The sequence below is a fragment of the Phytoactinopolyspora mesophila genome (assembly GCF_010122465.1).
In the GTDB taxonomy this organism is placed as follows: Bacteria; Actinomycetota; Actinomycetes; order Jiangellales; family Jiangellaceae; genus Phytoactinopolyspora; species Phytoactinopolyspora mesophila.
The window spans coordinates 632,446-689,003 of sequence record NZ_WLZY01000001.1 but is presented as its reverse complement, the minus strand read 5'-3'; the positions used below and the strand labels follow the sequence as shown (position 1 = coordinate 689,003).

At 66.1% G+C, this 56,558-nt stretch carries 53 protein-coding genes (2 of these 53 only partly in view); 21 read left to right on the top strand and 32 right to left on the bottom strand.

Annotated elements, in window-relative coordinates:
* On the bottom strand, positions 1 to 1,024 hold the 5' portion of the coding sequence (locus F7O44_RS03100) for a substrate-binding domain-containing protein (protein ID WP_162448691.1). The gene continues 107 nt to the left of window position 1, outside the view; only the first 1,024 of its 1,131 coding nucleotides appear in the window; the start codon lies at positions 1,022 to 1,024; the stop codon falls past the left edge of the window.
* Positions 1,025 to 1,195: 171 nt separating this feature from the next.
* On the opposite strand from F7O44_RS03100, the gene F7O44_RS03095 reads away from it, so the two are divergent.
* The 4 genes from F7O44_RS03095 to F7O44_RS03080 all read left to right on the top strand — a co-directional run bounded on the left by F7O44_RS03095 (position 1,196) and on the right by F7O44_RS03080 (position 5,114).
* Entirely contained in the window at positions 1,196 to 2,056 is an 861-nt protein-coding gene (locus tag F7O44_RS03095; protein WP_222850992.1) for a putative RNA methyltransferase, read from the top strand.
* Between the two features lie 305 nt (positions 2,057 to 2,361).
* Positions 2,362 to 4,002, top strand: a complete 1,641-nt coding sequence (locus F7O44_RS03090; RefSeq protein WP_162448690.1) for a phytoene desaturase family protein — start codon at positions 2,362 to 2,364, stop codon at positions 4,000 to 4,002.
* Between the two features lie 56 nt (positions 4,003 to 4,058).
* The gene (locus tag F7O44_RS03085; RefSeq protein ID WP_162448689.1) at positions 4,059 to 4,655 is read left to right on the top strand and encodes a PadR family transcriptional regulator; all 597 of its coding nucleotides are present in this window, start codon (positions 4,059 to 4,061) and stop codon (positions 4,653 to 4,655) included.
* 15 nt (positions 4,656 to 4,670) lie between these two features.
* Positions 4,671 to 5,114 (top strand): aspartate racemase/maleate isomerase family protein, encoded by a 444-nt coding sequence (locus F7O44_RS03080; RefSeq protein ID WP_162448688.1) that lies wholly within the window; start codon positions 4,671 to 4,673, stop codon positions 5,112 to 5,114.
* Between the two features lie 23 nt (positions 5,115 to 5,137).
* Here F7O44_RS03080 and F7O44_RS03075 read toward each other — a convergent pair whose 3' ends face one another.
* Complete coding sequence (locus F7O44_RS03075) at positions 5,138 to 7,426, bottom strand: excinuclease ABC subunit UvrA (RefSeq protein WP_162448687.1); 2,289 nt, start codon at positions 7,424 to 7,426, stop codon at positions 5,138 to 5,140.
* A gap of 62 nt (positions 7,427 to 7,488) precedes the next feature.
* Between F7O44_RS03075 and F7O44_RS03070 the strand changes: the two genes are divergently transcribed.
* A complete protein-coding gene (locus F7O44_RS03070; RefSeq protein WP_222850991.1) occupies positions 7,489 to 8,517 on the top strand; it encodes a helix-turn-helix transcriptional regulator in 1,029 nt (342 codons plus the stop codon).
* On the opposite strand, the gene F7O44_RS03065 is transcribed toward F7O44_RS03070, so the two are convergent.
* The gene (locus F7O44_RS03065; RefSeq protein ID WP_162449303.1) at positions 8,507 to 8,920 is read right to left on the bottom strand and encodes an SgcJ/EcaC family oxidoreductase; all 414 of its coding nucleotides are present in this window, start codon (positions 8,918 to 8,920) and stop codon (positions 8,507 to 8,509) included. The genes F7O44_RS03070 and F7O44_RS03065 overlap by 11 nt on opposite strands.
* A 150-nt stretch (positions 8,921 to 9,070) precedes the next feature.
* Between F7O44_RS03065 and F7O44_RS03060 the strand changes: the two genes are divergently transcribed.
* The 4 genes from F7O44_RS03060 (at position 9,071) to F7O44_RS03045 (ending at position 12,828) form a co-directional block, all read left to right on the top strand.
* Positions 9,071 to 9,301, top strand: a complete 231-nt coding sequence (locus F7O44_RS03060) for a hypothetical protein (protein ID WP_162448686.1) — start codon at positions 9,071 to 9,073, stop codon at positions 9,299 to 9,301.
* 75 nt (positions 9,302 to 9,376) lie between these two features.
* Positions 9,377 to 10,111, top strand: coding sequence for a DUF998 domain-containing protein (locus F7O44_RS03055; protein ID WP_162448685.1), 735 nt, complete (start codon positions 9,377 to 9,379; stop codon positions 10,109 to 10,111).
* Between the two features lie 113 nt (positions 10,112 to 10,224).
* The gene (locus tag F7O44_RS31575; protein WP_222850990.1) at positions 10,225 to 11,325 is read left to right on the top strand and encodes a DUF4037 domain-containing protein; all 1,101 of its coding nucleotides are present in this window, start codon (positions 10,225 to 10,227) and stop codon (positions 11,323 to 11,325) included.
* A gap of 144 nt (positions 11,326 to 11,469) precedes the next feature.
* Positions 11,470 to 12,828, top strand: coding sequence for an HNH endonuclease signature motif containing protein (locus tag F7O44_RS03045; RefSeq protein ID WP_162448684.1), 1,359 nt, complete (start codon positions 11,470 to 11,472; stop codon positions 12,826 to 12,828).
* A gap of 258 nt (positions 12,829 to 13,086) precedes the next feature.
* Here the strand turns inward: F7O44_RS03045 and F7O44_RS03040 are convergent, their stop codons facing one another.
* The 3 genes from F7O44_RS03040 to F7O44_RS03030 all read right to left on the bottom strand — a co-directional run bounded on the left by F7O44_RS03040 (position 13,087) and on the right by F7O44_RS03030 (position 14,991).
* Positions 13,087 to 13,575: a GNAT family N-acetyltransferase gene (locus tag F7O44_RS03040; RefSeq protein WP_162448683.1), complete on the bottom strand. Its 489-nt coding sequence runs from the start codon at positions 13,573 to 13,575 to the stop codon at positions 13,087 to 13,089.
* A 309-nt stretch (positions 13,576 to 13,884) separates the two neighbouring features.
* Positions 13,885 to 14,592: a class I SAM-dependent methyltransferase gene (locus tag F7O44_RS03035; protein ID WP_187361011.1), complete on the bottom strand. Its 708-nt coding sequence runs from the start codon at positions 14,590 to 14,592 to the stop codon at positions 13,885 to 13,887.
* A 75-nt stretch (positions 14,593 to 14,667) separates the two neighbouring features.
* Positions 14,668 to 14,991: a rhodanese-like domain-containing protein gene (locus F7O44_RS03030; RefSeq protein ID WP_162448682.1), complete on the bottom strand. Its 324-nt coding sequence runs from the start codon at positions 14,989 to 14,991 to the stop codon at positions 14,668 to 14,670.
* Between the two features lie 91 nt (positions 14,992 to 15,082).
* Here F7O44_RS03030 and F7O44_RS03025 point away from each other — a divergent pair, with 91 nt between their 5' ends.
* The 4 genes from F7O44_RS03025 (at position 15,083) to F7O44_RS03010 (ending at position 18,857) form a co-directional block, all read left to right on the top strand.
* Positions 15,083 to 15,688, top strand: a complete 606-nt coding sequence (locus F7O44_RS03025; protein ID WP_162448681.1) for a DJ-1/PfpI family protein — start codon at positions 15,083 to 15,085, stop codon at positions 15,686 to 15,688.
* A gap of 199 nt (positions 15,689 to 15,887) precedes the next feature.
* Complete coding sequence (locus F7O44_RS03020) at positions 15,888 to 16,091, top strand: DUF1918 domain-containing protein (protein ID WP_162448680.1); 204 nt, start codon at positions 15,888 to 15,890, stop codon at positions 16,089 to 16,091.
* A gap of 188 nt (positions 16,092 to 16,279) precedes the next feature.
* The gene (locus F7O44_RS03015; protein ID WP_343073825.1) at positions 16,280 to 17,860 is read left to right on the top strand and encodes a substrate-binding domain-containing protein; all 1,581 of its coding nucleotides are present in this window, start codon (positions 16,280 to 16,282) and stop codon (positions 17,858 to 17,860) included.
* A gap of 142 nt (positions 17,861 to 18,002) precedes the next feature.
* Positions 18,003 to 18,857, top strand: coding sequence for a polysaccharide deacetylase family protein (locus F7O44_RS03010; protein WP_162448678.1), 855 nt, complete (start codon positions 18,003 to 18,005; stop codon positions 18,855 to 18,857).
* Between the two features lie 40 nt (positions 18,858 to 18,897).
* Here the strand turns inward: F7O44_RS03010 and F7O44_RS03005 are convergent, their stop codons facing one another.
* Complete coding sequence (locus F7O44_RS03005) at positions 18,898 to 19,647, bottom strand: SDR family NAD(P)-dependent oxidoreductase (RefSeq protein ID WP_162448677.1); 750 nt, start codon at positions 19,645 to 19,647, stop codon at positions 18,898 to 18,900.
* 197 nt (positions 19,648 to 19,844) lie between these two features.
* Between F7O44_RS03005 and F7O44_RS03000 the strand changes: the two genes are divergently transcribed.
* The gene (locus tag F7O44_RS03000) at positions 19,845 to 20,699 is read left to right on the top strand and encodes an MmyB family transcriptional regulator (protein WP_162448676.1); all 855 of its coding nucleotides are present in this window, start codon (positions 19,845 to 19,847) and stop codon (positions 20,697 to 20,699) included.
* Here the strand turns inward: F7O44_RS03000 and F7O44_RS02995 are convergent.
* The 10 genes from F7O44_RS02995 to F7O44_RS02950 all read right to left on the bottom strand — a co-directional run bounded on the left by F7O44_RS02995 (position 20,656) and on the right by F7O44_RS02950 (position 30,477).
* A complete protein-coding gene (locus tag F7O44_RS02995) occupies positions 20,656 to 21,267 on the bottom strand; it encodes a TetR/AcrR family transcriptional regulator (RefSeq protein ID WP_162448675.1) in 612 nt (203 codons plus the stop codon). The genes F7O44_RS03000 and F7O44_RS02995 overlap by 44 nt on opposite strands.
* The gene (locus F7O44_RS02990) at positions 21,264 to 21,776 is read right to left on the bottom strand and encodes an SRPBCC domain-containing protein (RefSeq protein ID WP_162448674.1); all 513 of its coding nucleotides are present in this window, start codon (positions 21,774 to 21,776) and stop codon (positions 21,264 to 21,266) included. Before F7O44_RS02990 ends, F7O44_RS02995 begins: the two co-directional genes overlap by 4 nt.
* A gap of 99 nt (positions 21,777 to 21,875) precedes the next feature.
* On the bottom strand, positions 21,876 to 23,759 hold the full coding sequence (locus F7O44_RS02985; RefSeq protein ID WP_162448673.1) for an ABC transporter ATP-binding protein: 1,884 nt from the start codon (positions 23,757 to 23,759) through the stop codon (positions 21,876 to 21,878).
* Positions 23,760 to 23,938: 179 nt separating this feature from the next.
* Positions 23,939 to 24,631, bottom strand: coding sequence for a prepilin peptidase (locus F7O44_RS30000; protein WP_162448672.1), 693 nt, complete (start codon positions 24,629 to 24,631; stop codon positions 23,939 to 23,941).
* Positions 24,628 to 25,506: a shikimate dehydrogenase gene (locus F7O44_RS02975; RefSeq protein ID WP_222850989.1), complete on the bottom strand. Its 879-nt coding sequence runs from the start codon at positions 25,504 to 25,506 to the stop codon at positions 24,628 to 24,630. Before F7O44_RS02975 ends, F7O44_RS30000 begins: the two co-directional genes overlap by 4 nt.
* The gene (mltG, locus tag F7O44_RS02970; RefSeq protein WP_162448671.1) at positions 25,490 to 26,644 is read right to left on the bottom strand and encodes an endolytic transglycosylase MltG; all 1,155 of its coding nucleotides are present in this window, start codon (positions 26,642 to 26,644) and stop codon (positions 25,490 to 25,492) included. Before mltG ends, F7O44_RS02975 begins: the two co-directional genes overlap by 17 nt.
* Positions 26,644 to 27,099 carry a Holliday junction resolvase RuvX gene (gene ruvX / locus F7O44_RS02965; RefSeq protein ID WP_162448670.1) on the bottom strand — a complete coding sequence of 152 codons (456 nt, stop codon included), beginning with the start codon at positions 27,097 to 27,099 and terminating at the stop codon, positions 26,644 to 26,646. Before ruvX ends, mltG begins: the two co-directional genes overlap by 1 nt.
* A gap of 2 nt (positions 27,100 to 27,101) precedes the next feature.
* Positions 27,102 to 29,783, bottom strand: a complete 2,682-nt coding sequence (alaS, locus tag F7O44_RS02960; RefSeq protein WP_162448669.1) for an alanine--tRNA ligase — start codon at positions 29,781 to 29,783, stop codon at positions 27,102 to 27,104.
* Between the two features lie 2 nt (positions 29,784 to 29,785).
* The gene (locus tag F7O44_RS02955) at positions 29,786 to 30,091 is read right to left on the bottom strand and encodes a DUF6167 family protein (protein WP_162448668.1); all 306 of its coding nucleotides are present in this window, start codon (positions 30,089 to 30,091) and stop codon (positions 29,786 to 29,788) included.
* A complete protein-coding gene (locus F7O44_RS02950) occupies positions 30,088 to 30,477 on the bottom strand; it encodes a DUF948 domain-containing protein (protein WP_162448667.1) in 390 nt (129 codons plus the stop codon). The genes F7O44_RS02955 and F7O44_RS02950 overlap by 4 nt, the downstream gene beginning before the upstream one ends.
* A 240-nt stretch (positions 30,478 to 30,717) precedes the next feature.
* On the opposite strand from F7O44_RS02950, the gene manD reads away from it, so the two are divergent.
* Positions 30,718 to 31,944 carry a D-mannonate dehydratase ManD gene (gene manD, locus F7O44_RS02945; protein WP_162448666.1) on the top strand — a complete coding sequence of 409 codons (1,227 nt, stop codon included), beginning with the start codon at positions 30,718 to 30,720 and terminating at the stop codon, positions 31,942 to 31,944.
* Between the two features lie 67 nt (positions 31,945 to 32,011).
* Positions 32,012 to 32,977 (top strand): ketopantoate reductase family protein, encoded by a 966-nt coding sequence (locus F7O44_RS02940; RefSeq protein ID WP_162448665.1) that lies wholly within the window; start codon positions 32,012 to 32,014, stop codon positions 32,975 to 32,977.
* An 80-nt stretch (positions 32,978 to 33,057) separates the two neighbouring features.
* Here F7O44_RS02940 and F7O44_RS02935 read toward each other — a convergent pair whose 3' ends face one another.
* From F7O44_RS02935 to F7O44_RS31570, 3 genes are all read right to left on the bottom strand, one after another.
* The gene (locus F7O44_RS02935) at positions 33,058 to 34,419 is read right to left on the bottom strand and encodes a replication-associated recombination protein A (RefSeq protein WP_162448664.1); all 1,362 of its coding nucleotides are present in this window, start codon (positions 34,417 to 34,419) and stop codon (positions 33,058 to 33,060) included.
* Positions 34,420 to 34,735: 316 nt separating this feature from the next.
* Positions 34,736 to 35,392: a 23S rRNA (adenine(2058)-N(6))-methyltransferase Erm(C) gene (locus F7O44_RS02930; RefSeq protein WP_281353368.1), complete on the bottom strand. Its 657-nt coding sequence runs from the start codon at positions 35,390 to 35,392 to the stop codon at positions 34,736 to 34,738.
* A 275-nt stretch (positions 35,393 to 35,667) separates the two neighbouring features.
* On the bottom strand, positions 35,668 to 37,332 hold the full coding sequence (locus tag F7O44_RS31570; RefSeq protein WP_162448662.1) for an ATP-binding cassette domain-containing protein: 1,665 nt from the start codon (positions 37,330 to 37,332) through the stop codon (positions 35,668 to 35,670).
* 170 nt (positions 37,333 to 37,502) lie between these two features.
* Between F7O44_RS31570 and F7O44_RS02920 the strand changes: the two genes are divergently transcribed.
* A complete protein-coding gene (locus F7O44_RS02920; RefSeq protein WP_162448661.1) occupies positions 37,503 to 37,928 on the top strand; it encodes a VOC family protein in 426 nt (141 codons plus the stop codon).
* 137 nt (positions 37,929 to 38,065) lie between these two features.
* Here F7O44_RS02920 and F7O44_RS02915 read toward each other — a convergent pair whose 3' ends face one another.
* The 4 genes from F7O44_RS02915 to aspS form a co-directional block, all read right to left on the bottom strand.
* Positions 38,066 to 38,263: a hypothetical protein gene (locus F7O44_RS02915; RefSeq protein WP_162448660.1), complete on the bottom strand. Its 198-nt coding sequence runs from the start codon at positions 38,261 to 38,263 to the stop codon at positions 38,066 to 38,068.
* A gap of 51 nt (positions 38,264 to 38,314) precedes the next feature.
* Complete coding sequence (locus tag F7O44_RS02910) at positions 38,315 to 38,989, bottom strand: hypothetical protein (protein WP_162448659.1); 675 nt, start codon at positions 38,987 to 38,989, stop codon at positions 38,315 to 38,317.
* Positions 38,990 to 39,084: 95 nt separating this feature from the next.
* On the bottom strand, positions 39,085 to 39,723 hold the full coding sequence (locus F7O44_RS31565) for a LuxR C-terminal-related transcriptional regulator (RefSeq protein ID WP_162448658.1): 639 nt from the start codon (positions 39,721 to 39,723) through the stop codon (positions 39,085 to 39,087).
* A 593-nt stretch (positions 39,724 to 40,316) separates the two neighbouring features.
* A complete protein-coding gene (gene aspS / locus F7O44_RS02900) occupies positions 40,317 to 42,074 on the bottom strand; it encodes an aspartate--tRNA ligase (protein WP_162448657.1) in 1,758 nt (585 codons plus the stop codon).
* Positions 42,075 to 42,487: 413 nt separating this feature from the next.
* Here aspS and F7O44_RS02895 point away from each other — a divergent pair, with 413 nt between their 5' ends.
* A complete protein-coding gene (locus tag F7O44_RS02895) occupies positions 42,488 to 43,936 on the top strand; it encodes an alanine/glycine:cation symporter family protein (RefSeq protein WP_162448656.1) in 1,449 nt (482 codons plus the stop codon).
* A gap of 129 nt (positions 43,937 to 44,065) precedes the next feature.
* Here F7O44_RS02895 and hisS read toward each other — a convergent pair whose 3' ends face one another.
* Entirely contained in the window at positions 44,066 to 45,340 is a 1,275-nt protein-coding gene (gene hisS / locus F7O44_RS02890) for a histidine--tRNA ligase (protein WP_162449299.1), read from the bottom strand.
* Positions 45,341 to 45,364: 24 nt separating this feature from the next.
* On the bottom strand, positions 45,365 to 46,048 hold the full coding sequence (locus tag F7O44_RS02885) for an MBL fold metallo-hydrolase (RefSeq protein WP_162448655.1): 684 nt from the start codon (positions 46,046 to 46,048) through the stop codon (positions 45,365 to 45,367).
* 241 nt (positions 46,049 to 46,289) lie between these two features.
* On the opposite strand from F7O44_RS02885, the gene F7O44_RS31560 reads away from it, so the two are divergent.
* Positions 46,290 to 47,807, top strand: coding sequence for a DUF349 domain-containing protein (locus F7O44_RS31560; protein WP_222850987.1), 1,518 nt, complete (start codon positions 46,290 to 46,292; stop codon positions 47,805 to 47,807).
* A 645-nt stretch (positions 47,808 to 48,452) separates the two neighbouring features.
* On the opposite strand, the gene F7O44_RS02875 is transcribed toward F7O44_RS31560, so the two are convergent.
* The 6 genes from F7O44_RS02875 to ruvC form a co-directional block, all read right to left on the bottom strand.
* A complete protein-coding gene (locus tag F7O44_RS02875; RefSeq protein ID WP_343073802.1) occupies positions 48,453 to 50,756 on the bottom strand; it encodes a RelA/SpoT family protein in 2,304 nt (767 codons plus the stop codon).
* 169 nt (positions 50,757 to 50,925) lie between these two features.
* Positions 50,926 to 51,471, bottom strand: a complete 546-nt coding sequence (locus F7O44_RS02870; RefSeq protein ID WP_162448654.1) for an adenine phosphoribosyltransferase — start codon at positions 51,469 to 51,471, stop codon at positions 50,926 to 50,928.
* 20 nt (positions 51,472 to 51,491) lie between these two features.
* Positions 51,492 to 51,908 carry a preprotein translocase subunit YajC gene (gene yajC, locus F7O44_RS02865; protein ID WP_162448653.1) on the bottom strand — a complete coding sequence of 139 codons (417 nt, stop codon included), beginning with the start codon at positions 51,906 to 51,908 and terminating at the stop codon, positions 51,492 to 51,494.
* A 112-nt stretch (positions 51,909 to 52,020) separates the two neighbouring features.
* The gene (ruvB, locus tag F7O44_RS02860; protein ID WP_162448652.1) at positions 52,021 to 53,115 is read right to left on the bottom strand and encodes a Holliday junction branch migration DNA helicase RuvB; all 1,095 of its coding nucleotides are present in this window, start codon (positions 53,113 to 53,115) and stop codon (positions 52,021 to 52,023) included.
* A 41-nt stretch (positions 53,116 to 53,156) separates the two neighbouring features.
* Complete coding sequence (ruvA, locus tag F7O44_RS02855) at positions 53,157 to 53,774, bottom strand: Holliday junction branch migration protein RuvA (protein WP_162448651.1); 618 nt, start codon at positions 53,772 to 53,774, stop codon at positions 53,157 to 53,159.
* Entirely contained in the window at positions 53,771 to 54,292 is a 522-nt protein-coding gene (gene ruvC, locus F7O44_RS02850; protein WP_162448650.1) for a crossover junction endodeoxyribonuclease RuvC, read from the bottom strand. Before ruvC ends, ruvA begins: the two co-directional genes overlap by 4 nt.
* 404 nt (positions 54,293 to 54,696) lie before the next feature.
* Here ruvC and F7O44_RS02845 point away from each other — a divergent pair, with 404 nt between their 5' ends.
* Both F7O44_RS02845 and F7O44_RS02840 read left to right on the top strand, forming a co-directional pair.
* Positions 54,697 to 55,803: an extracellular solute-binding protein gene (locus tag F7O44_RS02845; RefSeq protein WP_162448649.1), complete on the top strand. Its 1,107-nt coding sequence runs from the start codon at positions 54,697 to 54,699 to the stop codon at positions 55,801 to 55,803.
* Between the two features lie 65 nt (positions 55,804 to 55,868).
* Positions 55,869 to 56,558 carry the 5' portion of an ABC transporter permease gene (locus tag F7O44_RS02840; RefSeq protein WP_162448648.1) on the top strand. It continues 978 nt past the right edge of the window, so the window shows 690 of its 1,668 coding nt (coding positions 1-690); the start codon lies at positions 55,869 to 55,871; its stop codon lies off the right edge, out of view.

The following is a 56,558-nucleotide window of genomic DNA, read 5'->3' as shown; positions in this document are numbered from 1 at the left end:
GAGCGATTAGCAGCTCGACCGCGGCCCTGCCGACCGCATGTTTGGGTGGCGCGATGGCGGTCAGAGGAGTATCGATGATGGCGGCGACTTCGTCGTCGTACGCCACGATCGCGACATCGTCGGGAACTCGCACGCCGGACGCATGCAGCCGCTGAATCATCACGATCGCGTCTTGGTCGTTGTGCACCAACACAGCGCTGACCTGCCGCTGGGTGACATCGGCGACCACGCCGGAGATCGCCTCGTCGAACTCTGCCGGGTTGACCTCGGGATGCGGCGTGGTGACCGCGGGTAGCGGCCCGATGCCCATCTCGCGGATGCCCGCCTGATATCCGCGTTCGACCAGCGCCCGGTTGGGGCTGTCTCTGCGGGTGACGAGCGTGATGGATCGATGCCCGAGGTTCGCCAGATGCCTGACGCCCAGGCAAGCGCCGTACGCGTGATCAGAGGAGACGGAGTCGAGATGCTCCAAGCCGGTTCCGAGTTCGGCTGGGCGTTCGACCAGCACCGCGGGTACCGGTAGTGCGGCCAGCCAGTCCGCCGTCGCGTTGGTGGAAGCGAGTTGATCGCTCACCGTGATGATCAATCCGTCGACGTCGCCGGCCAGCAGTTCATCGATCCGGCTGCGATCCGCCTCCGGGTTGTAGTGGGAGATGCCGAGGACCAGATGGGCGCCGAGGTCGGCGCCCGCGGCACGCGCACCACGGATGACCTCGGGATAGTAGTACGTGGCCGACGGCACGAGCATGCCGATGGTCAAGCCCGCGCCCGGCAGGGCGGAATCCGTGGGAGCCGGCCGGCTGTGAGCACGCGGAGCAGGTGGAGAGTGATCTCCGTTGGCCGAATGCACGGGGCTGATCGCACCATGTGTCCGGGCGACCAGACCCCGCTCAGCGAGGTCGGTCACATCCCGCCGCACCGTCGCCATGGAGACCCCCAGCTCGTCGATGAGATCGCGCAGCCGGACGCTGCCACGGCTGCGGACGGCGTCGAGGATGAGTTCGCGGCGGTGAGCGGCCAACATTTGCTCGCACTCCCTATCTGCTTGCGACGAAAAGATCCTACGCGTGATGGCGCCCGTCGGCGAGGTAATTGACGCGGCGACTCAATTCGCTCAATCGCTCATAGTCTCTCATGCCCCCGGCCGCTCCGCGCCGGATTTCCGGACGATCGGCATGGCTGGCAGGATCGTGGCGTGCTGCCAGTAGCCGTCCTCCAGAATTTGATCTGCCCGGTGTGTGGCGGCGGTTTCGCCGAGTCCGGCCAGGCGCTACGCTGCGAGGAAGGACACAGCTTCGACGTCGCCCGGCAGGGCTACGTCAACCTGCTGTCCGGCCGCAAACCCGCGGGCAGCGCCGATACCGCAACGATGGTCGCGGCTCGTGCGGGGTTCCTCGACGCCGGCTTCTACCGGCCGATCGCGGATGCGCTCGCGGACGCCGTCGCCGGCCCGCCCGCCGGGGCCGGATCGGCCGGCGGCTTGATCGTGGACGTGGGCGCCGGTACCGGTCATTATCTCGCCGACGTGCTCGAACGTCTGCCCGCCGCGTACGGTGTGGCCACAGATGTGTCAGTGCCGGCCCTTCGCCGTGCCGCCCGTGCGCATCCGCGCATGGCAGCCGTGGGGGCGGATGTATGGCGAGGCCTACCGATCCGGTCTGGATCAGCCGCCGTGGTGCTCGATGTCTTCGCGCCGCGTAACGCCGCCGAATTTCACCGGGTGGTGCGTCCGGACGGGCTGCTCGGTGTGGTCACTCCGCTGCCAGGCCACCTGGGCGAACTCGTGGACCGCTTCGGCATGCTCACGATCGACGAACGCAAGGACGAACGCGTCGACGAAACGCTCGCCACGTGCTTCCGCCGCAGATCACGTCATGAACTGACGTTTGCGATGGACCTCGGCCCCACTGACATCGGGAATCTGATCCGCATGGGGCCGAGCGCTCATCACCTGGACGAAGACACCTTGGTCCGGCAACTCGCTGAACTCCCGGAGCGCACCGGCGTCACCGCGTCGGTGCGGGTCTCCGCCTACCAGCCGGTTGTGGAGCCATAAAAACGCGTCTTTCACGTCGAACGGACAAGAAGGCTCACCTGCCGGCGATGAGAACCCTCGCGGTTGGTGAGAACTCGCCGATTCAGGGGCGCACGGCCTTCAGATCCGGCATGAGCCGTGTCACTCTGGTGGTAGCCCAGTCGGCTTAGGTCTCAGGGAGATCCCTGGCCGCCCCCTGAAATCCGGCTGTCAGGGTTGATCAAGACGTCCGGTACCAGCAATCTAGTGGTACTGCATGGCTTGGAGGGGGATCCACATGGCCGTTTGGCACACCATGACTATGGCTGCGCTGCTTCAGCGGGGGAATGACACCGAAGCGGTCGCGGCCGAACAACACCGACAATCACCACCAGAGCGGCCGCGCCCGGCCGACGCCGGTGAAGGCGCAGAGGGCGGCCGGTAATGTGCTGACCATCGCCGCACGGTATGACGCCGTGATCGTCGGCGCCGGTCACAACGGCTTGACCGCGGCCGCGTACCTGGCCCGGGCAGGTCGCCGGGTGCTGGTCCTCGAGCGTCTCGGCCAGGTCGGCGGCGCCGCCGTCTCGAGCCGGGTGTTTCCGAGCGTCGACGCGTGGCTCTCGCGGTACTCGTATCTGGTATCGCTGTTTCCCCGGCGGATCATCACCGAGCTCGAGCTGCCGATCACCCTGCGCCGGCGTCGGTACTCCTCGTTCACGCCGGTGGACAACGGCGGCCTGCTCGTGGATGCGGACGACGTCGCCGCCACCGCGTCGTCGTTCGGCGCGCTGACCGGCGGGGCGGCGGAGTACGCGGCATGGGCCGAGTTCCACGCCAGGCTTGAGCGCGCCGCGGACCGGCTGTTCCCGACGATGACCGAACCGCTGATGTCACGGGCCCAGCTGCGGGCGATGCTCGACGACGACGAGACCTGGCGGATCCTGTTCGAGGAACCCATCGGGCACCACGTCGCTTCCCGTTTCGAGAGCGACGTCGTCCGGGGAACGGTCCTGACCGACGCGCTCATCGGCACTTTCGCCGACCCCGGCGATGCCTCGCTACTGCCGAACCGCTGCTTTCTCTACCACGTGATCGGCAACGGCCATGGCCGCTGGGACGTACCCGTCAGCGGTATGGGGACGGTCAGCGGCGCGTTGCACATGGCGGCGCTTCAGGCGGGAGCGCAGATAGTGACCGGGGCGGAGGTCACCGCGCTGGACCCGTCCGGCGCCGTCGCCGTGGCCGGCGCCGACGGCTCGGAGTACGAAGTGAGGGGTGACTACGTACTGGCGGGCTGTGCACCCAGCATGCTGCGGCGGTTGCTGGGGGAGAGCCCGGCAGAGGCGCCGGAGGGTGCACAGATGAAGGTCAATATGTTGCTGCGGCGATTGCCGCGGTTGCGGGCGGACGTCGATCCAGACGTCGCCTTCAGCGGTACGTTCCACGTCAACGAGTCGATGACTCAGCTCGACGCCGCCTTCACACAGGCGGCGGCCGGTCGGATTCCCGAGGTGGCGCCGTGTGAGGTGTATTGCCACACGCTGACCGACGACTCCATTCTGAGCCCGTCCCTGCGCGCCGACGGCGTGCACACCCTGACTCTGTTCGGGCTGCACATGCCGGCGCGACTGTTCCGGGAGGACAACGAGCAGGCCCGGAGCGCGGCTGTGCGATCCCTGTTGGCGTCGCTGAACTCCATGCTTGCTGAGCCGATCGAAGAGTGCCTGCTGCGCGACGACGACGGGCGTCCGTGCCTCGAGGCCCACACGCCGATCGACATCGAGGAACACCTCGGCATGCCGGGCGGGCACATCTTCCACGAGGACCTCTCGTGGCCGTTCGCGGAGGCCGCGCATGACGTCGGCCGATGGGGTGTCGAGACCGAGCATCCCCGGATCCTGGTCTGTGGCGCGGGTGCGCGTCGGGGTGGTGGAGTCAGCGGCATTCCCGGCCGGGCCGCCGCGATGGCCGTGCTGCGTACCTGAGCCGCGTTGTCCGCTCTGTATAGTCGGCACCGATCAGTCGGAGGCGGTGTAGAGGGATGAGTAAGGCAGGGACCAAACGCCGGCCGGTGTCCAACCTGCTGGGCCTGGCGGTGCTCGGACTTCTTCACGAACGTCCGATGCATCCGCACGCGGTGGCCGCGGAGCTCCGCGAACGCAGCCTGGACCGCTCCTTCAAGGTCCGCACCGGCTCCCTGTACGACGTGGTGGCGGCGCTGGAACGCGCTGGCTGGATCGAAGCACGCGAGAAGGTTCAGGTCGGCTCCCGCCCCGAGCGCACGGTGTACGGTCCCACCGACGCGGGCCGCGCAGCGCTGATCGACTGGGTCGACGAGCTCGTGCGCTTCCCGGCCGAGGAGTTCCCGGCGTTCGTCTCCGCCGTCACGTACCTGGGCGTGCTCGAGCCGGCGGACGCGACGTCGGCGCTCCGGCAGCGGGCCGAACGCCTGCGGGGGGTCGTCGAGCAGCTTCGGGACGAACACCAGGCCGCGCTGGCAGAGCTCGACGCCGAGGGGAAACCTCGCCTTTTCGTGCTCGAGGCCGAGTATGCGCTGCACATGCACGAGGCCGAGGTCGCGTGGATTGAGAAGACGATCGCCGAGATCGAATCAGGGGCCCTGAGCTGGCCCGGTTGAGCAAGAACTCCCGGTATGCCTTGGCACGCTGAGTGCTCCCACAAGGACGGCGATACCGGACGCGACAATGGGTATTCAGCGTGCCAAGCGAGTCTCGACAGCTTCGCGGCTCAATGCTCGTCGAGCACGGCCTATGCCGATGAACTGGGGGACGCCCTGGGTCAGTTCCTCGACGCCGCAGGGATCTCGGTTGCGGGCAGTGCGCATCTGGGACTGGACGGGCGCATCTGGACCGTCCCGTACTCGACCACCCGCGCCCTGATCGAACAGGCCGACCGGCCCGAGGCCGAGGCGGTCTTCGTGAGCTGCACCAACCTGCCCACCTACGATCTGATCAGCCCGTTGGAACACACACTCGGCAAGCCGGTCCTCACGGCGAATCAGGTCACGATGTGGGCGGCTCTGAAGGCATCCGGTATCCGGGCCGTCGGCCCCGGGCAGCGCCTCATCGGCCGTTGAGTTGCCGGTGTGATCGGTGACGATCACCCGGGACACGACATGCTGAACGACGGCGGGGCCTGGGCCCACATCGCCGACGGTCCTTCGAAGACGATACGCCCGCCGTGGCGGCCGGCACCTGGGCCTACGCCGATGATCCAATCAGCCCGGTTGATCACGTCGATGTCGTGTTCGATGACGATCACCGTGTTGCCTTGATCAACCAGACGGTCCAGCAGCCTGACCAGCCGCAGCGTATCCACCTGATGAAGACCGGTCGTCGGCTCGTCGAACACGTAGATCCCGCCGGCCGTCTCGAACTCCCGGGCCAGCTTGAGACGCTGCCGCTCACCACCAGAAAGTGTGGTCAGTGGCTGGTTCAGCGACAGATAGCCCAGGCCGACGCGGTCGAGCATCCGCAGAGGGCCGGCGATCCGCGGCTCATCGAAGAACACCATCGCCTCGGTCACCGTCATCGCGAGCACTTCGGCGATGTTGCGTCCCCGTAGCGAGTACGCCAACGCCTCCGGGCGGAAACGCGTGCCGTCGCATGATTCACAGACGATGGTGACCGGATCCATGAAGGCGAGATCGTGTTGCACCATGCCCAGCCCCTTGCACTCCGGGCAGCCGCCGTCAGAGTTCGCGCTGAACATGCCCGGGCCGACGCCGTGCGCCCGGGCGAAGCTACGCCGGATCGGATCGAGCACTCCGGCGTAGCTGGCGGGTGTGGACCGCCGTGAGCCGAGGACCGGCGCCTGGTCGATCACCACCACGTTCCCGACGGCTGCCGGCAGGATCTCGGTCATCAGCGTGCTCTTGCCGGAGCCGGCAACGCCGGTGACGGCGGTCAGCACACCCTTCGGGATACTAAAGCTGACCTCGCCCACGTTGTGGCGACCGGCGTGGGTGACGTCGATGGCGCCGGCCGGGGTGCGGACGTCGGTCTTCAACGGTGCGCGCCGCCGTACGCTGGCGCCGGTCGGGGTGTCCGCCGATTTCAGTCCTGCCAGGTCACCGGAGTAGACCACCTCGCCGCCCGCGACGCCCGCGCCGGGACCGAGGTCGATGACGTGATCGGCAATGGCGATGACATCCGGATCGTGCTCCACGACGACCACCGTGTTGCCCTTGTCCCGCAGCTGGCGGATCAGAGTGTTGACCCGGCTGACGTCGGCCGGATGTAGGCCCACGCTGGGCTCGTCGAGAACATAGGTCAACCCACTCAGGCTAGACCCCAGATGGCGGACCAGCTTCACCCGCTGGGCCTCGCCGCCGGACAAGCTCGGGGTGTCTCGGCCCAGGGTGAGATAGCCGAGCCCGACGCCGACGAGGGACTCAAGCCGCTCGACGATACCGGAAACGACCCCTTTGACCAGTGGTGCGTCGACAGCGGCCGCGATTTCGATCAAGTCCTCGACCTCTTCGGCCATCCAATCGGCGATGCCGAGCCCGTTGATCCTGGCGGCGAGCGCCGTGGCGTTGAGTCGTGCTCCGCCGCAGTCCGGACAGGTCTGCCGGACGACGGCCTCGTCCACCGCGGCAGCGACGTCCGCCGGGAGTTTGTCCCGGTGCACGTCGATGAAGCTGCGACGGAAACGCGGCAACACACCCTCGTATGTGGATGTCGGGGGCCAGCCCGGGCCGGGGCGCTCAGGTTTGATCCCGGTGGCGTGCAGCAGGGTGTGCCACTCATCGCCGGTGTAGAGCCGCAACGGCTTGTCATTGTCGAACAACCCGGATTCGACGTAGCGCTTCCAGCGATACGTGCCGGGCGTGAAGCCCGGGAACCGAAGCGCCCCACCGTTGAGCGAGCGCTCCCTGTCCACGAGCCGCTCCACGTCGATCTCGTCGACGCTGCCGAGCCCCTGGCACCGGTCGCACATTCCGCGTGGGTCGTTGAACGAGAATGCCGTCGACTCGCCGGCCGGCGGGTCGCCGAGGCGGGAGAACAACAAGCGCACGAGGGTGTAGACCTCGGTGGCCGTGCCGACCGTCGAACGAGTTTGCCGGCCCAGCGGGCGCTGGTCGACCACGATCGCGGGGGAGAGGTGCCACACTGCGTCGACGTCTGGCCGCCGCACCGCCGGCAGCCGGTAGCGCACGTAGGCCGGGAACGTCTCGTAGAACTGCCGTTGGGACTCGGCCGCGATCGTGTCGAAAACCAGGGACGACTTGCCGGATCCAGAGACTCCGGTCACGACGGTGACGGCGCCTTTGGGAATCTCGACCGTCACGTTCTTCAGGTTGTGCTCGCGGGCCCCGAGCACCGTGATGCGATCGGCTGCGGGCTGTCCGGCAGGGTCTGGCGTCGGCCATGCGGTGCGTTTCATACAACGCACGCTATGAAGAGTTGTGGCCAGATTATGGCCACAACTGTGGAATAGTTTCCGTTATGGGTGATCCGAGTCGTCGCATGCTGGAACTGCTCTCCGTTCTGCAGAGTGGCCGGGCGTGGAGCGGGTCCGAACTGGCTCGCCGCCTCGGCGTCCCACCGCGCACGCTACGCCGGGATATCGACCGGTTACGCGAGCTCGGTTATCCGGTGCAGACTCAGCCCGGCCCCGGCGGCTACTACCGGCTCGTCGCGGGTGCGGCGATGCCGCCCTTGCTTCTCGACGACGACGAAGCGGTGGCGGTGGCATTGGCCCTGCGCTCGGCCGGGCACGCCACGCCGGACGGGCACGCCACGCCGGACGGGCAGGCTTCCGCCGGGCAGCCCGGCGACGCGGCCGGGGGAGCGCTACGCAAGCTCGAACAGATTCTCCCGGCGCGGCTGCGGCGAAAGGTCGCCGCCGTACGCGGCGCCACCGAGCTGGCCGCCGGGACGATGCCGCCCGAGGTGCCGGTGGAACTGTTCAGTGTCATCAGCGAGGCGGTGCAACAACGACGGCGGCTGCGGTTCGCGTACCGAGACCGGGACGCTGAGCGGACTCACCGCGATGTCGAGCCCTATCGGCAGGTGTTGTACCGCAACCGCTGGTACCTGCTCGCGTGGGACATCGGCCGGCACGACTGGCGCACTTTCCGGCTCGATCGGGTCGCCGAGGCAGTGGCCACCGATCACCGTTTCGCTCCGCGGGACCTGCCGGCGGACACCGCGGCGGCCTACCTCGAGGCTGCGTTGCGGACGCCACGGCACCGGGCCAGCATCGTCTTCCAGGCACCCATCGATCAAGTGAGTGGGCGCCTGGTTGTCCGAGACGGGCTCCTGGAGTCGCTGGATTCCGATCATTGCAGGTATACCGATTGGGTCGATTCATTTGAATGGTTGGCGATCAAAGTGACAATTCTGGGCCTCGACTTCGTCGTCGAGGAACCGCCCGGGTTCGTCGAGTACTGCCGCACCCTGCGGGACCGGCTGGACGATGCATTGGGACAGTCAGGCAGCGCCACGGATTCGACGCGGGCCGTCAGTCCTTGATCGGCGTGGTCTGCGCCAGTGTGATCAGCCAGTCGCCGTTGCTCTTCACCAGCACCATCGTCATCGCGCCCTTGTTCTGCAGAGCCGCGCCAGACTCGGGCGAAGCCGCGCGTTCGTCATACACGTGTTTGACGATGCTCGCGATCGCGACGTCTGGGCGTGGAAAGATCACATCGACCAGCTCGTGCTTGGTGCGCACATCTGTCAGAGGCGTCTGAAGCGCCTGTGCCATCGCCGCGTACACCTGGTCCTTGCCGTGCAGTCTGCGGCCAAAAAAGTTGATCAGCACGACGTCATCGGCGAGCAGATTGGTGAATCCGTCGACGTCGAACTGGAGCTTTTCGGCGTCGGCCACCACCTTCTCGATGGCGCCGTGGTGGTGGTTCTGCTGATCGATTGCCATGATCACCTTTCGAATTGTCCGAGGTGCTCGGAATCCATATAGAACGATGTGCCCGATAACAAACGCTACAGCAGTAGTCCGTTGAGTCGCCGCCGGACCACGGGCCTCGTCGCGCGTCTGAGGGGCAGCGGTTCGGGGTAGGGAGCCGGTATGCCAGAAGACAGGTGGACCAAACCGAACCCGACGCCGGGGGAGGACCCCCGGGAGATCGACCGTGAGCGTGTCACCGAGCAGGCGCTCGACGAGCAAGAAGCGCAAGACTCGCTTGTGCACCGCCAGCGGCGCGTTGGAGGCATGGGCGTCAGTTCGGACGCGCCGGGACACGATATCGCTGACCTCGACGACGCGCCCGATGTTCCCAAGTTGCGGGACGAGTCCTGAGCTTCCCGCTCCGCCGCAAGGGCGTCTTCCGGATGTGGCGACGGTTGGGGCATCCTCGCGTGAGAGTGTGAGGTTGTGGTGAACCGGCGTCCGCCTTCAATCAGGCTCCTCGGCGCCGCGGGTATCGCCGGCGTTGCCTTCTTCGCCGCGACCGGACTGCTGATGCACGCGGTGCAGCCCGAACTCAATCCGCTGGAACGGCTCGGCAGCGACTACGTCCACGGCAGACTCGGGTGGATCTTCGTCGTCGGATTCCTTGTTATCGGCGCGGGCCTGGGTGCGTTTGCCGTCGCTGTGCACCGCCTGGGCACCAACGGCGGCCGGCGGCTGCTGGCGTCGTCGGCGCTGGGCGTGTCTGGTGCGGCCTTCGTCGTCACCGGGCTCTTCGAGACCGACCCGCTCGGTCCGGACGGACTTCCGATGCGCACAATGACCGGCCACGTGCACAACGCCGGCAGCTTCGTCGCCTTCGCCGGCGTGATCATCGCCGCCGCGGCGCTATCGCGGCAATTGCCTCGCGTGCCAGGTTGGGAGCGACGTGGCCGCGTCACCCGGGTGTTCACCTGGGTGATGGCCGTGGCATTGATCGGCACCGCCATCGCGGGCCCGGGAGCCTTTCTGGCTGGGCTCGTCCAGCGTGTGTTCGTCGCCATCTTGCTCACCTGGCTGGTACTGCTCGGCGTCTGGTTGTGGCGGGGGCCGGCGTCGTCCGTCGCCGATGCAACGAATGACACAGATGTGATGAGTGGAGCAGATATGACGAATGAGGCAGGGCTGGCGGATCTGCCGGGGGAGGACGAGCAGCGGTAGCGGACGGGCGCCGCGGCGAGACAAGCGATGTGCCATCCCAGCCGGGAGATGGAAGTGCCGGATGAGTGGAAACTCGATAGCGTGATCTCCTGAAGCCCGGCAGGGTAGGGCCCGTGACAGTGGACGTCTCCTTCATCCCTGGACTCGAGCTTTCGCGGATCTATTTCACCGAAGCGGTCCAGCCGATCCTTGACCAGGCGTACCCGGACATGCGATATGCCGCGGCGCGCGTCGGGGCCGGATCAGAAGTGCTCGGCTTCGACACGGCACGTTCCGCGGATCACGAGTGGGGGCCGCGGCTCGAACTCTTCCTCGCCGCTGACGACATAACGAACCATGCCACGGAGATCAACGCGCTCTTGGCGGAACGGTTGCCCAAGACGATCCGCGGATGGCCTACCCACTTCGACGAGAGCGGTGATCCCTTCGATCCGTCCGGGATCATGCGGCGCACAGACGGTCCGGTGAATCATCGGATCGGTATTCGAGCCGTGGATTCGTGGCTGGAAGCCGAGCTCGGTCTGCAAGACACGTCGGGCGAACCGACGGTCAGAGAGTGGCTCGCGATGCCACAACAGAAGCTGGCCGAGCTCACCGGCGGTGTGGTGTTCCGGGACGACCTCGGCGCCCTGAGCCATGCCCGGCGAGTTCTGGCGTGGTACCCGGACCAGATCTGGCGCTACCTGCTGGCTTGCCAATGGCAGCGCATCTCCCAGGAAGAGGCGTTCGTCGGGCGTTGTGCGGAGGTCGGCGACGATCTCGGTTCGGTGATCATCACAGCCCGACTGGTGCGGGACGTGATGCGGCTGTGCTTCCTGCTAGAGCGGCAATACGCGCCGTACAGCAAGTGGCTGGGCAGCGCGTTCGGCCGGCTCGGGGTTGCGGGGGAGTTGCAGCCCGTCCTGCGTGCGGCGCTGACGGCCACCGACTACGAGGCTCGGGAACGGCATCTGTGCACCGCATACGAGACGGTGGCCACGCGGCAGAACGCGACGGGCCTCGTCGCACGGTCAGTGGATCCGGCACCGCGGCAATTCCACAGCCGCCCGTTCTTCGTGATCGGCGCCGATCGATTCGCCCGCGCACTGGCCGGGACCATCACCGACCCGGAACTCAGCGCCCTGCCTTTGACCGGCGGTGTCGATCAGTGGGCGGACAACACCGAGTTTCTCGGCTTGGGCCGTCCACGCCGAAGCGCCGTGGACGCGTTCTGAGGCCGCCGGTTGCTCGTCGGGCTCCCCGTCCGGACGGGGGTGGGAAGCCGGAACTCGGCTCGGCCGCTGGGGGAGCGACGTTTGGGGGAATGACGCTGCCGGTTCGGAGCGACCTTGTCGGTGGTGGGTCGTATTGTTTAGGACATGAGTTCGAGTGTGTTGGATGAGTTGACCGCCGCGGTGCGAGACGTCGCCGCACAGGCGGTGGGCGAGTTCGCCGACGCTCGAGTCACCGATGAGCTGGTGGCGCTGCGGCGGCTGGCTGACGCCGCCGAAGCGGCCTATCTGACCCGGCTGCGGGTCTTCGACACCCGCCGGATCAGTGAAACCCGCTCGGCGTTGTCCACCCGGTCCTGGATCCGCCACGAACTCCACGTCGCCCCGGCAGAGACCTCCCGCGCCACGAAAACGGCGCACGGCCTGAGCGATTTCCCGGTGATCGAGGCCGCGCTTATCCGCGGCGAGATCCGCATCCCCCACGCCGAAGCGATCGTACGGGCAGCCAAGCTACTCGGCACTGACGTGATCGCCGGCTGCCAGGACGCCCTCGTCGCAGCGGCCAGCAAAGATGATCCCACCCGGCTACGCGCGGCACTGCGGGGCCTGGGCGCCGCCGTCGATGACACTAAGGCGGCCAAGCGTGCCGAGAAACGCGACCAGGGACGCTGGCTCGACCTGTCCTCCACCTTCGACGGCGCAGTCGTGCTCGACGGAATCCTCGGCGAAGAAGACGGCGCCCTAGTGCACACCGCCATCAACGCCCTCGCCACCCCCAGTGGCCCCGACGATCAACGCACCCCATCCCAACGCCGCGCCGACGCCCTGGTCGAACTCTGCCGCCGCGCGCTCGCCAACCGCGACGTCCCTACCCACGGTGGTGAGCCCACCCACCTCATTGTCGTCACCGACCTACAAACGATCGAAGCCCGCACCGGCGGGCTAGGCGAGCTCGCCGACGGGTCCATCCTGCGCGGCGACGCCGTACGCCGCCTCGCCTGCGACGCCCGCATCAGCAGGATCATCACCGGTCCGGACTCCCAACCGCTCGACGTCGGCCGCTCACAGCGCACCGCCACCCCCGCACAACGCAAAGCACTACGCCTACGCGACCGCGGCTGCATCTTCCCCGGCTGCGACCGCCCACCCGAATGGACCGAAGTCCACCACCTCATCCCCTGGGCCCAAGGTGGGCACACCGATATCGACGAGATGGCCCTGCTCTGCCGCAAACACCACACCGTGGTACACGAGGGCGGCTGGACCATGCTGGCCACCGGGCCGCGACGGTTCAGATTCGTCGATCCGCATGGAGTTCCTGTACCGGCCGATCCGATCCCACGCACCACCAGCACCGTCACCCCCCTCATCAACACCACCCAACCCCCACCCCGAGCCGGACCCACCACCAACACCACTAGCGGAAACAACGCACCAGGAGAGCGCCCCGCGGACAGCACGCCAGGAGAGCACGGTGAATCAGCCGGCAACGAACACGCCGCCTGATCAGCGAAACGTGGGCAGCACACCCGGGTCCCGAGCACACCCGGGTCCCGAGCACACCCGGGTCCCGAGCACACCTGAGTGCGCGTGCGTTTGACCGAGGCGGCAACCCAGGGGAGCGGGGCGCCGGTCACAAACACTGCCCGAGCCGATAATGCTGCGGCGAGTTGCGTGGCGAGCGCCACACCTCGGTGCCTCGGGTGCCGATGAACGGCAAGGGCATCCCGGGCATGCGCCAACCGTCTATGGTGACCCGGGTGGCTAGCGTGTCAGCCTGTACCAGCGAGCGTCATGGTGCTGCCGCCCATGGATCTCGGGCGCCTCGTCAACTGAGGTGTCACGGCCGAACCCTGCCTTCTCAGCAGCGCGTTGCGAAGCCACGTTGTGACGCATCGTCCAGAGTCGAATCTCGGCCACCGGCCAGACTTCGAACACGCGTTCACAAAGAAGTTTCAATGCTGCGCTAGCGACACCTTGACCGCGAGCGGAAGCGGCAACCCAATAGCTCACGTGGGCACGGTGCCCATCTCGACGAGCCGCTACGTTGGCCAACCGGGTGCCGTGCTCGGCATCAACGGCGACGTAGCCGAGCGCATCGTCGTCGCGTCGAAATTGGTTCAGCGCAAGGAGGAACTCGTCGGTTGTCAGCGAGGCTGATTCGGTGGTGAAACGCAGCGTCTCGGAATCTTTGACTTGCTCGACGTACCAGGCCGCGTCGGCGTCGCTCCATTCACGAAGCGCGATTTCCATGCCTTCGAACCTAGCCGACGTGTTAGTCGCCGTGTGAGCGGTCCGAGACGTCAATGCCCGGGCAGCAACATCAACAGCTCAACGAACAGACTGGTCGTAGCCACTCTCACCCGGACTGATCCAACGCCGATAATGTACATTATGTCAAGTTAACCAGCTAGCCGCCTCGAGGGCACTCCTACTCGCCTGGCGCCTCCTGCTCGCCCAGGGCACGTTGAATGCTTGTTGTCACGTCCGGTCGTCCGAGTTTGGTGGAATCACTCAGCGTGCCGAGAAGGTATACCGGAAGCTCTTTCTGGCGGCTGAGCGTCACCGGCGAATACATGTGTAACTGCCGAAGACGAGACCACTGAGGTCGGACTCGACGATGTCGAACCCGCACCGATCCAGCAAAGGTTCGAGCAGCCAGCTGAACGTGCTGTGCTCATTCTGGATGTGTTCGACGTAGTCGTCGCTGGTATAGCCGGCCGCGGGATCCTCGGCCGCGCCGGCGAACCAACGCTCGAACACACTATCGATCTCTTGTGGTTCGAAACTGTAGATCAAGTCTCGAAGTCGCAGTACTCCCCCGGGCCGCATCATGCCAGCAACTCTTTGGAGCGCAACCGCCTTCCAGAAGTCGGGCAGCTGGTGCAGGGCATTGCGAGTGAATACGGCGTCTGCAGGTGGGCCGGTGTGCTCGTATGTGAGAAAGCCACCCTGAACGCATTCGAGTCTCGGAAGGTCGGCATCCGCCGCACGCGCGCGAACATGAGCCAACATCGCCGGCGAGACGTCTACGGCGATCACACGTCCGAAGACCCGCGCCGCATCCAGGGCGAATTGCCCGGTTCCGGCGCCGATGTCGACGATAGTCGACGTCTCCCCCAGGCCGTGCTTCCGCAGGATGCCGATGTCTTCGGTCGGGTCCGGGAATCCCTGTTTCCGGTTGTATCCAGCCACGAAGCCGGTGTCGAGGTGTTCCGGGCCAGCATGCTTGAGTTCGTCGAGCATCCAGTGTTTGCGCACGGACAACATGCCATCACCGCGGGCCCGTATGCCACAAGCGATTTCCGTGTGTGACGCGGCGTTTGGGTGCGTCGCGCCTTGCGCTCAGGCCACGAACGGCGGGTGTTCGGTCTCGCTCACCATCGGCTTGCCTGCGTCTGCCCAGGATGCCATGCCGTCGGCGACATTCACCGCTTCCCGGCCCATGCTGTTGAGCCAAGCCGCGACCTGGGCCGAGCGGCCGCCGACCTTGCAGATGATGTACAGCGGTGCGTCGTCGGGGATGTCCTCGAGTCGCGCCGGAAGCTGACTCATCGGCACATGCACGGCGTTGGGCGCGTGGCCGGCCTGCCACTCGGCGTCCTCGCGGACGTCCACCAGCGGTGCATCCTCAGGAATGTCATTCACACTGACCTCGGCGACGTTCATTTCTTCAGTCTCGCAGGTGACGCCCGGCACAAGCCCAGCGGGAGAGGTTCGGTCCCCCGAGGCGCGCCGCCGCACGTGTTTGGATTGCGTCATGGTTGAGAACGGAACGGGCAAACACATCGCGATCGTGTTGTTTCCGGAAGTCGAGGAACTGGACGCCGTCGGCCCGTGGGAAGTGCTGTCCTTCTGGACCCATGGATATCCAGAGGACGGCTACACGGTGTCCTGCGTGTCGCGAGACGGCGCTCCTGTGACGTGCGCCAAGGGTTTGACCATACATCCTCACCATTCGTTTACCGATGTGCCGCCGGTAGATGTGCTGATCTTTCCGGGCGGGCGCGGCGCCCGGAAGATGCTCGACGATGACACCCACCTCGACTGGGTGCGCCGGCAGCGGAAGACAACTCCAATCATGGCTAGTGTGTGCACCGGTTCGCTCGTTTACGCCGCCGCGGGCCTGCTCGAGAATCGCCCAGCGACGACCCATTGGGCTTCACTCGACCGGCTTGCCGAACTCGATTCCACCATCGACGTCCGGCGCGATGAGCGCTTCGTCGACGACGGCGATGTGGTCACCTCCGCCGGCGTGTCGGCAGGCATTGACATGGCGTTGCGTCTCATCGTTCGGCTCGCTGGTACGAACCGAGCACGCGACGTCCGCCGAGGCATCCAGTACGATCCCGAACCACCGGCCTGACGGGGATCCACGGCCCGCTGTTGCACGATCGTTACGTACGCTGCGATGACGACCGGCCGAACAGGCGTGGATCGGCTCCTTGGGCTTGCGACTTCTCCTTGCGAATAATGCCTCTCCAGGAGCACATTGGTAGGTAGTAGAGCTGCCGCGATTCGGACGACGGCGATTCGGACGACGGTGAGAATACGAGGAGGCTGACGTGTACGCACACACAGGAGATCATCTGGTCGTCGAAGGGCCGAAGGTCGGTGTGGCGCGGCGGGACGGTGAGATTCTGGAGACGCACGGCCCCGACGGCGCGCCGCCATTCCTGGTGCGCTGGACCGACAGCGGCGCGGAGGCCCTGGTATACCCGGGCCCGGACGCTCGTGTCCAGCCGGCCGACAGCTACCCGGCGGAGTAGCAAACCCAATTTCACGGCAAATCCGACATACCGGCCACCCTCGGTGATAGCGGACTAACGCATATCCGGCTACGCTGCGGTTCATCGATAGCCGGGGGGGCTTTGGTATGCCAGGACGTCATGCGTCGGCGGCCCAACAGGGCACGCCGTTGGGCCGGATACTGACGATTACCGTGGTCATTTTGGCCGTGCTTGTTGCTGGGGCATTCGGCGCACGCGAACTCCTCAGCGCGCAGGCGAATTCATGTGACGCCGACGATGTCGTACAAGTGGCGGCCGCGCCCGCGATCGCCGCGACGATCGACAGGCTGGCCGCGGCGTATCAGGAGATAGACGACGAGCTCAGTGGATGCGACGAATTGAACGTCGTCAGCGTGCCGGGCTTTCAGGTGGCGCCCACGGTTGGAACTCCGGATGGACCCGATCTGTGGATTCCGGACAGCAGCCTGTGGGGTCATCGGATCGAGGATCCTTCGCAAGTAGAACAACTGGCCCACGTCGCGTCTTCGCCGTTGGTTGTGGTGGCTCCGCGTTCGGTCGCCAGCGAGCTGGGGTGGCCGGACGGAGACTACTCATGGCGCCAGATCATCGGTGACGATCGAGCGCGGATGATCGACCCGGGCACCACAACCGAAGGCTTCGCCGGCCTGCTGGCGGTACGTGAGAGCCTGAGCGCTGACCTGGAAGAAGTGCAGCTGGTCGGCGCGTTGGCGGGGGCGGCGCAGTCGGCGGTGCCGAGTGTGGGAGAGGCCTACGACGGCCTTTCCGCGGAGACACGCGCGACGGCCCTCTTCCCGGCCAGTGAGCAATCGGTAATCGAGTACAACCACACGTCGGAGGGCGACGGCGTGGTGGCGCTGTATCCGGTCGAGGGCACATTCGTCTTCGACTTCCCGGCCTTCGCGGTGCCGGGTGAGGACGCGTCGGTGCCAGACGTGGTGACGGGGTTCGTCGGCTATCTGAGCACGCCGGAGGCGGTTGAGCAGCTTCACGACGACGGTTTCCGCAGCGCGGACGGCGCCGCGGCGGCCACCGCCGGAGTCTACGACGGCACACAGCCGGCGATGCCGGAGCTCTTCGAGGAACCGGAGGCCGCGGCGCTGGCCGAGCTGTCGCAGCTGTGGGCTGCGCTCTCGCAGCAGATGCGGATGCTCACGGTGATCGATGTCTCCGGTTCGATGAACACCGAGACCTCCGGCGGCAGCACTCGGATCGAGCTCACCCGAGATGCCGCCGGCGCAGCCATCGAGCTCCTCGCCCCTACGAGTGAAGTGGGCCTATGGATCTTCTCCGTACTCCTCGACCCGCCGAACCATCACGAGGAGCTCTTTCCCGTTGCCCGGATGGACGAGGAAACTGGCGAGCAGACTCGTTTCGACGAGCTGGTGGCAACGCTCGGCGAACTCCCCGGCCTGGTCGGGGGTGGCACTGCCCTCTACGACACGACCCTCGCCGCTTTCCGGCACATGAACGAGACATACGCGCCCGAGAAGGTCAACTCCGTTGTGCTGATGACGGATGGAAAGGACGAAGACCACCCGGACAGCATTGGCATCGACGCTCTGCTGGCCGCGCTGGCGGAGGAATTCGATCCGGAGGCGCCGGTACCGATCATCACGATCGGCATCAGCCCGGAAGCGGACATGGCGTCCCTGGAGCGGATCTCCGAGGCCACGGGTACGACGGCCTACCTGGCAGAGAACCCCGAGGACATCGGCGAGGTCTTCATGCGGGCCATGCTGGAACGGCAGTGCCGCCCCAACTGCTGAGCCACAGTTCGCTCGAGCACTGGCGCTCCCTAGTGCGATGCCGAAGGTCGTGACCGGCTGAATCGGTCGAAGCTTGCCATGATGGCCGAGTGATCGTTTACGATCAATAGAGGTTTCGTCCTGTCCTCGGCCAGGGAGACGCATGAAGGTTTCGGCGCCTGTCGTGGTGGGTCTGGTGGTCGGGCTGTTCGCGTACGGCATGGCGAACAATGGCTCTGGCGACGAAACCATCTCGACGAGTGGCAACCCGGCCAGCAGCCCCTCGCCGGATGGCGACGGCAGCGCCGACACCGGCACGGGCCGATCGGGAGATGACGATGCCGGCAGCTCGGATTCCGGTTCGTCCGGCTCCGGCGGCGGCACAGCCGGCGACTACTTCCCCGACACCGGTGGCATCGCCATTCCGGACCTGCCACCCATTTCAGTCGACGCCGCGGTCACCCTGACCTTCGACGACGGCCCGCACGCCACGTACACGCCGCAGATCCTCGACATGCTGGCCGCGCACGACGCCCATGCGGTGTTCTGCGTCGTCGGCGAGAAAGTCCGTGAACGGCCCGATCTGGTGCGGCGAATCGTCGACGAAGGTCACGCACTGTGTAATCACACCTACTCACACGATCACGAACTGTCCACGCGTTCTGCCACCCGGATCAGCGAAGAGATCTCGGACACCGCTGAGGCCATCGACGATGCCGTGCCGGGTGCCGGCGCGAGGTTCTTCCGGCAACCCGGTACGCACGTCTCCCCTGAGGTCGCGCCCATCGTCGAAGAGCACGGACTCACCGCTCTGGACTGGACCGTTGATCCGAAAGATTGGGACCGGCCAGGAGCGGCGGGAATCGCCAAGCGTGTGATCGAAGGAGTCGAGCCTGGGGCTGTCGTGCTCCTCCACGACGGCGGGGGCGATCGATCCGAGACGGTGCGGGCGCTCGCCTACATCCTGGCCATCCTTGATGCGGTCGGCTACGACACCGTTGTGCCACCCACGTCGTGACGCGGATGGACCGAGCCCGTCCGAGCCGCGTCGTGCTGCCTCAGGTGCCGCCGGTCACGCTGATCACCTGCCCGGTGATGCCGGTGTTCGCGGCCGACCCCAGGTAGACGATAGGGCCAGCGACCTCGGGGGCGTCGAGCAACCGGCCGATAGCTGCCGTGGCGGCGAACTGAGCGCCGTAGGCCTCCGCCATCTCGACGTTGGTCTCCGTTCTGGTGAATCCCGGCATGACGACGTTGGACAGGATGTCACCGTCTCGTCCCAGGCTGAACGAGACCGAGCGGCTGAAACCGTGTAATGCGGCTTTGGCAGCGCCGTAGTACTCGCCGCCTGCCATGCCGTCCGTAGCGATGCTCGATGAGACATGCACCAGCCGCCCCCAACGCTGTTCACGCATCACTGGCGCGACGGCCCGGCTGAGACGGATCGCCCCCTCCGCGTTGGCGCGCAATGTCCCTAGCCAGTCGCTGTCCGGTGCGTCCTCGAACGGCTTTTCCGAGCCGGTACTCCCCCAGTCGACCGCGTTGTTGATCAAGACGTCGATCCGGCCGCTCCACTCGAGGGTCGCGGCCACCAGCGCCTGACTCGACTCGGGATCACCCAAGTCGAAATGGGCGACCAGCGCTTTGTCGCCGATCTCCTTGGCGACCTGTTCTGCCTGGTCGCGTGTGTTGCGAAAGGTCACGACCACGTTGGCGCCTTCGGCGGCGAAACCCTGGGCGATATGGCGGCCGATCCCCCCTGACGCGCCGGTGACGATGACCGTGCGGCCGGTCAAGCCAAGATCCATTTTTTCTCCTCGTGATGTCTGAAACGAAACGCCCCTGTGGCGAGCCCGGCGAATCGGGCGTGCAGCGGGCTGAACCCCACACTGCAGGTGTTCACGACTCTGAGGGAGACCGCGCCGAGGGTAGTCCCGAGAGGGCCACCCTCGGGCCCCGCGGTCAGGCAGACGTCCGGCTGGGCGAATGGGTATGGTCGGTGGTTGTGAGCGACAACGAACTCGGACTCTTCCTGCGCACTCGGCGCGAAGGCGTGTTGCCGTCCGATGTGGGCCTGCCCACCGGGCCGCGGCGGCGTACACCGGGCCTGCGCCGTTCCGAGCTCGCCACTTTGGCCGGAGTGAGCGTCGAGTACTTGACCCGCATCGAACAGGGCCGTGACCGGCATCCGTCCAGCCAGGTGCTCGGCGCGCTCGCCGACGCCCTGAGGCTGCCCAGCGAGGAGCGCTTTCACCTGCTGGTTCTCGCGAAATCCGCCAGTGGCGACGGACTCTGTGCGGGTAGTCAGCCGCCCGCGCAGGTGGTGCGCCCCACCGTGCGGGCGTTGCTTGATCTGCTCGAACCCACGCCAGCAGTGCTGCTCAACCGGCTCAACGATGTTCTGGCGTGGACAGCCGGGTATCGACGCTGTGTGGCTCCCCCGGACTTCCTGGACGGCGAGTCACCCAACCTGCTGCGCTACGTCTTCACCGACGCCCGCGCCCACGACGTCTATCCGGACTGGGACGACGTGGCTGACCAGCTGGTGGCCAATCTCCGGGCAGAACAGTCCGGCGACGACCCACACGCCAGCGAGCTCACCGACGAGCTGAGTGTCACCGCGGGCGCGCCGTTCACCGATCGGATGACGGCGCCTCCGGCATTACCCGAACGCAGCGGGGTGGATCGCCTCGTCCACCCCGACGCCGGGGAACTCCGGCTCGCCTACGAGACACTGGCGTTGCCCGATCCCGACAGCCAGCGACTCGTCGTCTATCTGCCCGCCGACGACGCCACCGCGGCGTCCATCGACGAGCTCACCGGGCGCCGTCCCGGTGCTCTGCGCGCGGTGGCGAGCTAACCGAGCTGACCGCGAACGCCGCCGCCCCTTCGGCCCAGGTACGAGATACGTCCGAATCGGCCGGCAGCCGCGCGTCGAGTTCGAGGATCACCAGTCCGTGCGCGAACGACCACAGGGCCTGGGCGCGATATGGGTCGCCCACGGCGAGGAAGAAGGGCGTGCCAGCCCACTCTTCCAGGCCGGGCGCAAGCCGTTCACGCGGCAACCGCCCGGCCGTGCCGAGCCGGTACATGTTCGGGTGAGCTCTCGCATGATCGCGGTATGCCGCGAGCAACGCCGAGATTCGCCGGATTGCCCCTCGGTCGGTGCCGTCCTCCTCGGCGGTTTCCAGCGCGTCGTACAGCGTGTCCCCCATCTCAGCCAGGCCGCGTTCGATGAGTGCTGCTTCGAGTGCCTGTTTGTCCGGCAAGTGTTTGTACAGCGACGGCGCCCGGATGCCGAGGCGCTGGGCGATTGTGCGCATGGTCAACGAGCCGGGACCCTGCTCTTCGAGAATCAGCCGCCCGACGTCAACGATCTGCGCCGCTCGCGGTGTCAACGGTGTCAGCGGCGGCCGAGCGGGCTTCAATGCGTGAGTCCCTCAGCCCGGGCTTTCAGTGCTTGATTCATCAACTCGAACTCGTTCCCGACGTCAAGCATTCCGCCTGCGAAGGGTACTAGCATCCCGGTAAAGGTCTCACCGTGGACCAGACGAGTGCCGTTGTCGCTGGTCGGCTCCAGCAGAAAGTAGTGTTCACCCTCAACCACGCCGGGCAGCACGAAACGGCCCAGCCAGCGAAGCTCTTGACCGGGGTCGGCGACGGTGACCTGCGGTTTGATCGTCATGGTTGAGCCGTCAGTCACCAGGGTATTGACCAGCGTCTCACCGACCTGGGCCTCCCCTGAGGCTTTCACCATGAAGGGATTCCATTCCTCGTATTCGCTGAAGCCGGTCAGGACGTGCCACACGTCCTCGACAGGTGCGTCAATCTCGATCTCCGTGTGAATCTCGGTGGGCGACACACGTGACCAGCCGTACAGCCCCGCGCCTAGCACGACAATCGAGCCGAGTGTGATCAAAAGGACCCGGTAGAGCATCTGTCCCCCAAGCAGAACGCCGGCAGCGCCGGCTAACGGTGTTAGCTACACTATAGCTAACACCGTTAGCCGACGCTAGGCCACGTCTCGAATCCGGTCTCAGGCGACGGGTTCGACGATCTCTTGTTCCTCGAACTGGGTGCGATACAACTCCTCGTACCGGCCGCCGTGAGCCATTAGCTCGGTGTGGGTGCCCTTCTCGACCACATGCCCGGCCTCGATCACCAGAATCTGGTCCGCGGTGCGCACCGTAGAGAGGCGGTGGGCGATGACCACCGCGGTCCGTCCGGCCAATGCCTCGCCCAGAGCAGCTTGGACCGCTGCCTCCGACGTCGAGTCGAGGTGGGCTGTCGCCTCGTCCAGGATGACTACGCGAGGCTGGGCCAGCAGCAGTCTGGCGATGGTGAGCCGTTGCCGCTCGCCGCCTGAAAGCCGGTAGCCCCGCTCCCCCACGATGGTGTCGAGCCCTGCTGGCAGGGAGGCGATCAACTGGTCGAGGCGGGCTCGCCGCAGGACGTCCCAGAGTTCCTCTTCGCTGGCATCAGCTCGAGCCAGCAGCAAGTTCGCCCTGATGGACTCGTGGAACAGGTGGCCGTCCTGGGTCACCATCCCGATGGTCTGCCGAAGGGAGTCGATCGACAGGTCGCGCACGTCGACGCCGGATAGCCGGACCGCGCCGTCGTCGACGTCGTAGAGCCTGGGAATCAGCTGCGCGATCGTGGACTTCCCGGCCCCGGACGAACCCACGAGCGCCACCATCTGCCCGGGTTCTGCCACGAACGACACGTCGTGAAGAATCTGCTCACCGCCTCGGACGTCGAGCTTCGCGACCTCCTCCAGCGACGCGAGCGATACCTTGTCCGCTGACGGGTATCCGAAGTCCACGTGGTCGAACTCCACCGTCACCGGACCATCCGGAACCGGCTGGGCAGTGGGTGACTCGTCGATCAGCGGCTTGAGGTCGAGCACTTCGAACACCCTGGAGAAGCTCACCAGAGCACTCATGACCTCGACCCGTGCGCTGGCTAGCGAGGTCAACGGCGCGTAGAGGCGGGTGAGCAGGAGCGAGAGCGCCACCACCGACCCGGCGTCGAGCTGCCCGCGCAGTGCGTAGAAACCACCGAGGCCGTAGACGAGAGCTAGTGCCAGCGCACCGACCAAAGTCAACGCGGTGATGAACACCCACTGCACCATCGCGGTGCGTACGCCGATGTCCCTGACCCGGCTGGCGCGGGCGGCGAATTCAGACAGTTCGTTGTCCGGGCGCGCGAACAGCTTGACCAGGGTGGCTCCAGCAGCGGAGAAGCGTTCGGTCATCTGCGTACTCATGTGCGAGTTATGGTTGGCGGCCTCACGTTCGAGCCTTGCCAGGCGGGTGCCCATACGCTGCGCGGGCAGGACGAAGACCGGCAGCAGGACAAGAGCCAGCAGGGTGATCTGCCAGGAGATGCTCATCATCACCACGAGTGCGAGGACCAGAGTGACGAAGTTGCTGACCACGCCGGAGAGGATGTCGCTGAAGGCCCGCTGCGCGCCGATCACGTCGTTGTTCAGCCTGCTGACCAGCGCTCCGGTCCGGGTCCGGGTGAAGAAGGCGATGGGCATCTTCTGCACGTGGCCGAACACGCTCGTTCGAAGATCGAGAATGATCCCTTCACCGATACGTGCCGAGAACCACCGCTCTACCAGGCCGAAGCCTGCTTCGGCTACCGCGATGACCGCGATCACGACGGCCAGTCCGGCAACCAGCCCGGTACTCTCACCGTTGATGATCGCTTCGACGACCCGGCCAGCCAGCACTGGTGTGGCGACGGCGAGCCCGGCCCCGATGGCACTCAGGAACAGGAATCCGATCAGTTCACGGCGATGTGGCTGGGCGAACCCGATGATGCGTTTGATGGTCGCCTTGGAGAACGGACGTTTGTCCTCCTGGGCGTGCATCGCGTTGTACACGGCGTTCCAGGCCGTGACTTCCATGCTCATATTGGGGCCTCCTAGCAGGTCAACCTGGGTGCAGCAGCGTTTGTTCCAGCAGTGCTCCGAGCGTAGGACCTAAAGTTTGCTTCAGGTCAACCCGCGCCACTCCCCCGGTGATCGGGGGAAGTTGGTGGGTGAAGTTGGTGGGGCGAGCCAGATGCCGGATGGCGGGATGGGGTGAGGCGCTAGAGGCCCAGGTATGCGTCGACGATCGGTTCGCCCCACACCACGGCGATCAGCGCGCCCAGCAGCATGGCCGGACCGAACGGGATGGACGTACGACGTCCGGCGCGGCCAGTGATCAGCAGCGCCAAGCTGATCATCGCGCCGACGGCGAATCCGGCGAACACCCCGAAGACCAGCACCGGCCAGCTGATCCAGCCGAGCAGCAGCCCGATGACGGCCGCCAGCTTGACGTCGCCGAGCCCCAGGTCAGATGGCCGGATCAGCACCAGTAAGAGGTAGAACGCGAGGACGGCGAAGGCGCCGGCCCAAGCGCGCCCGTACGGCCCCCACTCCCCCTCGACGGCCGCTACGACTCCGAGTACGAGACCGGCGATCCCCAGCGCCGGGAGGGTCAGCCAGTCCGGTAACCGGTGCTCGCGCACATCGATATACGCCATGGCCGTGCCGAACGCGCCTACCAGCAAGTAGGCGATCGTCGCGGCACCGAGGCCGGCATGTGACGTACCGATCAGGACCCATACCGTGGCGGTGGCCACCGCGAGGATCAGGGGCAGGGTGCGCATGGCGGCCAGCTGCCGGTACGGCGTCGGGGCCGGTTCACCGTCCGCTGGTTCCCGGTCCGGAATCCTGGCGATCAGCCGCGGCAATATACCGCCGACGACGCCGCCGAGGGCGGCCAGAAGAGGGATCACGTCCGCGTACGCAGGGACAATGCCCGCTGGGCGGCGTCACGGAGCACATCGACCGGTACGTCGTGACCGGTCATCAACCGCACCTGCCCGAGCGCCTGGTGCACAAGCAGATCCAGTCCGCCCAGAACGATTCCGCCGGCTTGCGCCCAGCGCGCGGCTAGGGGCGTCGGCCACGGCTCGTACAGCACGTCGAACAGCGCCCGTTCCCCGTTGACATTCGTCGTCAGAGCCTCCGCGAAGGGATCAAGAGCCCCGGCTGGAGCCGTGTTGACCGTCAGTTCCGACGTCGCGCATACGTCGGCGACCTCCCAGGGAACGTATCCGGCCGGGCGTCCCAGAGCCTCCGCGAGCTCCAGCGCCTCCTTGGCGCGCTGCGCCGAACGGGCATGTAGATGTGTGGTGCCCGCGTCGAGTGTGGCCAGTGCCGCCAGCACGCTGGCCGCCGTGGCGCCGCCGCCCCACACGCAAACAGTGCCCGGCTTGGCGTCAGGGGTGCCGATCCCGCGTTCGCCGAGCGCACCCATGAAGCCCGGCACGTCGGTGTTGTCGGCGAACAGCCTTCCGTCGTCGGCGCGAATCAGCGTATTGGCGGCACCCACCGTGCGAGCAAGGCCGGAAGCGTCGTCGGCGACGTCGAGCGCGACTCGCTTGAGCGGCATGGTGAGCGACAGACCCCGCCACGAGTGGTCGAGCCCGGCGACAAATCCGGCCAGATCCGGTTCATCGACCTCGTATGCCGTGTAGGTCCATTCGAGCTCGAGATAGCGATACGCGGCCTGGTGTATCACCGGTGACAGCGAGTGCGCGATCGGTGATCCCAGCACCGCGCAGTTGCGCACCCGCCCATCGGCAACGCCGTCAGCAGTCGTTCTCACGGCAGTACTCGCGTAGCTCCTGGACGTTGGCTTCGTGGCCGGATTCGGTGTCGGCAAATTTCGTCTCGCCCGACTCCAGATTGACGGTCACGAAGTAACAATACGCGTCGTCGGTTGGGTTCGCGGCCGCTTCCAACGCCGCCTCGCCCGGTGACGCGATCGGCCCCGGTGGCAGCCCGGAGTTCAGGTAGGTGTTGTACGGCGAGTCGATCTGGCGCATCTCCGACGAGGTGAACACGCTCGAATAGTCGTCCACGGCATAGTGCACGGTCGAGTCCATCTGCAGGAGATTGTTCGCCACGCCCGCGGCTGCGCATTCGCCGTCCAGCCGGTTGTAGATCACGTTCGCCACCCGCGCCATGTCGTCGTCGGCTCGGACCTCGCGCTGGATGATGCTGGCGACGGTGACGATCTCGCGCAGGCTCAGGTCCTGCTCATCGGCCCGGGTGGAAAGGTCGAGTGAGCGCTCTGCCTGCTCGAAGCGGTTGATCATCGCTTGCAACATGGTCTCGGGGGTGTCGTCGCGGCGTAGATCGTAGGTGGCCGGGAACAAGAAGCCTTCGGCGTCGTCCTCCGCGTAGTCCGGCAACTCAGCCTCGTCGAGCGCCTCTTGCAGTTCTTCCACCTCGAAGTCCGACTCGCGGGCGAGGCGTTCGAGGGTCTGGCTGATCCGGAACCCCTCCGGCACCGTCACCCGTTCCAAAACGCCACCACCTTCGACCAGCGACGTGACGGCGTCCTCAGCGCTCATCTGCTGGGCGAGTGTGTACGTGCCCGGCTGGATCGAGCCCCGCTCACGTTCGGCGGCCTGGATAAACGCTTCCTCGCTCGCTACCACGTCCGCTTCGACCAGCACCGAGCCCATCGCACGCAGCGACGACCCCTCCTCGATGGTCACGGTCACCTCACCGTGTCCCGGGCCGGAATAGTCCTCGGCGTCACCGAACCAGCCCGACATCGCGTTCATCACGGCGCTACCGCCGTAATAGATGCCGGCCAGAAGGCCGCCGATCACGGCAAGCGAAAGCAACACGGCGAAGAAAGAACCGACCCGGCGTTTCTTCCGCCGCTTTCGCCGTGCACGATGCCGCGAACGGGGTTGGCCGTCGGCGTCGGCCGACGCTCCCGTATGACTCATCAGGCTCCTGTCACAACCTCTCCCGGAGGCACACCATTGGTCCGTTCCATGTCGAGCGCGTCTTGCAAAATAATCATGGCAGCCGCTTGATCGATGCTCTTCCTCCCCCGGCGCGACGATGTTCCCTGTGCACGCATGTGCCGGGTCGCGACCGACGTCGTCATCCGCTCATCGACCAGCCGGACAGGACATGGTTCCACAAAACCTGCCAATTCGGTAGCAAACGCCCGCACCTCATCGGCCGCCAGACCCTCCTGGCCGCGTAGTGTCCGTGGAAATCCGACCACTACCTCCACCACTTCTCTCTCGGCTGCCAGCGCTGCCAGCCGCGCGAGGTCGCCGTGGCCACGTCGGACGGTCTCGACCGGTGTGGCCAGCACTCCGCCGGGATCCGACGCGGCCACCCCAATTCGTACCCGGCCGACGTCGACACCCAACCTGCGTCCGGGACGCATCGTCAGGAACTGCGGGTCACGGTCTCGCCGACGACATGCTCGACACGTGCGAGCGCCTCGGCGATCTTCGTGGCATCCGAGCCGCCGCCCTGCGCGACGTCGTCCTTTCCACCGCCACCCCCACCGAGCGTCTGAGCGGCGACCTTGACCAGTTCACCGGCCTTCAGACCCCAGCGGCGAGCTTCCTCGTTCGTCGCGATCACCACGACGGGACGGCCGTTGGCGCCTTCGGCCGACATCACCACGGTAGCGGGGCGTTCATTGCCGAGGCGGCCGCGGACGTCGAGAACCAGGGTCCGGAGTTCGTCAGCCGAGCTGCCGGCCGGCGCCTGGTGGCCCACGAAGCTGACGCCATAGACGTCCTTGGCCGCCGCGCTGAGCTCACCCGCCTTGGAGCCGAGTTCGCTCGCGCGTAGCTGGTTGAGCTTCTTCTCCGACTCGCGGACCTGGCTCACGAGCCGGGATACCCGCTCGGGCAGCTGTTCGGGCTGAACGTTGAGCAAGCTGGCGAGCTGGCTCACCAGGGTGCGCTCGCGGGCCAGATAACGGAAGCCCTCGATGCCCACGAAGGCCTCGACTCGCCGCGATCCGGCGCCGACGGAGCTCTCTCCAGTCAGTGTCACGAGTCCGATCTGCGCGGAACGGGCGACATGTGTGCCACCGCAAAGCTCACGTGACCATTCGCCGCCCATCTCCACGACGCGCACGTCCTCGTCGTACGTCTCACCGAACAGCGCTAGCGCGCCGATCTCCTTGGCCTTCTCCAGCGGCATGTACGTGGCAGAGACCGGAAGATCGCGGCGGATGCCGAGATTGGCGGCTTCTTCGACTTCGCTACGGGTCTCTTGCCCGAGAGCCTGTCCCCAGGCGAAGTCGAGACGCAGATACCCGGGTTTGTTGTAGGAACCGCTCTGCAGCGCCTGAGGGCCGAGCACCTCCCGCAGCGCGGCATGCACCACGTGCGTGCCGGAATGTGCCTGGCAGGCACCGATGCGCCATTCCGGATCGACCTTGGCCAGAACGTCGTGCCCGGCGCGCACCTCACCCTTGTTGACCCGGACCTTGTGCACGATCAGGCCCTTGATCGGGCGTTGCACGTCGAGCACTTTGAGCTCGAAACCGTCGCCGACGATGACTCCGTCGTCGCTGTCCTGGCCACCTGACTCGGCATAGAAGGGCGTCTGGTCGAGGACCACCTCGACGACGTCGCCTTCGGCCGCGGCCGGTAAGGCCCGGCCGTCAGCGACCAGACCACGCACCCGGCTGTCCGACTCGAGCTCCTGGTACCCGGTGAAGGGTGTGGGTCCGGGCTCGCGGAGCTCACGATAGGCGCTCATGTCCGCATGACCGGTCTTCTTGGCCCGGGCGTCGGCCTTGGCGCGTTCGCGCTGCTCGCTCATCAGCCGCCGGAACTCCGGCTCGTCGACGGAGAGGCCTTGTTCCGAGGCCATCTCCAGCGTCAGGTCGATGGGGAATCCGTAAGTGTCGTGCAGCTTGAACGCCGTCTGGCCGGCCAGTGCCGGCTGACCGCTCTGCTTGGTCTCGGCCGCGGCCAGGTCGAAGATCTGGGTTCCGGTCTGCAGCGTCTTTCGGAAGGTCTCTTCCTCGGCATAGGCGATGCGTGAGATCCGCTGGAAGTCGGAGTCGAGCTCCGGGTAGGCCGCCTTCATCGCATCACGGCTGACCGGCAACAGCTCCGGCAGTGCGTGGGTGTCGACGCCGAGCAGACGCATCGCGCGAACGCTGCGGCGCAGCAGGCGGCGCAGCACATAGCCACGCCCTTCGTTCGACGGCGTCACGCCGTCGCCGATGAGCATCAGCGAGCTGCGGATGTGATCGCCGACCACGCGCAGCCGGACGTCGTCGGTGTGATCAGCGCCGTAGCGCCGGCCGGAGAGCGCGGACGCGTGTTTGATCACCGGGAAGACCTGGTCGATCTCGTACATGTTCTGGACACCTTGCAGGAGGTAGGCGACGCGCTCCATGCCCATGCCGGTGTCGATGTTCTTGGATGGAAGGTCGCCGACGACGCGGAACTCCTCCTGGCTCTTGACGTCGGTGATCTCCTCCTGCATGAAGACCAGGTTCCAGATCTCCAGGAACCGGTCCTCGTCCACCACCGGGCCGCCGTCGGGGCCGTACTGCGGGCCTCGGTCGATGTAGATCTCGCTGCACGGGCCACCCGGGCCTGGCTGATGGGTGTGCCAGTAGTTGTCCTTGAGACCGCGGCGCTGAATGCGTTCTTCCGGCAGTTCGGCAATCTTGCGCCAGAGCGAGGCAGCTTCGTCGTCGTCGTGATAGACGGTGACCCAGATCTTGGCGGGGTCGAAACCGTAGCCGCCGTCGGCCTGGGAGCGCGTGATGAGATCCCAGGCGTAGGTGATGGCACCTTCCTTGAAGTAATCACCGAAGGAGAAGTTGCCGTTCATCTGGAAGAAGGTGCCGTGCCGGGTGGTCTTACCGACCTCTTCGATGTCGCCCGTGCGGATGCACTTCTGCACGCTGGTGGCCCGGGGCCACGGTGCCGCCTGCTGACCGGTCAGATACGGAATGAACGGGACCATGCCGGCGATGACGAACAGCACCGACGGATCAGGTGAAATCAGCGGCGCGCTCGGGACGACGGTATGACCGTTCCGGTCGAAGTGATCGAGGAAGCGGCGCCGGATCTCGGCGGTTTCCATGTTTAGAAAGTGCCTCTCCGCTGGTTGGAATACAGGAGGCTGTCGACGGCCTCCAAGTCGGGCTCTTCGTACGTGTCACTCCCATTGTCCGACACGCCGAGGGCATCGCGAAGTTCGCTCTCACGTTCGGCCATGCCGGCCTTGACGTCCTCGGTGAAATCGCGGATAGATTGCGACACCGAGTTCAGCGCCTTGGACACCTGGTCGGCCGCACCTTCGGGCGTCATGCTGTCGGCAGCCTTGGTCAGCTTGCGCACGATCAGCACCCCGGCCGTAGCTCCCAGCGCGATCCAGAAGACGCGTTTCATCTGCGTCCTCCTCTACCGCTCTTGCCTTCCTTGCGGGTGGCCATCGCGCGACGGACACCGTAGGTGAAAGCCGCCACCCGGACCATGGGCCCGCCGACGGTTGCCGCGAACAGCGATGACATGGCTGCCGCGTTGGTGGTCACTGTTTGCGCGTTGGCGGTGATGGCCTCGACCCGCTGTAGCTGAGCGTTGGTGGAGGCCAGCAGCGCGTTGGTCTCGTCGACCGTGACAGCGGTCTTGGCGACGTGTTCTCTGCGCAGGTCACGGACAGTGTTGGTGAGCTCGTCGACGGTCTTGCCGAACTTGATGACCGGCAAGGCCAGGATGGCGACGAGTGCGACGAATGCCACGGCCGCGAGGAGCCCGGCGATCTCGCCTACGGACATGGAGGTGCCGCCCTTCCGTGCGGATGGATGTTCGCGTGTTCAGAGCCCGACCCTACCGCGCCCGGCAATCGGATGCCGTCCGACTTCTCCGATCACCGGCCCGCGCCCGGGAGGACGTCGTCGGCAACTCTTGGCAACCGGTTGCCAAGCGGGTGTCTGATATGCCTCGATACTCTGTGCACGACGCGAACGTCTCTGCGGATGACGTTCGAGCCATCACCGCCAAGACCCCGGAGAGTTATGAAGATCACCCACGTGGACGTGCTCGTGACGAGCCCTGGCCGGAATTTCGTCACGCTCAAGATCACTACCGACGACGGCGTCGTCGGCTACGGCGACGCCACGCTCAACGGCCGGGAACTGGCCGTGGCGTCTTATCTCCGCGATCACGTGGCCGCCCTGCTGGTCGGACGCGATGCCCACCGCATCGAAGACACCTGGCAGTACCTTTACCGGGGCGCGTACTGGCGACGTGGCCCGGTCACCATGGCCGCGATCGCGGCCGTCGACACCGCGTTGTGGGACATCAAAGCCAAAGTCGCGGGCCTGCCGTTGTATCAGCTGCTGGGCGGCGCCAGCCGGACCGGTGCGCTCGCGTACGGTCATGCCAGCGGAAGCGATCTAGAGGCGTTGTTCGATTCCATCCGTGCCCATCTGGAACTCGGATACCGGGCCATCCGCATCCAAACCGGGGTGCCTGGACTCGACCAGGTCTACGGAGTCTCCGCGAGTACTCAGATCGGGGAGCGCTATGACTACGAGCCAGCCCAGCGGACGGCGCTGCCCAGCGAAGAGACGTGGGACACCCGGGCCTATATGCGTCATATTCCGGCCGTCTTCGAGGCTGTACGCAACGAATTCGGACCCGAGATCCCGTTGCTGCATGACGCCCACCATCGGATGACACCCATCCAAGCCGCCAAGGTGGCCAAGGCACTGGAGCCCTACGACCTTTTCTGGCTCGAGGACTGCACTCCCGCGGAGAACCAGGAAGCGCTGCGCCTGGTGCGCCAGCACAGCACTACGCCACTGGCCATCGGCGAGATCTTCAACTCCGCGTTCGACTATCAGACGCTCATCACTGAGCAGCTCATCGACTATGTTCGCTCCGCGGTGACGCACGCCGGCGGCGTGTCTCCGATGAAGAAGCTGTTCGACTTCGCCGCGCTTTATCAGATCAAGTCAGGCATTCACGGCCCCACCGACATCTCACCGGTCGGGATGGCCGCGGCGTTGCATCTCGACATCGCGATCCACAACTTCGGGGTCCAGGAGTACATGCGCCACTCCCCCGAGACACTCGAGGTGTTCCGTACCAGCTACCGGTTCAGTGACGGGCTGTTGCACCCGGGCGACGCTCCCGGCCTGGGCGTCGATTACGACGAGGCGCTCGCTGAGAAACACCCGTACGAGCCTGCCTATCTTCCCGTCAACCGGTTGCGTGACGGGACGGTCCACGACTGGTGAGTGCCATGCCGCGCCGCCGGGGGTGGCAGGGCGGCGCAGTCCCATCGTTCGGGCAGGATTGAGTCTCATGCGGATAGTGATCGTCGGTGCCGGGGCCATCGGCGGCGTCATCGGCGGACGCCTGCACCAGCACGGGTACACCACAGCTCTCATCGCCCGGGGGCCCCACCTGACCGAGATCCGGCGGCGTGGCCTGCGGGTGGAGGATCCGGACCACGCTGTCACCGTGGACGTTCCAGTGCACGGCGACGTCTCCGAGATCGGCTGGCGGGACGGCGACGTCGCCGTGATCGCGACGAAGAGCCAAGACGCCGTGGCCGCATTGGAAGCTCTGGCCGCTGTCGCGCCGCCGGAGCTTCCCGTCATATGCGCCCAGAACGGGGTGGACAACGAGCAGCAGGCGCTTCGGCGATTTGTCAATGTCTATGGCATACATGTGATGTGCCCGGCCACGTTCCTTGAACCCGGCGTGGTGCAAGCCAGCTCGGCACCGATTTCCGGCCTGCTCGACGTCGGCCGTTATCCGTCCGGAACCGACGCCACGAGCCAGGCGGTGGCCGCGGCACTTATGGGGTCACGCTTCGACAGCCGGGCGGTCGAGGACATCATGCGATGGAAGTACGGCAAGCTACTGCTGAATCTCGGCAACGCCGTGCAGATCGTCTGTGGTCTCGGCACCGGCTTGGAGATCGCCCATCGCGCCCGCCAGGAAGGTGCGTCGTGTCTCGAAGCCGCCGGGGTCGGTTTCGTGTCGGGCGAAGAGGACAAGGAGCGACGGGGCGACCTGCTCACCGTGCGCCCCGTCGGCGGAAAGTCGCGTGGCGGCGGTTCGACATGGCAGAGCGCCACCCGCGGGTTGAACTCGATCGAGACCGACTATCTCAACGGCGAGATCGTCTTGCTCGGACGGCTGCACGGCGTGCCGACGCCGGTGAATGAACTGCTGCAGCGCCTGGCCGTGGAGGTGGTGACGGGGCGCCGTGCCGCCGGCAGTGTTTCAGAGGCCGAGATTCTTCGGCGGCTGGGATCCTGAACAGTGCCGCTATCGGTCAACTCCAGGACAACGCCAACGCGGCCTGGCTGGGCGATGCGGCCAGGGCACGTTGACGACGTCTACCGGCCTCGGATGATCTTGCGTAGGCGGGCGTAGCGCTCCGCGTAGTCTCGTTCGGCGCCGCGTGTGGTGGGCTCGTAGTATTGCTTGTCCGCGACCGAGTCCGGCGCGTACTGCTGCTCGACGACGCCGCGGGGGTCGTCGTGCGCGTAGGCGTAGGAGCTGCCATGGCCCAGCTTCTTGGAACCCGAGTAGTGTGAGTCGCGCAGTGCTGGCGGCACCGGGCCAGCCAGACCCGCGCGGATGTCACCTGAAGCCGCGCCTATCGCCTTGACCACGCTGTTCGATTTGGGCGCCAGCGCCAGGGCGATCACCGCATGCGCCAGAGTGATCTGGGCTTCCGGCCAGCCGATCAGCTGAACCGCCTGCGCCGCTGCCACCGCGGTCTGCAGCGCTGAGGGGTCGGCCAGTCCGATGTCTTCGCTGGCCAGGATTACCAGCCGGCGGGCGAGGAACCGCGGGTCTTCACCTGCCTCAGCCATCCGCGCCAGATAGTGCAAACCAGCGTCTACGTCACTGCCCCTGATCGATTTGATGAGTGCGCTGGTGACGTCGTAGTGCTGGTCGCCGTCGCGGTCGTAGCGCACCGCCGCGCGGTCGACCGCCTTCTCCGCGATGCCGAGGGTGATGGTCGCCTCAGTGGTGGCCGCGGCGGCGCCGGCCGCCGCCTCGAGGTACGTCAGCGCTCGGCGTGCGTCACCGCCGGCCAGCCGGACGAGGTGCTCGCGCGCGTCATCGTCGATCTTCACCTCGCCGCCGAGACCGCGTTCGTCGCTCAGCGCGCGGTCGAAGACCTCCTCGATGTTCTCCTGCTTCAGCGGCTCCAGGGTGAGCAACAGCGATCGCGAGAGCAAAGGACTGATGAGGGCGAAGAATGGGTTCTCGGTCGTGGCGGCGACGAGCGACACCCACCGGTTCTCTACCCCTGGCAGCAGGGCGTCCTGCTGCGTCTTGGAGAACCGGTGGACCTCGTCCACGAACAGCACTGTGCCCGTCCCCGTCTTCACCAGCTCACGACGAGCCCGTTCCATCACCTCGCGCACGTCTTTCACCCCGGCCGTCACGGCCGAGAGCTCGACGAAATGACGCTGAGTGGCGCGGCTCACCACGTACGCGAGGGTGGTTTTACCGGTTCCCGGCGGGCCCCAGAGCACAAGCGCCATCGCTTGGTCGTCCTCGACGAGGCGGCGCAATGGGGTGCCCGGGCCAAGTAGATGATCTTGGCCGATGACGTCGTCGAGCGTCCGAGGGCGCATCCGTACGGCCAGAGGCTGGCCCGCATACTCCTGATCCGCGCCCGCCAGCGAGCCTCCGGGCCTGGAGGATGCCGGCGCCTGCCCGAAGAGTCCCTCTTGCTCCATACAGCCGAGCCTACGTGCTGGCGAGGACATCCGCGCAGGCAAGTGCGCCTCATGCTGCCCAAACGAACCGTGGCGCGGCATCCGATGAGGATACCGCGCCACAGCTACTTGGGGGGCCTTGCTTCATTTCCGAGATTGACATATAGATCACGGACTTGTCAAGGATCTGGTCCCGGCCGATGTCAAAGCCAAAGACCAATCACAAGAAGTGTGAGTAAGATCATCTTCATTGTCCCCCGGATCCTGTCTTTGCCGTCACGATCTCCGCCGCTGCCCTGGGTGGCAGCCCGCGCTTCTGTGGGGCCGGGTGGGCGGATCACCTCCGTCGAAGCCGCCGGGACGGCCGGTAAAGCTGCCGCAGCCGGCGTTCCTGCTGCTGGAGAAGTCCGGCACTCACTCCACTGCGGCGGCGTATTCGCAGATGGGCGGTGTCCACTGACGGCGGCGGCGCGAAACTGTGCGGGCGTACCCGACCGACGATCGACAGTTCGAACCGGAGTTGCCACCATGCGATCTCGAAGTTTCGGGGCTGTTCGGCCGTGACACGTTTCGCGAAGCCCCATTCGACCAGAATGTCCGCTTCTTGCAGTGCGGTTTGGTCAGGGGTCAGAATTCGCCGGAACAAACTCGTCGAAATGGAGTATGGGATGTTCGCCACGACCGCATAAGGGCGGCGCGGCAGTGGGACGCTCCGTGCGTCGCCGGCAACGATACGCACATTCTCGGCTTCTGAGAACCGACGTTCGAGGCGGGCGACGAGATCTGGATGGCGCTCGACGGCGATGATCCGGGCGCCTGTCCCCGATAGCTGGGAGGTCAGCTTTCCGGTACCGGCGCCGAACTCGACCACGAGGTCCTGTGGGTCGAGTTGAGCCGACCTGATCATCCGCCGGACCACAGCTGGGTCCTTCAATAGATGAATCCCAGACGGGTTGTCCGGGAATGTACGTGCACTTGTGCGCCGCGAGGGCATGGTTCACCACAGCCATTGGATGTGAGGAGCGGTCCGCGCGTCATGCGGGACGTGCTCGGCGCCGTCATCTGGACATGACTAACCGCGCCGTCGACCCGGGTTCACAACACCGGGGACGGGCGCGGTTCACGGCACACCCGGGCTGGCTCAGCCAGCTGCGCGAGTTATGCCGTGGTGAAGCGGCGCAGCCTCATCGAGGCGATGCCGAGCATGTAGTTACCATTGGCCACGCAGAGCATGCTAGTGGTCGCGGGATGAGTGGTTCAACGCGTTTTTTACTCGCCACGCCGGGCTTTGGACGTACTCGGCGTCCTCACACCGGAATCCAGGTGCAGCACGTCGCCAGCCCAGCGCCGGCGAGCCCATCGGTCATGTGTCACCAGCACCACCGGGAGCCGCGACACGCCGACCGCTTCCTCTAGCTCTTCGACGAGGCCGAGCGACAGGTGGTTGGTTGGTTCGTCGAGCAGCAGGACCTGTGGCCGGGCGGTCAGCAGTCTGGCCAGTGCTAGCCGGCGCTGCTGCCCTACCGACAGCCGCCCCACCGGCGTGTCGAACTGCCAAGCGGGCAGCAGGCCCAGGGCGGACAAATCGCTGCGGTATTCGTCGGGCGGGCCGGATCGCCCGGCTGCGTACACGGCGAGAGCGGATATCCCCGGGTCCGGAAACGCGCCCGCTTGCGGCAGCCAGCCGATCCGGAGGCCACGGGAATGCATCACGGCACCGCCAACCGGCTCCAGGGCACCCGCGAGCACGGCGAGCAGTGACGACTTCCCTGCGCCGTTCGGCCCCGTTACCAGGAGGCGGGTGTCGCCGCTGACATCGAGTGCGGCGAAGGAGATACGTCCGGGTACGTCGATCTCCCGCGCCGAGATGAGCACACCGCCGCGAGCTGGTTGGTCCAGCGTCGTATCAAGCCGGAGCAACCGGGGTGGCTTCAGGACCTTCCGTTTCTCGAGCTGTTTCACCCTGTTCTCGGCATCGCGGACCCGGCGGGCCACCGCCGCGTCGACCTTCTGTCCGAAGAAATGGGGCTGGAACTTGTCATTGTCGCGTCGTGCGCGATTGGTATGCCCCACCTGCCGCGCGGTGGTTCGGGTCGCGGCCCGGGCGAGGTTCATCTCGTCGTTCCACGCGGCATGCGCTTGTTCCCACCGGACGCGGGCGGCGGCTTTGCCCTCCAGGTAGTCGGTGTATGCGCCGGTGTAGCGGGCAGGGCCGATGATCGGCGTTCCGTCCGGCTCGACTCGCAGCGTCGGATCCAGATCGAGGATCGACGTGCAGACAGCGTCGAGGAAGGCGCGGTCATGTGACGCGGCGACGACGACACCGTGATGCTCGCGAAGCGTCGTCTCGAGATAAGCCAGTGCGTCGTCGTCGAGATGGTTGGTCGGCTCGTCCAGCACCAGGATGTCCGGTGCCCGGACCAGCGCGAGTGCTAGCGCCAGGCGGGCACGCTGGCCACCGGAAAGCTGCTCGAGTGCCCACGTAGGCGGAATCTCCGCCAGTCCCAGGCCCGCCAGCGCCCGCGCCGCCCGGGCGTCGGCCGACCAACCGTCGCGTCGTTCGTATTCGGCCATGAGATCGCCGTACTCGGTCAGCACGTCGGTGTCGCCGGCGCTCATGCGCTCTTCGAGCTTGCGCATCGCGGCCTCGAGGCTGCGGAACTCTGCCAGAGCGGCGTCTACAGCCTCGGCAATGGTGCCTCCCACCGGAAGGTCGGGCTCCTGGCTGAGGTAGCCGAGGCTCCCGCTGAGGTGGACCTCGCCGGCGTCGGGATGCTCCACGCCGGCTATCAGCCGCAGCAGTGTGGACTTGCCGACACCGTTCTCGCCGACCAGCCCCAGGCGCTCGCCTGGTCCCGCGTCGAGGCGGATGTCGTCGAGAACAATTCGTCCCGCATAGGACTTGGAAAGAGAACGTACCGAGAGTTGAGACACCTGAGGACCTCGAATGGGGTCGGAGGAAGCCCACCGGGTCTCAGATGACCTCGGACGTGGGCCGCTTCAGGTGTCAGATCCGCATAACGCGATCGAAGATATCAGAGGGTGTCGGGGCGAGGTAATAACGTGACTCGTGATCGTCGTCACGTCTCTCGAGGAGGCTGAGAATGAACAAGGTCGGCAACATCACCTTCGACTGCGCTGATCCTAGAGCCCTGTCACACTTCTGGTCCGATGTGCTCGGCTATCCGCGTAGCGAGTATCCGCCTGAGTTACGCGAAAGTCTTCTCCAGAGCGGCCTGACCGAAGAAGACCTCCTCGACCGGTCGGTGGCCGAAGACCCCGAGGGTGCGGGCCCGCGTCTGTACTTCCACCGCGTGGCAGAGCCGAAGCAAGCCAAGAACCGTGTTCACCTCGATCTTTTCGCGATCCCTGGCAAACACGCCACTCCGGCAGAGATCGACGCCGAGGTAGACCGGATTGTCGCTTTGGGTGCGAGCGTGATTCGCAAGCACGATGCCCTGTGGGGTCCCTACCGCGAGTACCACTACGTCATGGCCGATCCTGAGGGCAACGAGTTCTGCATCCAGTAGGCGGGGTTCATTCCAGGCAGGACGCTGAGTCGGCTCAGGCACACAAGAATGCGACTCGCCGTGACGAGTCGCATTCTTGTCGATCGAGACGTGGTCCGGTTCCGTGTGTCACCCGGCCCCGCTCGCGCCTCGAAGGGCTACAGGTTGTGGCACGTCCCGTCCGGGCTCCTCCAGCTCTTACCGCCGCTGTTCTTGCAGTTGTGGGCGTCCTTGTTGTTCAGCTTCTTGCCCGTACAGTTACGGCCCGACCAGCACTCCCCGGCGACCTGCGGGTCATAGTCGTCCGGCAGCGGCGGGCAGTCCCCCGCGCTCATCTCTTCTGGTTCCTGTGTCATGGCAAACTCCCTGACTTCTTGCCGAATCCGGATGGTGAAGGCCGCCACCAGCTAGCGGCTTCTCGCTTCTCGTGCCTGGAACATCCGCCGGAAGTCGAGCTCCTTGCTGCTACCCACGTCCCAGGTGTTGTCCGGGTTCAAGGTCGCGGTCAGGGCGGTGTTGCCGCCGGAGTACTCCAGCGTTTGGAAGCTCGTGACGCTGGACCCGTCGACCATCTGCCCCTTCACGTAGTTGCCCGCGTCGATGTAATACGTCGGGTGCAGGGTGAACGTCTGCGTGAGGTTGGGGCCGGCGTTCGTGGCGCACACCGAATCTCCATCCAGCGTGATCGCCACGGAGCTGGCCTGGACGCTTGGTACCGGCACAGTCGGATCGTCGCTGATCCACAGCGTTTGGCCGTCGGGATTCCCGTTGGCCGGCGTGAGCTCGAAATCCTGGTTGTACGAGAACAGCGCTTTGCACCGGTCCGTTGCGTTCGGGTCGGCTGCCAGTTGGCCGCTGCCGGCCCACTGGTAACCGGATTCGGTGCCCTGGGCCGACCACGCGAATCCCCAGGTGATGTTCCACTTGAAGACGTACTGATTGTGCGCGTTGATCGGCTGGGTCAGCCATGCGAGGCTGACCGTGTCGTAGGCCGTGGTGGCCGGAAGGGTGGCGAACACGGCGAACGTCGGGCGGTCGAGCTCCGAGTTGTTGATCACCGTGAGGGTGTAGGTGTTGGGCATGTCTCCCCCGTCATTGGAGATGCCGCTGATGCGGCTGAGCAGTGACCTTCACTACCTGTTACTCAGAGTGAGCAGAATGTCACTGTGTGTCATCGTCAAAATTGATGAACCTGCCGGATTCGCTCCACAATCGGTGCTTCGCGGCATGAGCGGTGAGTCAAGGCGACAGCCGCGAGTTGCGAGGACACCCTGAGCTTGCTCATAAGCGCCCGGATATGACTACGCACCGTCGCCAGCGTGACTACGTCCGCGGTGGCGATCTCGGCCGCGGATCGCCCGGCGAGCAGGGCGCCGAGCACATCGAGCTCACGTGGGGTCAGGGCGGTGAATCGACGCGCCTCGTCCTCGCGCGCGCGAAGTGCCGCCGTCAGCCGCGCGCGGTCCGGCGCGAAATCGGGGAGCCTGAGGGTCTGGTCGAGCGTGTGTGCGAGTTCGGTCATGGGCTGGTCAGCGTCAGCGACAGCCACTACTCCGGCGCGCTCCACGGCGTCGGCCAGTGAGGCCAGCGCCGCCTTCGTCGCGACGGCGACGACGCGCGCGTCGGCCCGTGGTCCCAGCACTGAGCGCACGTCCGGCAGCCGGCCCTCGGGATCCGCAACCAGAATGAGCGTGTCGACAGGTGCGCGCACGCCCGCCACCATCAGATGCAGCTCCGTCACTACCCGCACGGCGCGCCACCCGATGACGGTCAATGCCGCCGCGAGTGCGGCCGAAAGCACCGCATTCTGGGACACCATCCAAATCGGACGAGAACGTCCGGATTCACCCACCATCACGCAAAGTGACGATATTGTCACTCTGCGTTACATTCAAAGGGTTCGCTCAACGACAAACCGTCCGCGCGCAGCCCTGTGTGCTTCACCAGACGGGAACCGCAGCGAAGGAGCCGGTGGTTGGAGTTGAGATCCGTCCCGGGTTCGGTCCGGCATCGGCGAGCGAGGTACGAGCGAGTCCGCGGGCGACGGACTCTTTTGTGCTTGTCCAGACGGGAACCGCAGCGGGCATGAAGGGCTTGGGCCCGAGATCCGTTCATGGTTCGGTCGGGCATCGGCGAGCGAGGTACGAGCGAGTCCGCGGGCGGGAACGGAACCCTCTTGCTCGACCAGACGGGAACCGCAGACGAGAACCACAGGGGTGGGGGTACCTGGTTGGCGGCCAGGGTTCGGTCGGGCATCGGGCGACGGACTCTTTTGTGCTTGTCCAGACGGGAACCGCAGCGGGCATGAAGGGCTTGGGCCCGAGATCCGTTCAGGGTTCGGTCGGGCATCGGCGAGCGAGGTACGAGCGAGTCCGCGGGCGGGAACGGATCTCGGGCCCAAGCCCTTCCCTATTCCTCGCTGTCAGGAACCACGTCGATTCCGGCTTCTTTGCGCTGCTCTGCCGTGATCGGTGCGGGCGCACTGGTGAGCGGGTCATATCCACCGCCGGTCTTCGGGAACGCGATCACGTCGCGGATCGAGTCAGAGCCTGCGAGTAGTGCCACGACCCTGTCCCACCCGAAGGCGATACCTCCGTGCGGCGGGGCGCCGTACTTGAAGGCGTCCAGGAGGAATCCGAACTTCTCCTGTGCCTCCTCAGCGGTGAGCCCCATGACGTCGAAGACTCGCTGCTGGACATCACGACGGTGGATACGGATCGACCCGCCGCCGATCTCGTTGCCGTTGCAGACGATGTCGTAGGCGTAGGCGAGCGCGTTGCCGGGATCCTCTTCGAAAGAGTCGATCCATTCCGGTTTAGGTGAGGTGAACGCGTGGTGCACAGCGGTCCAGGCTCCGCCGCCGACGGCGACGTCGTCTGTCTCGGCGACGGCTTCGAACAGGGGTGCGTCAACCACCCAGACGAACGCCCAGCCGTCTTCGTCGATCAGCTTGGCACGCTTGCCGATCTCGAGTCGCGCGGCCCCGAGCAGCGATTGTGAGGCCTTGCGCGGTCCGGCCGCGAAGAAGATCGCGTCACCTGGGGCCGCTCCGGTGAGCGCCGGGAGACCGGCCTTCTCGTCGTCGGAGAGGTTCTTGGCGACCGGCCCCGACAGTTCTCCGTCCGCACCGACGAGCACATAGGCCAGCCCCTTGGCGCCCCGAGCCTTGGCCCAGTCTTGCCAGCCGTCGAGTTCCTTGCGGGTCTGGGAGGCACCGCCCGGGAAGACCACGGCGCCCACATATGGTGCTTGGAAGACCCGGAACGTGGTGTTGGCGAAGTGGCTGGTCACTTCGGTGAGTTCTTGCTCGAAGCGCAGGTCGGGCTTGTCGGTGCCGTAGCGGTCCAGCGACTCGCGGTAGGTGATCCGCGGGATGGGTGTGGGCACCTGAACGTCGATGAGCTCCCAGAGCGAGCTGACGATCCGCTCGCTGAGCGCGATGACGTCTTCTTGCTCGACGAAGCTCATCTCGACGTCGAGCTGGGTGAACTCCGGCTGGCGATCCGCGCGGAAGTCTTCGTCGCGATAACAACGGGCGATCTGGAAATACCGCTCCATGCCGGCGACCATGAGCAGCTGTTTGAACAGCTGAGGAGACTGGGGCAGGGCGTACCAGGAACCGGGGCGCAGCCTGGCCGGCACCACGAAGTCGCGGGCGCCTTCCGGGGTGGATCGGGTCATCGTCGGAGTCTCGATCTCGACGAAGTTCTCCGCGTGCAGGACCTCGCGGGCGACCCGGTTCACTTCGCTACGCAGCCGGATGGCGGCGGCCGGGCCGCTGCGTCGCAGGTCAAGATAGCGGTGCTTCAGCCGCACCTCTTCGCCGACATCGACGTAGTCGTCGATCTGGAACGGCAGTGGGTCGGCCTCGCTGAGCACCTCTACGGTCTCAGCCACCACTTCGATTGCCCCGGTGGGCAGTGCCGGGTTCTCGTTTCCGGCAGGTCGCTTGGAGACCTCGCCGGTGACCCGGATGCAGTACTCCGCGCGCAGGTCGTGTGCGACGTCTTCGTCACGAACCACCACCTGCGCGACGCCGGAGGCGTCCCGCAGATCGAGGAACGCTACTCCCCCATGATCGCGCCGCCGGGCGACCCACCCGGTCAGCGTGACAGTCTGTGCGGCATGGTCGGCACGCAGCGTACCGGCCTCATGGGTGCGGAGCACTGAGATCCTCTTTCGGTCGCGAAGGGGCGGGCTGTAGCGGGGAGCACGGCTTAGAACTCGCGCCTCTAATGTATCCGCCGCCTGCGATCCTACGTAGGCCGCGCCGTCGTGCGCGACCCGGTTTGCCGCCTCGTGCGCTCAAGTGCCGGTGCATGCGGAGATTCTCTGCCTATACCTGCCCCGATGGGTCAGGGCAGGTGCGCCGGCGGCTGAGGTAACGATCTCGGCGCGGCATCTTGTCGGCCAGGCCGCCAGCAGCTAGTGTCCCGGTCATTCCGAACCGGGACGCACGCGCCCCACCCTGTTCCCCGGCATCACCCGACACTTGTCGGCGGAGCGCGAGCACAAGGTGCGACGCCCTGGCGTTCCTACTGGCCAGGACCGCCTGCGAGGCGGCAACAAGGAGGCGACGCGTGGATACCTTCGAAGACATCATCGGCGATATCGGCAGCTTTGTCTGGGGTGGCTTGAACATCCCGATTGTCGAGTTCGGCCTGCTGGTGCCGCTACTGCTCGGCACCGGTCTGTTTCTGACGATCCTGTTACGCGGTGTGCAGTTCACGAAACTGTTCCACGCGCTCTGGCTGGCGTTGATCAAACGCAAGGAGACCGGGGACGTCAAAGGCGATATCAGCCACTATCAAGCTCTCACCGTGGCACTGGCGGCGACGGTCGGCGTCGGCAACATCGCCGGTGTCGGCAGTGCGATCGCCATCGGCGGAGCCGGAGCCCTCTTCTGGATGTGGGTCACCGGCTTGCTCGGCATGGCGACCAAGTACGCCGAAGCCTTTCTGGGGGTGAAGTACCGGCGGGTTGATGCCGCGGGTGAGCAAAGCGGTGGCCCGATGTTCTACATCAGCGAGGGTCTCCGGGAGAAGTACGGCGAAGGCCGGATGGCGACGTTCGGCAAGGTGCTGGCCATCCTGTTCGCGGTATTCGGTGCCGTGGCCGCGTTCGGTATCGGCAACGGCGTGCAGTCCGGCCAGGTCGCTTCCGCGCTCAACAACGAGTGGAACATCCCGACGTGGGCGACCGGCCTGGTGCTGATGTTCGTCGCGGCCGTCGTCATTCTGGGCGGAATCAAGGCGATCGGCAAGTTCACGGCGGCGTTCGTACCGTTCATGGCGATCTTCTATGTACTCGGAGCGACCGTCATTCTGGTCCTGAACGTCGGCGATCTGCCGGATGCGATCGCCACCATCTTCGAGGGCGCTTTCACCGGTGAAGCTGCTGCAGGCGGGTTCGTCGGCGCCGGTATCCTCCTGGTGCTCCGGCAAGGCGTCGCGCGCGGCATCTTCTCCAACGAGTCCGGCCTCGGCACCGGCGGCATCGCGGCCGCGGCGGCCAAGACAACCCACGAGGTCCGTCAGTCGCTGGTCTCCATGACCCAGACCTTCCTCGACACGCTCGTGGTCGTCAGCTTCACCGGTCTCGTCATCGTCACCACCGGCATGTACACCGAGGTCGACGCCGCCGGTGACCAGCTCCGCGACGCTGTGCTGACAGCCGAGGCGTTCCGTGAGGGTTTGCCAGGCGACTGGGGCGGCACGCTGGTGACGCTGGGCGTGGCGTTCTTTGCCTTCTCGACGCTGCTCGGCTGGGCCTACTACGGCGAGCGGTGCATGGACCGGCTCTTCGGCCGGGCCGCCGTGCTCCCCTACCGGCTCGTCTTCTGCGGTTTCATATTTGTCGGCGCGGTCGCGAGCCTGGACCTGATCTGGGACATCGCCGACATCCTCAACGGGCTGATGGCGCTTCCCAACCTGGTCGGCCTGATTCTGCTGGCCTTCACCGTCCGCAAGGGCAGCTTCGACTTCTTCAGCCGCCCCGAGTGGAAGATGTACACGGTCAAGCCGGAGTAGTGCGGCTTTGACTCTCCCGGTGATCGTCAGTGTGTTGTGGTTTCTGGATCACGACCACAACACACTGACGATCACCAAATCACGACCACAACACACTGACGATCACCGAACAGGTGGGGTTGTGTCAGTTCAGTTCGCCTGGACAGAGCCACCGAGCTCGGTCCGAATGGTGTTTTGCAGTTCCGCCAGCGGCACGGGTCGCTGATCACCCGTCTGCAGATCCTTGAGTTGGGCGACGCCTGCCGAGAGATCACGCTCTCCGGCGACAATCGCCAGCCGCGCGCCGCTGCGGTCGGCGGCTTTCATCGCACCCTTCAGGCCACGCCCGCCCGTGGCCAGATCGGCGCGGATGCCAGCTCTGCGCAGCTCGGTGACGACGCCGAACAGCTGCCGGGCCGCTTCTTCTCCGAGCGGTACGGCGTAGACGTCCAACCCGGTCTCCCCCGGCAGCGGGAGGCCTTCGGCCTCCATCGCGAGCAGCGTGCGCTCCACCCCTAGGGCCCAACCGACGCTGGGCAGCCGGGGGCCGCCGATCAGCTCGGAGAGGCCGTCGTAGCGCCCACCCCCACCAATCGCCGACTGCGCAGCGCCCAAGCCGTCGTGCACGAACTCGAAGAGGGTTCGTGAATAGTAGTCCAGTCCACGGACCAGGCGTGCGTCGTCCTCGAACGCCACACCGGCATCGGCCAGCAACGTCCGCACCGTGTCGTGGTGGTCGAGATCGCTCTTGGACAGAAAGTCGGACATCAGCGGCGCGTCAGTGAGGGCGGCCTGGATCTCCGGACGTTTGTCGTCGAGCACCCGCAGGGGGTTCAGCTCGGCTCGTTTCGCCGTCTCGTCATCCAGGTCCAGTCCCCGCAGGAACTCCTGCAAGGCGCTCCGGTAGGCGGGGCGGGACTCCTCCGAACCCAGCGAGTTGATGACGACGCGCACCCCGGTCAACCCGAGGGACCGGTACCCGTCCATCGCCAAGACAATCAGTTCCGCGTCATTGGCCGGGTCCTCCGTGCCCAGAACCTCGGCACCGACCTGCGAGAAGTGCCGGTAGCGGCCTTTCTGCGGCCGCTCGTAGCGGTAGTACGACCCGGAGTACCACAGCTTCACCGGCAGCGAGCCGCGGTGCAGGTTGCCTTCCAGGGCGGCGCGGAGGACCGGCGCCGTACCCTCCGGCCGCAGGGTGACGTCGTCGCCGCCCCGGGTCGTAAACGAGTACATCTCCTTGGTCACGACGTCGGTGGACTCTCCGACACCGCGGACGAACAGTTGTGTGTCTTCGAACGACGGAGTCTCGACGTAGCCGAATCCGGCTCTGCGCACAGCGTCGGACATCGCTTCACGAACGGCCAGGATCGCCTCGGCCCGAGGCGGGACAAGATCGAACGTGCCCTTCGGGGCACGGAACATCGGTTGATTCACGGGGTGTCCTTGTCAGATCTGCAGGAACGGGTTAGTCGCACGCTGGTTTCCCAGTGAGTCGCCCTCGCCGTGGCCAGGCAGCACGGTCGTGGCATCTGGCAGCCCGCCGTCGGCTTCAGGGGTGGCTATCCGAGCGAGCGTCTGCCGCATCGCTTCAGGATCGCCACCCGGCAGGTCGGTACGCCCGACCGTGCCGGCGAACAACACGTCACCGGTGAAACAGAGCGAACCCGGATGCTCGTCGGGCCGGGGCACCACGTACAGCGTCGAACCTTCGGTGTGCCCGGGAGCGTGGAGCGCCTCCACGGTCAACCCCGCCACCTGGAGGGATGCGCCGTCGCTGAACGTGTGCACGTCCGGCGGCCGCGTCCAGAGCTCGGCAAAACTCGCGAAGGCCGGTGCCAGCTCCGGGCCCAGGGTCTGGATCGGGTCGTCGAGCCTGTACTCGTCGGCCTCGTGAATGTAGACCGGCAGTTCATAGCGCTGGCAGAGCTGGGCAAGCGAGAAAGTGTGGTCGGCATGGCCGTGCGTGATCAGGGCGGCGGCCGGCCGCAGTCCATGCTGGGCCATGGCTTGACCGACATGCTCTTCGACCGCGATACCAGGATCGACAAGAAAGCATGTGTCGCTGCCGTCGCGTGCCACGACGTAACAATTGGTGCCGAGCACGGGACTGGCGAGTGAAAGTAGCAGCACCCGTGGAAGGTTACCGGCCCGGCGTCGTGCATCCTAAATCCCCGGCGCCGTGGTGTCGATAGCAGGTGCGACGCACCTCCGCGTCCGTACCGTCGCGATGTTCGCGCATCCAGTTGTGTGAGACGCCTTCGCGATTGCCGCAAAGTCGTTATCTTCGAATCGCCTGTTCCTGCCTAGACTGAGCCCTCGTAACATATGCCGTTCGTATGCCTTCGCCACAGCCCCGGATGAGGATTCCACCGTGACGCACACTCCCGGTAGCCCGGAGCCAGAGCAGGTTCAGGCCGCCGATCACGAACCGACTGCGGCCGAGCCGGTTCCCACACCAGACCCTACCGCTCCCGACAACACCGCCCCGGAGAGCACAGGTTCGGACCCTGACGCCTCGGAGGCCGCCGAGGCTCCGCCCGAGGCGGAGAAGACCGACGCGCTCCAGAACGCCCCGGAATCCGGCGACGTCGGCGGCCCACCAGGTGCAACCGGCGAGAGCGGTGAGACCGGCGACCAGGTCGGGCCGGCTCCCGAGACGGTCGCGTCCAACGAGTGGGGCCGGGTAGATGCTGCGGGTGAGGTGTTCGTCCGCACCGCGGACGGCGAACGCTCGGTCGGCTCCTGGCAGGTTGGCCAGCCGGAGCAAGCGCTGGCGTTCTTCGGGCGCAAGTTCGACGATCTCGCTGTGCAGGTCGACCTGCTGGAGCAACGCCTTGAGTCGGGAGCGGCCGCGCCGGACGAGATCGCGTCTGGCGTGCGACGCCTGCGTGACGCCCTGAAAGACGCCAAGGCCGTTGGCGATCTCGATGCACTGTCCGCGCGCCTGGACGTCGTCGACGCCCACATCTCCGAGCGGCGCGCCGAGCGCAAGCAGGCCCGGGCAAAAGCCCAGGACGAGGCGCAGGCACGCAAGGAAGCCATCGCCGAAGCTGCCGAGGCGATCGCCGAAGGCAACGACTGGCGACACGGCGCCGATCGCCTCCGGGCATTGCTGGACGAGTGGAAGTCGCTGGCACGTCTCAACCGCGCCACCGACGACGCTCTGTGGCGACGCTTCTCCACCGCCCGCACCCATTACACCCGGCGCCGCAAGGCACACTTCGCCGAGCTGGCCGACCGTCGGGAGACGGCTCGGGTCATCAAGGAGCGAATTCTCACCGAAGCCGAGGAGTTGGCTACCTCCACCGACTGGGGCGGCACCTCGCGGCGCTACCGCGAGCTGATGACCGAGTGGAAGGCAGCCGGTCCGGCACCACGCAACGTCGAAGACATGCTGTGGAAGAGGTTCCGTGCGGCACAGGACACCTTCTTCGAAGCTCGCGCGGCTCACCAGGCGCAGCGCGATGACGAAGAACTGAACAACCTGCGGCTGAAGGAAGAGCTCCTGGTCGAAGCCGAGGCACTGCTGCCGGTCCAGGACTGGAAGTCCGCGCGTGCCCAGCTCAGGTCGGTCCAGGAACGTTGGGAGCAGATCGGATACGTGCCCCGCGACTCCCGCCGCACCGTCGAGGGCAGGCTGCGCAAGGTTGAAGACGCGATCCGCCAGGCCGAGGATTCCGAGTGGAAGCGCAGCAACCCCGAGGCCTACGCGCGTGCCCAGGACACCGTCGACCAACTCCAGGCGCTCATCTCGGATTTGGAGCAGAAAGTCGAGAAGGCGCGTGCTTCGGGCGACGAGCGCAAGCTGCGCGAAGCCGAAGAAGCACTGGCGGCACGGCGGACCTGGCTCGAACAGGCCGAACAAGCGCGCGACGAGTTCGCCGGCTGAGGGTTTGCATCCGTAGTTCCGCGGACTGGGAGTTGCCGGTCAGGTTCGCGGGTGGGGCGATGGATCCCATCCCCGCCCGCGGACTCACTCGGGATGGAAGGGCTTCGCCCCAAGTGCCTCGCTCGCCGATGCCCGACCGCACCCGGATGGGATCCATCGCCCCACCCGCTCGTACTTCCCTCACCTGCCGAGTCCCAACCGCTTGAGGGCCTGACCCACGGGTGTCCCTGACCGGCGCGTTCTCGCCCTCTAGGTACTCCTCTCCTCCAGCATCCTCGCCATCGCATAGAAAAGCACCCGGCATCACGGCCATAAGGAAGCTTGATGTCGTTGGCTGGGCGCAACAAGGAGGCTTACTGTTGCTAGGGCGACCACAAGCTTCCTTGTTGCGGCCAGACCTTGCCCCCGGTGGGAACCTGCGGCGCTGGGTGGGCGGAAGGTTCGTCCATGGTGCGGTGGGCATCGGCGACGATGCTGCCGGTGCCGGCGTGACCTGGGTGACCAAGCGACACGCTGGGTGGGTCGAGAGTTCCGTCCATGGCGTGGCGGGCATCAGCGAGCGAGGCCGCTGGCGAAGCCCCTCTCCGAGCGAGTCTGCTGGGCGAGGACGGAACTCTCGACCCGCCCAGCGTCCCCCAACGTCCCCTAGTTAGACACCGCGGGCACGCCGCTAGTGAGGCGGTAGGCGTCGAAGACGCCCTCGACGCCGCGGACCGCCTTGAGCACGTGGCCGAGGTGTTTGGGATCTGCCATTTCGAAGGTGAACCTGCTCTTGGCGATTCGGTCGCTGCCGGTGGCCACCGTGGCGGAGAGGATGTTGACGTGCTGGTCGGAGAGCACCCGCGTGACGTCGGACAGTAGCCGGGCGCGGTCGAGGGCCTCGACCTGGATGGCGACGAGGAACATGCTGTTGGCTGTCGGCGCCCATTCGACGTCGACGATGCGACCCTGCTCTTTGCGCAGGGAGTCGACATTGACGCAATCGTGGCGGTGCACCGACACGCCGGAGCCACGGGTGACGAAGCCGATGATGTCGTCGCCAGGCACGGGTGTGCAACATCGAGAGAGCTTGACCCAGACGTCGCTGACACCCTTGACGACCACGCCTGGGTCGCCCTGGGTGCGGCGGCGGCCGCGGTCCGGGATAGCAGCTTCGGCGGCATCCTCGCTCGTGCCTTCCTCGCCACCGAGAATGTAGACGAGTTTTTGCACGACGCTCTGGGCCGAGACGTGTCCTTCGCCGACGGCGGCGTAGAGCGCGGAGATGTCGACGTAGCGAAGCTCGTCCGCGACGGCGGTCAGCGCTTCTTGGCTGAGCATGCGCTGCAGCGGTAGGTCTTGCTTGCGCATGGCGCGGGCGATCGCGTCCTTGCCGTGTTCGATCGCCTCCTCGCGGCGCTCTTTGGAGAACCACTGCTTGATCTTGTTGCGCGCTCGGGCGCTGGTGACGAACGTGAGCCAGTCCCGGCTGGGGCCCGCCCCTTGCGCTTTGGAGGTGAAGACCTCGACCACATCGCCGTTGTCGAGTTTGGACTCCAGCGGGATCAGCCGGCCGTTGACCCTGGCGCCGATGGTGCGGTGGCCAACCTCGGTATGGACGGCATAGGCGAAGTCGATCGGTGTGCCCCCGGCCGGCAGCGCGACGACGTCGCCTTTTGGCGTGAACACGTAGACCTCGTTGGACTCCATCTCGAATCGCAGGGATTCGAGGAACTCGCCGGGATCTTCGGTTTCCTTCTGCCAGTCGAGGAGCTGGCGCAGCCACGCCATGTCGTTGGCGCCGTTGCCGTCGCCGACGGCGACGGACTTGTCGGTCTCACGCCCGGCGTTGCTGTCTTCCTTGTACTTCCAGTGCGCGGCGATGCCGTACTCGGCGCGGCGGTGCATGGCATGGGTGCGGATCTGCAGCTCGACCGGCTTTCCCTGCGGGCCGATGACCGTTGTGTGCAGCGACTGGTACATGTTGAACTTCGGCATCGCGATGAAGTCCTTGAACCGGCCAGGTACCGGATTCCAGCGCGCGTGGACGATGCCGAGCACCGCGTAACAGTCTCGCACCGACTCGACGAGCACCCGCAGCCCGACGAGATCGTAGATGTCGGTGAACTCACGGCCGCGGACGATCATCTTCTGGTAGATCGAGTAGTAATGCTTCGGGCGCCCGCTCACCGACGCCTTGATCTTGGCGCCGCGAAGGTCGCTCTGCACCTGGTCCACGACGGACACCAGGTAGTCGTCGCGCGAGGGCGCCCGCTCGGCCACCAGGCGCACGATCTCGTCGTACACCTTGGGGTGCAGCGTGGCGAACGAGAGGTCTTCGAGCTCCCACTTGATGGTGTTCATACCGAGACGATGTGCCAGCGGAGCGTAGATCTCGATGGTCTCGCGGGCCTTGCGGCGGGCGGACTCCTTCGGGACATAGCGCCAGGTGCGGGCGTTGTGCAGGCGGTCGGCGAGCTTGATGACCAGCACCCGGATGTCCTTGGCCATCGCGATGACCATCTTTCGGACGGTCTCTGCCTGCGAGGCTTGACCGTACTTGACTTTGTCGAGTTTGGTCACGCCGTCGACCAGCATCGCGATCTCGTCGCCGAACTCTCCGCGGAGCTGGTCGAGGCCGTATTCGGTGTCTTCGACAGTGTCGTGGAGCAGCGCCGCGGCCAGCGTCGGAGGTGTCATGCCGAGCTCGGCGAGAATGGTGGCAACGGCCAGCGGATGGGTGATGTAGGGATCGCCGCTCTTGCGCTTCTGGCCGCTGTGCGCCTCTTGGGCGACGTTGTACGCCTTCTCGATGACGCTCAGGTCGGCTTTCGGGTGAACCGCCTTGATAGTGCGGAACAGCGGCTCGAGGGCAGGCTCAGATTGCTGCCGCTGGGCCGTCAGCCGCGCGAGCCGTGCCCGGACCCTGACCGGCGCCAGCGCACCGCTAGGAGCGTTCTGCTCGGCCACTGGCCTCCTCTCGCCTCTACGAAGGAGACAACACAGTCTAGGCGCCTTGCTATTCCTGAGCTAACCGGGAGCCCACAGGTCGCGCCACCGACCCTGCGTGCCCGGCAGCTCATCGGATCAAGCCCCGATGTGCTGCTGACGCGCGTCGTCGAGCGTCACACGATGGACTCTACAACGAGAGCAACGCCGTGAGTGTCACATCACGCAGCTTCTCGCGCCCGTTCAGGAAACCGAGCTCCATCAGCACGCTCACCCCAGCCACCTGGGCCCCGGCCCCGCGCACCAGATCGATCGTCGCGCGTGCGGTGCCGCCGGTGGCCAGCACGTCGTCCACGATGAGCACGGTGTCGCCGGGTGAGAGCGCATCTCGATGCATCTCGACGGTTTCCCGGCCGTACTCCAGTTCGTAACTCGCCGACGACGTGCGGGACGGAAGCTTGCCTTCTTTACGCACCGGAACGAAGCCCACGCCTAGCCGCTGCGCGACCGGCGCCCCCAGAATGAACCCCCGGGCCTCAATGCCAACCACGGCGTCGAGGCCGTCGTAGCCAGACCCGGTGTCACCGATGCCGGCAAGCAAATCGACCGCGGCGCCGAATGCCGCTGGATTGCGCAGGAGCGGCGTGATGTCCTTGAAAACGATACCGGGCTCAGGCCAGTCCGGCACGTCCCGGATTCCGGACAGCAACAGCTCCCGCTGATCGGCAGTAGGCATCTGACCAGCGGACGGTGTACTCAGCGAGACTCGCCGTCGTTGGCGCGATTACGAGAGTCAGTGTCGCTGCTGACCTCGGTGTCCTCGGCCGGCTTGTCCGTATTGGCGGACTCGCCCACATCCCTCAGCTCACCGCTTGCGTCCATGAGCTCTTCGGGAGTGTCGGCGATCTCCGACTCCGGGCTGTCGAGGATGTTGACGATGGCACGACGCACGTAGCGGTTGGTCACACCGGGCGCGACCTCGAGAACAACCTGGTCTTTGTCTTCATCGATCTCAACGACCGTGCCGAGGAGACCGGCACCGGTCATGACTTCGCTGCCTACCGACAGGGTCTGCTGCATGTGCTGCATCTGCCGCCGCTGCCGCTGCTGCGGCCGGATAAGCAGAAAGTAGAAGACCGCGATGAGCAGAATAGGGAGCAGCAACGCTTCCATGAGTGAGTGGCATCCTTCGACTAGGGGTTGTCTGGGAACGTCCGCGCGATTCTAGTCCCCACGGAGGCCGTACGCAGAATCGGGGCGTACCAGATCGGCCGCACCTCCCAGTCTACCCGCCTGAAGCCTCATCGGCAGTGTTGAAGAGGTCGAGTTCGCCGTCCGGAACGGCGAACGGCGTCTGGGCGGGCACAGCCATACCGAGATGGGTCCATGCCGCCGGCGTCGCCACCCTCCCCCGCGGTGTCCGGGCCAGGAGCCCGGCCCGCACGAGGAACGGTTCGGCCACTTCTTCCACCGTTTCCCGTTCTTCGGCCACGGCCACCGCCAAGGTGCCGAGGCCAACCGGACCACCGCCGAAGTTCCGGCACAGCGCCGTCAGCACGGCACGGTCCAGCCGGTCCAGCCCGATGCCGTCGACCTCGAAGACCTCGAGCGCTGCACGCGCGATGTCGCCGGTGACGACGCCATCCGCGCGCACTTCGGCGAAGTCTCGCACCCGGCGCAACAGCCGGTTGGCGATCCGCGGTGTGCCGCGTGAGCGGCCGGCGATCTCGCGGCCGCCGTCAGCCCGAAGGTCCACCCCGAGCAACCCCGCCGAGCGGACGAGAACCTGCTCGAGTTCCTGGGGCTCATACAGCTCGAGGTGACCGGTGAATCCGAACCGGTCCCGTAGCGGGCCGGGCAGAAGGCCGGTACGAGTAGTGGCCCCAACCAACGTGAACGGCGGCAGCTCCAGCGGGATGGCTGTAGCGCCGGGTCCTTTCCCCACGACCACGTCGACCCGGAAGTCTTCCATCGCCGTGTAGAGAAGCTCCTCGGCGGCGCGAGCGGTTCGGTGGATCTCGTCGAAGAACAGCACGTCGCCCTCGCTGACCGACGACAAGATGGCGGCGAGGTCACCGGCATGCTGGATGGCCGGACCGCTCGTAATGCGCAGTGGCACACCCATCTCGGCCGCGACGATCATGGCGAGGGTGGTCTTGCCCAGCCCTGGCGGGCCGGAGAGCAGTACATGATCGGCAGACCTGCCGCGGCCGCGGGCCGCATCGAGAACCAGCGACAGCTGTTCGCGCAACCGCTCCTGGCCGACGAATTCAGCCAGGTTGCGGGGGCGCAGTGCTGCTTCGACGGCGCGCTCGTCGGCGTCGGCGCCGCCGCCCATCAAACGGGCCTCGCCCTCTTCTTGTTCGTCGAACATGCTCATTCGAGCGACCTCTCAGCGCCTGTACCCGTCACTCCGACGGCCTACGACTTCGCCAATGTTCGCAGAGCGGCCTTCAGGAGCGAGGAGACGTCTGCTGTATGGCCGTTTTCGGCGGCCATCGGCGCGACCTGCTCGACGGCAGCGTCGGCGTCCCGGGCCGACCACCCGAGTCCGAGCAGCGCCGTGCGTACCTGGTCCTGCCAGCCGCCCCTCGGGGCAGCGCCATTGAGCTGCGGCTGTGCGCCAGCAGTTGAGGATGCCGCGCCGAGCTTGTCTTTGAGCTCGATGACAATGCGCTGTGCGCCCTTCTTGCCGATGCCGGGCACCTTCGTCAATGCGACCAGGTCTTCCGCCGCTACGGCCCGCCGGAGGTCGTCAGGAGTGTGGACCGACAGCATGGCCTGAGCCAGTCGCGGACCGACCCCGCTGGCGGTCTGCAGCAATTCGAAGACCGTGCGCTCGTCGTCGGTGCCGAATCCGTACAGCGTCAGCGAGTCTTCCCGGACCACCAGGCTGGCGGCTAGCTGCGCCTCGTTGCCCACTCGTAGCTCAGCTGTGGTGGACGGGGTGCAATGGAGCTGGAGACCGACGCCGCCGACGTCGAGCACGGTTTCGGTCGGCCGAATGCTGGCGACCTGTCCTCGTACGAATGCGATCATCGCCTGGCTCCGTTCTTGTTCATGGCCGCGCGCAGCCTGTTGTCCGCTCCCCCGCGCCATACCTGGCAGATGGCGAGTGCCAAAGCATCCGAGGCATCGGCGGGCGCTGGTTTGTCTTTGAGCCGCAGCAGCCGCATCACCATGAAGGCCACCTGGTTCTTGTCTGCCCGGCCGTTGCCGCTGACGGCGGCTTTGACCTCGCTGGGCGTGTGGCTGGCCACCGGTAGGCCACGCCGGGCCGCCACCAGCGTAGCGACCCCGCTGGCTTGTGCCGTGCCCATGACCGTCCGGACATTGTGCTGGCTGAATACGCGTTCGACCGCGACCGCATCAGGTCCGAACTCGGCGATCCACTCGTCCAGCTTGCTCTCTATGGCCAGCAGCCGCTCCCCCAGGGGCATGGCCGCCGACGTGCGCACCACGTCGACCGCGACGAGGCGCAGCGGCTTACCCGGCGCGCCTTCGACGACGCCGAGCCCGCAGCGGGTCAGCCCTGGGTCGACACCCAGCACGCGCATATGTCTCCCTTGCCGAACACCAGTTCGGTGCTCACTCTATCCGCACCCGCGGGCTCGCGGATGAGACCCGCCGCGCGCGTCGCGAGAAAACTTTGGAGGCGCTCCCCCACCCTCGGTGACGTGATCGCATCCCTGTTGTTGTCACTGCGACAAATCCGGCAAATCAAGCGCCGATCACAACAATTTTCCGCTCACGATCACCAAGAGGGGTGGGTGAGGTGTGGGTGGGTGGAAAGTCAACGGGAACCGGGCGCGCCGGTGACACTTCCCACACCAGGCAAGGTTTGGCAGACCTAACTTCCAACCGCTAAAGTGAGCCTCACCTAATTTAGTCCAAGCTTGCCTTGCTTACTCCTGACGCTAACGGGATTGGCAAGACGCTGTCCATAGTGGAGGTCCGGCCTGTGAAGATCCGTACGTTGCTCGGAGTGCTGGTGGTGCCCGCGTTCCTGTTGACCGCATGTGGCTCCGACGACGACTCCACCGCCAGCACGCCGGAGGACAACGGCTCCGAAACCGGGCAGAACGACGACGGCGACGCCGATGACGCGGAACCGAACGGCGACGCCGCGACCGACGGGGACGGCGGCAGCCTGACGGTCTACTCCGGACGCAGCGAGGAGCTCGTCGGGCCGATCATCGAGCGGTTCGAGGCCGAGACCGGCATCGAGGTGGCTGTCAGCTACGGCGACACGGCGGAGAAGGCGGCCCAGATTCTCGACGAGGGCCCCAACTCCCCCGCTGACGTGTTCTTCGGCCAGGACGCCGGCGCTCTCGGAGCGTTGTCGGCCGCGGACGTCCTCGCGCCGTTGTCCGACGAGCAGCTCGGCCAGGTCGAAGACGAGTATCGCTCGGCCGAAGGCGACTGGGTCGGTGTCTCGGGCCGGGCCCGTGTCGTGGTCTACAACACGGACAATCTCAACGAAGACGACCTGCCGGACACCATCAATGGGCTGACCGACCCCGAATGGGAGGGCCGGATCGGCTGGGCGCCCACCAACGGCAGCTTCCAGGCCTTCGTCACCGCGCTGCGCGTCGTCGAAGGGGACGACGCCGCCAGAGACTGGCTGGAAGCCATGCAGGACAACGGCACCCAGTCCTACGAGAAGAACGGTCCGATTGTTGATGCCGTCGCCTCGGGCGAGATCGACGCCGGACTGGTCAACCACTACTACCTGTACCCGCGGCTGGCCGAGGAGCCGGATCTGCCCGCGGCCAACAAGTTCTACGGCGACGGCGACCCCGGTGCGCTCGTCAACGTCGCGGGCGCAGGCATCCTCGAGACCTCCCAGAACCCGGAGGGTGCCGCCGCATTCGTCGACTACCTGCTCAGCGAGACCGGACAGACCTACTTCGTCGAAGAGACCTGGGAATTTCCCCTCGTCACCGGCATGGAGTCGCCGGAAGGCCTCCCCAGCCTCGACTCACTGACCCCGCCGGCGATCGACCTCGGACAGCTCGAGGACCTGCAGGGCACACTCGACCTCATCCAGCAGGCAGGAATCCTCTAGCGCGCCTACCCAGGCACCGCCGTACCGGAGCCATCATCAGCCACCGCCTCGAATCAGGACACCAGATGCTCACGACGCGCCGCCTATCCGGCCGGGCCCTCACCACCGCCGCGGTGGTGGTGGCCGCGGTGGCGCTTCTGCCCGCCGCCTACGTGCTGATCAGGGCCGGCGAGGGCGGGGTCTCGGGTGCGTGGAACGTCCTCTCACAGCCGCGCACGTTCGAGGTTCTGCTCAACACGGTCGGGCTGACCGCGGCAGTGACGGCCGCCGCGGTGCTCCTGGGGGCGCCGCTGGCATGGCTGACCGTACGTACCGACGTACCGGCGCGGCGATTGCTGACGGTCTTGCTGGCGCTGCCGCTGGCGCTGCCGTCCTACGTCGCCGCATACGCCTATGTATCGTTCCTCGGGCCACGTGGCCTGCTTCAAGGGTGGCTGGAGCCGTTGGGTGTGGAACGGCTGCCGTCGATCTACGGCTTCTGGGGTGCTTGGTTCGTTCTGACGGTCATCTCCTACCCGTATGTCTTCCTCACTGTGCGGGCAACGCTGCGACGTATCGATCCGAGCGCCGAGGAAGCCAGCCGCACACTCGGACAGTCAGCCTTCGCTACCTTTCGGCGGGTATTGATCCCCGCTCTCCGGCCGGCCCTGGCCTCCGGCGGCCTGCTCGTCGGGCTGTACACGCTCAGCGACTTCGGTGCGGTCTCCATGCTGCGCTTCGACGCGTTCACTCGCGTCATCTACATCCGCTACGGG

What these genes read in the sequence shown, in the direction of transcription:
- F7O44_RS03090 (WP_162448690.1), top strand. Translation starts at nt 2,362, where the DNA reads ATGACACCGAAGCGGTCGCGGCCGAACAACACCGACAATCACCACCAG.
- F7O44_RS03085 (WP_162448689.1), top strand. Translation starts at nt 4,059, where the DNA reads ATGAGTAAGGCAGGGACCAAACGCCGGCCGGTGTCCAACCTGCTGGGC.
- F7O44_RS03080 (WP_162448688.1), top strand. Translation starts at nt 4,671, where the DNA reads ATGCCTTGGCACGCTGAGTGCTCCCACAAGGACGGCGATACCGGACGC.
- F7O44_RS03075 (WP_162448687.1), bottom strand. Translation starts at nt 7,426, where the DNA reads ATGAAACGCACCGCATGGCCGACGCCAGACCCTGCCGGACAGCCCGCA.
- F7O44_RS03070 (WP_222850991.1), top strand. Translation starts at nt 7,489, where the DNA reads ATGGGTGATCCGAGTCGTCGCATGCTGGAACTGCTCTCCGTTCTGCAG.
- F7O44_RS03065 (WP_162449303.1), bottom strand. Translation starts at nt 8,920, where the DNA reads ATGGCAATCGATCAGCAGAACCACCACCACGGCGCCATCGAGAAGGTG.
- F7O44_RS03060 (WP_162448686.1), top strand. Translation starts at nt 9,071, where the DNA reads ATGCCAGAAGACAGGTGGACCAAACCGAACCCGACGCCGGGGGAGGAC.
- F7O44_RS03045 (WP_162448684.1), top strand. Translation starts at nt 11,470, where the DNA reads ATGAGTTCGAGTGTGTTGGATGAGTTGACCGCCGCGGTGCGAGACGTC.
- F7O44_RS03040 (WP_162448683.1), bottom strand. Translation starts at nt 13,575, where the DNA reads ATGGAAATCGCGCTTCGTGAATGGAGCGACGCCGACGCGGCCTGGTAC.
- F7O44_RS03035 (WP_187361011.1), bottom strand. Translation starts at nt 14,592, where the DNA reads ATGTTGTCCGTGCGCAAACACTGGATGCTCGACGAACTCAAGCATGCT.
- F7O44_RS03030 (WP_162448682.1), bottom strand. Translation starts at nt 14,991, where the DNA reads ATGAACGTCGCCGAGGTCAGTGTGAATGACATTCCTGAGGATGCACCG.
- F7O44_RS03025 (WP_162448681.1), top strand. Translation starts at nt 15,083, where the DNA reads ATGGTTGAGAACGGAACGGGCAAACACATCGCGATCGTGTTGTTTCCG.
- F7O44_RS03010 (WP_162448678.1), top strand. Translation starts at nt 18,003, where the DNA reads ATGAAGGTTTCGGCGCCTGTCGTGGTGGGTCTGGTGGTCGGGCTGTTC.
- F7O44_RS03005 (WP_162448677.1), bottom strand. Translation starts at nt 19,647, where the DNA reads ATGGATCTTGGCTTGACCGGCCGCACGGTCATCGTCACCGGCGCGTCA.
- F7O44_RS02990 (WP_162448674.1), bottom strand. Translation starts at nt 21,776, where the DNA reads ATGCTCTACCGGGTCCTTTTGATCACACTCGGCTCGATTGTCGTGCTA.
- F7O44_RS02985 (WP_162448673.1), bottom strand. Translation starts at nt 23,759, where the DNA reads ATGAGCATGGAAGTCACGGCCTGGAACGCCGTGTACAACGCGATGCAC.
- mltG (WP_162448671.1), bottom strand. Translation starts at nt 26,644, where the DNA reads ATGAGTCATACGGGAGCGTCGGCCGACGCCGACGGCCAACCCCGTTCG.
- ruvX (WP_162448670.1), bottom strand. Translation starts at nt 27,099, where the DNA reads ATGCGTCCCGGACGCAGGTTGGGTGTCGACGTCGGCCGGGTACGAATT.
- alaS (WP_162448669.1), bottom strand. Translation starts at nt 29,783, where the DNA reads ATGGAAACCGCCGAGATCCGGCGCCGCTTCCTCGATCACTTCGACCGG.
- F7O44_RS02955 (WP_162448668.1), bottom strand. Translation starts at nt 30,091, where the DNA reads ATGAAACGCGTCTTCTGGATCGCGCTGGGAGCTACGGCCGGGGTGCTG.
- F7O44_RS02950 (WP_162448667.1), bottom strand. Translation starts at nt 30,477, where the DNA reads ATGTCCGTAGGCGAGATCGCCGGGCTCCTCGCGGCCGTGGCATTCGTC.
- manD (WP_162448666.1), top strand. Translation starts at nt 30,718, where the DNA reads ATGAAGATCACCCACGTGGACGTGCTCGTGACGAGCCCTGGCCGGAAT.
- F7O44_RS02940 (WP_162448665.1), top strand. Translation starts at nt 32,012, where the DNA reads ATGCGGATAGTGATCGTCGGTGCCGGGGCCATCGGCGGCGTCATCGGC.
- F7O44_RS02935 (WP_162448664.1), bottom strand. Translation starts at nt 34,419, where the DNA reads ATGGAGCAAGAGGGACTCTTCGGGCAGGCGCCGGCATCCTCCAGGCCC.
- F7O44_RS02930 (WP_281353368.1), bottom strand. Translation starts at nt 35,392, where the DNA reads ATGCCCTCGCGGCGCACAAGTGCACGTACATTCCCGGACAACCCGTCT.
- F7O44_RS02920 (WP_162448661.1), top strand. Translation starts at nt 37,503, where the DNA reads ATGAACAAGGTCGGCAACATCACCTTCGACTGCGCTGATCCTAGAGCC.
- F7O44_RS02915 (WP_162448660.1), bottom strand. Translation starts at nt 38,263, where the DNA reads ATGACACAGGAACCAGAAGAGATGAGCGCGGGGGACTGCCCGCCGCTG.
- F7O44_RS02910 (WP_162448659.1), bottom strand. Translation starts at nt 38,989, where the DNA reads ATGCCCAACACCTACACCCTCACGGTGATCAACAACTCGGAGCTCGAC.
- hisS (WP_162449299.1), bottom strand. Translation starts at nt 45,340, where the DNA reads ATGTTCCGTGCCCCGAAGGGCACGTTCGATCTTGTCCCGCCTCGGGCC.
- F7O44_RS02870 (WP_162448654.1), bottom strand. Translation starts at nt 51,471, where the DNA reads ATGCCTACTGCCGATCAGCGGGAGCTGTTGCTGTCCGGAATCCGGGAC.
- yajC (WP_162448653.1), bottom strand. Translation starts at nt 51,908, where the DNA reads ATGGAAGCGTTGCTGCTCCCTATTCTGCTCATCGCGGTCTTCTACTTT.
- ruvB (WP_162448652.1), bottom strand. Translation starts at nt 53,115, where the DNA reads ATGAGCATGTTCGACGAACAAGAAGAGGGCGAGGCCCGTTTGATGGGC.
- ruvA (WP_162448651.1), bottom strand. Translation starts at nt 53,774, where the DNA reads ATGATCGCATTCGTACGAGGACAGGTCGCCAGCATTCGGCCGACCGAA.
- ruvC (WP_162448650.1), bottom strand. Translation starts at nt 54,292, where the DNA reads ATGCGCGTGCTGGGTGTCGACCCAGGGCTGACCCGCTGCGGGCTCGGC.